The sequence below is a fragment of the Paenibacillus sp. D51F genome (genome assembly GCF_053345695.1).
Genome location: NZ_JBKFAO010000002.1, coordinates 169,431 through 225,367, shown reverse-complemented (window position 1 = coordinate 225,367; position 55,937 = coordinate 169,431). Strand labels below are relative to the sequence as shown.

The following is a 55,937-nucleotide window of genomic DNA, read 5'->3' as shown; positions in this document are numbered from 1 at the left end:
GCAGCATCGTCATCGTAATCATTTCCGAATAGGCCCTCAGCATGACGACGAGAGCTCCGAAGATGAAGATCAGCTGCGGCAGGCAGAGGACGAAAGCCGCCGGGAGACCGATGGAGCGGCCGAGGCGTTCAATCACCTTCTCATCGTTCAGACGGCCCAGCAGCTTGCTGTAAAGCAGGCAGCTCAGAAAGGCCAGGGCGGCCCAGACGGCGAGCGGAATCCAGTAGGCGCCGGTCGTGCTTCGGGCGACCAGGCTTGGATAGATGAAGCCGGCTGAGGCTCCGAAATAGAGCATCTGCACGGCGAACATGTCGTAGCCGGTCAGGGAGGAGGACGTGTTCATGACGGAGAAGCCCCCTTTTTGCGCAGAGACGTCAAATATGGAGCGCCGAATGACTCCAGGCAGCTCAGATAGAAGACGAGACAAGTGAAGCAGAAGACAATGCCGAGCACTCCGGCGACGGCAGCTCCGACAACGATGAAATACTTGAGGATCCGCTGGACTAATCCCATCTGGTAATCAATGACGATGAAGTTGGTGATGGCGGTCGCGGCGACGATGATCACCAGCAGGTTGCTGACGATGTTCGCTTGGATAATCGCTTGGCCGAGCACGACGCCGCCGACCATCGTCACCGTGGAGCTGATCGTCTTCGGCAGGCGGATGCCCGCCTCGGTGATGAAATCAATGATGACCAGCATCAGGAAAGTCTCGACAAAAACGGGATAAGGAACCCCTTCCCGGCTGGCGGACGCAGCGAGGCTGATCTCCAGCCGGTTCACGTCCACATTGACGGATGTCAGCGCTACGTACATGGCCGGCAGGAACAGATTCATGAACATGGCCAGAAACCGGAGCGAGAGCAGAAAGTAAGAGACATAGGGATTGACGTAATTGTCTTCGGGAGAATGCCAGAAGTCGGTATAGACGGCAGGGACGGTCAAGGCGAACGGGGATCCGTCGACTATGATGACCATTTTGCCCTTAAGCAGATCGGCCGTGGAGCGGTCGGGACGCTCGCTCGACATCGCGAGCGGGAACAAGCCCATCTTCTTGCGGGAGATGAGCAGCCTCAGCAGCTGGCCGCTGTCCTGGATGCCGTCGGTTTTGATATTCCGGAGCCTTTCCTTCAGCTTGGCCAGCAGCTCCGGGTCGGCCGCGCCCATACAGTAGAAGATCGCGACCCGGGTCTGGCTCGTCTCGCCTATTTTCGTTTCCCACATCTTCAGCTTGGGAGAACGGATCTGCTGCCGGATCAGAGCCGTGTTGGTATCCAGATTTTCGTTGAACGCATACATCGGTCCTTGGAGAACGCTCTCGGTAATCGGGGAGCCGATGCTGCGCTGCCGGGTTTCCGACAGGTCGATGAGGAGCCCGTTGTCGGATATGGAGGTGCAAATAACGGCAGAGCCGTTGCAGATAGCCCTCTCGCAGGCTTGATGGCCGCCTTCCGCTATCGAGGTGCCGCTGTAGCGGCTTAGTTTCGCGGAGAACTCCTCCAGGCCCGATGATCCCACCAGCAGATCTAGCTTCTGCGTGGAGCAGAGGGAGGCGAGAAAGCAGACGAAAACCGTCCCGGAGCCGGATGTTCCTACAGCTTCGGTTCTGTAATCGGCCGAATCGCCGAAAGCATCCCGCAGCATCACGAACAAGGCCTCGTTGCCGGAACCGGCTCTCAGACGGTGGATGGTTTCAAGGATTTCAGCCATGGCTGCGCCTCCGATCTGGATATGGTAACATTGGCAGCCTTATCCTGTCCGGAAGCGGGGAATCTCATGTATCGAAAAGCGGGAAACAGATGCCGTAGAGCCTGCGCCTCTGGTATACTTGGCACAACATCATGATAGAGTCGGGGGAATCAGCCGATGTCAGTTGAACGGAATATCATCGCTCCGGCCCAGGTCCGGGACCGTCAGCGGCGATGGCTCCGCTTCGCGGAGCGGGACAGCCTTTTCTGGAGAAGGGCATGGGGAGGTCTATGGGCAGCGGGAGCTTTCCTGGCTTCCGCATCCGCGATGGGCGCTCCTACCGGATTCGGGGCTGCGCAGGATGCCATGCTGATGGTGCTGGCCGCGACAGCGGTTCTGGGCTTGCTCTCCATGCTGCTTGCCATTGTGTTCGCCTTGGTCCGCCTTCCGCTGCCCCGATTGTTTGCGGGCGGGGCGGCTGCCCTGCTTGCAGGCGCCTGCGCGGCGCTGAAACTATCGGGAGCCGGATGGGCCGTGTCCATCATGCTCGCAGCGGCTTTCACTGCCTGCGGAATGGCGGCGGGAATGCTGTTGTCCGCCCTGCATGCCGGAGCGGACAGGCGCAGACGCCTGGGCAGCGGCAAGCCTGCATTCAGATTCGCCGTCTTCGCAGCGTCGCTTCTGCTGCTGCTGCCCATGGCTGTCCGAATGTCCGAAGACATCGGAGAGCGAATGGCAGGGGAGTCGGCAGACTACGCTTTTGCTCCGACTTCGAGCGGACAGGCTGGATATCAGGTGTTCACTTATGGCAGCGGTTCGGACCGAAGGGAGGAGTTCGGCGAAGACGCCATGCTTGTATCCAGAACGGCGGATGCGAGCTCGCTGCTGCCCTCATGGACATGGATCAAGAGCCTTTACTGGGGGTTCGATCCTTCCCGTCTGCCGCTCAACGGAACGGCATGGCTGCCCGAAGATAAGGAACCGGCGCCGCTGGCGCTGCTGGTGCACGGCAACCACCTCGCCGAGCAGGATTCCGACAAAGGCTATGCCTATCTCGGGGAGATGCTCGCTTCCCGCGGGTATGCGGCCGTATCCGTGGACGAGAACTTCCTGAACTATTCACTCTGGTCCGATATCCCGGATGACGATATGCTGCTGCGGTCCTGGCTGCTCCTCCGCCATCTGGAGCAGCTGGCCGAATGGGCGGAGCAGCCGGGCAATCCGTTCTATGGCCGGATCGACCTGTCCCGGACCGCGCTGATCGGCCATTCCAGGGGCGGACAGGCCGCAGCGATGGCCGCGGACGCCTCCCGCTGGTTCGGCAGCAGCGTCGACGGCGTCTCCATCCTTGCCGTCGCGGCTCTCGCGCCGACCGATACGATCACGGACGGAGAGCGGGCGCAGCTGAGCGGGGTCAGCTATCTCGTCCTGCAAGGCGACCGGGACGCGGACTTGACGGATTTCTACGGAGAACGGCAGTACAACCGGACCGGGATCGAACCTGACTCCGATGATTTCAAAGCGGCCGTCTACATCCCGGATGCGAACCACAGCCGGTTCAACAGCGACTGGGGGACGATGGACAATTCGCTCCCGGGCGGGCTGCTGCTGAGCCAGAAGGGGCTTCTCAGCGGACAGGAGCAGCGTGCAGTCGCTTCTTATTTCATCTCCGCCTTTATGGATGCGGTGTTCCGCAGCGATGCGGAAGCGAGAGATAGGATCCGCGATCCCCGCGACAGCATCCCCGGAGTCCGGTCTCCCGATTATTCCATTCAATATGAAGACGGATCCTACCGGATGCTTCAGGACTTCGAAGAGGGAGCCAGCCCTGCAAGCGCGCCGGCAGCGGAAGCGGCTCCCGGCTTGACGGCGACCGCCCAGCCCGTTCCGAGCCGCAGCGGAGAAGGGCAAGGCAGCCTGGCCGGGGTCTTTTCCTGGGACGCCGGCAGCGGCGAGGGGTACTACCGGCTTCGCCTGGAGTCGCCGCAGCTCCTTCAGCCGGCTGGCGGCGTCGCTTTCTCCGCTGCCAGCCGCTCCCTGGACCTGTGCGAGGCGGACGGCTCCCCTTGCCAGCCTCAGGAGATTTCTGCGACCGTCCGCTTGACCGATGCGGATGGACAATTTTCTCAGGCTGCCGTCGGACCGATCTCCCCTCCCGAAGCTCCGCGCTACTTGCGCATGTCCTGGCTGGCGGAAGGGTGGAGCAAAGGGAAATACAAGGCCGCAGCCGCGTCGGTCCTGCATTCCTACCGGATGCCATTGAAGCTGTTCGCCATGCTGAACCCGAGTCTCGACACGGACGGGCTCGTATCCGTCGAGATCCGCTTCCGATCCGCCGGAAGCGGACCCGGAAAGCTGATGCTGGACAACATCGGATTATATGGCCCGGATTTCTCCAAATCGTCGATTTCTCCCCCCGGTTGAGAGGTTTAAGGCGCTTGACGCCTTTGTCCCATGCTGGCTATACTTTAGTAAGTGCTTTTGAACTCATTCATCCCAAATCATGAACGATCCGATTCAAGGGATCACAGAAAGGTTGGACGCCCTTTTGAGCAAAACCTCCGCCAACAAGAGCAGGAACAGGAACAAGAGCCAAGGCAGCAAAGCCTACGTCAATCCGAACAAGAAAAAAGGCGGCAACGGGGCGCTGATCTGGCTCTCCCTCGCCATAGTGGCGGTAGCTGTCTTCATCGTTCTGGGCATCAACAACCAGTCCAAGGCGTATGACTTCGATTATGCCGACCTGCCTCGACTGGGCAGCGCGGACGCTCCGGTCAAGATTGTGGAATTCGGCGATTACAAATGTCCGAGCTGCAAGACGTTCGCGGAGACGTACAAGCCTCAGCTTCAAAAGGATCTCATCGACACGGGCAAAGCAGCTCTTTATTTCGCCAACTACGCTTTCATCGGCAAGGATTCCAGTACGGCCGCCGAAGCCGCTGAAGCGGTCCGGACGCAGAAGCCGGACGCTTTCTGGACTTATTATGATGCTCTTTATGCCAATCAAGAAGACGAGAACACCGCATGGGCGACGCCTGAGAAGCTGGTGCAGATCGCCAAGGAGGCGAAGCTCGACATCGATTACGACAAGATGCTGGCGGAGATTCAAAGCGGCGTCTACGCAGACCGGGTCAAGGAGCATAATTCCCTGGCCGCCAAGTCCGGCGTGCAGGGCACTCCGACGCTGTTCCTGAACGGCAAGCTGGTCAGCTTCAAAGATTACAACGATCTCAAGGGCCAGATCGAGGCCGCGAGCAAATGATCCTAACCGCCCCCAAGGAGTGACGGAGACTGCATGATACGGAGTGAAGAAGAAGAGCAGCCGGTCGAAGGCTTCTGGCCTCGTTACCGCTTTTATTTCGCTTGGATGGTCGCCCTCGTCGCGACGCTCGGCAGCCTGTACTTCAGCGAGGTCAAAGGCTTCATTCCTTGCGACCTCTGCTGGTACCAGCGCATCGCCATGTATCCGCTGGCCGTCATTCTCGGCGTCGCGGTATACAAAGGGGACAGGGGCATCGCCAAATACGCTCTTCCTCTGGCTGCCGCGGGGTTCCTGATCGCCCTCTACCACAACCTTGAAATCTGGAATCCTTCCCTCGCTGGATTCGTGCCGTGCAAGTCTGGCGTGCCGTGCAACCGGGACTACCTCAATTGGCTCGGCTTCATTACGATTCCTCTCCTGTCGATGACTGCCTTCGCGGCCATCCTCGTTTGCCTGCTGACAGGCGGAAAGGGATCGCGCCGATCCTAGGCAGGAAGGAACCAGAACCTGCGTCAACTGCGACCATAGACATATCCAGACAAGAATCGACATGCTTTTCACCGTTTCAAATGCCCCAGCCTGCATCCGATGCAGGCTTTTTTTAATTGCATACAAGTTTTGGTTTGTAAGACTAAAGGCGTGGGTATATGATTAAGGCGAGTCCGTTTATAAAGCGTTTACATGACGATTTTTATCTCCTTATCCGGATGTTTTGATATACTTGAAGGACTAGGCATGCCGAACATGACGACCGCCCCGAACAGCCCATTCCTCCGGAGGTGCCCCATGCCAATCGTACAAGATTTGCCGGATAAAGCTTTCATGAAAGATCTCTATTTGTTCAATCGCGGAGAGGCCCATCACGCCTACCGCACCTTCGGCGCGCACAGCGCGCTCGAGAACCGAAGACGCGGTATCCGCTTCACGGTCTGGGCGCCCAACGCCCGCGAAGTCCGGGTCGCAGGCGACTTCAACGGATGGGACGGATCCTCCCATCCGATGGAGCCGGCAGGAAGTACCGGCTGCTGGTCCTTGTTCATTCCGGGCCTGAAGGCCGGGACGATGTACAAGTACGAGATCATCGCTGCCGACGGGCGCAGGCTGATGAAGGCGGATCCGTTCGCCTTCGCCTCGGAGCTGAGGCCTGGCACGGCATCCGTCGTCGCCGATCTCGGCAGCTACAAGTGGAAGGACGAGGAATGGCAGGCCCGCAAGCAAAACGCATCTCCTTACGAGGAGCCGATGCTCACCTACGAGATCCATATGGGAACCTGGAAGATCAAAGGCAAGGAAATCTTTTACTCCTACGACGAGATCGGCGGCGAGCTGCTGGATTACGTCGTCAAGATGGGCTACACCCACATCGAGCTGATGCCGCTTGCCGAGCATCCCTTCGACAAGTCCTGGGGGTACCAGATCACCGGCTATTTCGCTCCGACGAGCCGTTACGGCAGTCCCAAGAGCCTGATGAAGTTCATCGACCGCTGCCACCGCAAGGGAATCGGAGTCATCCTCGACTGGGTGCCCGCCCACTTTTGCAAGGATGAGCAGGGGCTCAGGCAGTTCGACGGCACCCCGATCTATGAGGGGGCCGATCCCAAGCTGGCGGAAAAGCCGCTGTGGGGAACCAACGCTTTCGACTACGGCCGGACCGAGGTCCAAAGCTTCCTCATCTCCAACGCCATCTACTGGATGGACATCTTCCACGTGGACGGCCTTCGCGTGGATGCCGTGGCCAGCATGACGGATCTGACGATGGATAAGCCGCCTGAGATGCACAGCCTCAACCGGTACGGGGGGACGCGCAATCTGGAGGCGGTGGAGTTCCTGCGGAATCTCAACAAAACCGTGTTCCGTTATTTCCCGAACGCCCTCATGATCGCCGAAGACAGCTCGTCCGAGCCCGGCGTGACGGCTCCCGTCCACGAAGGGGGGCTTGGCTTCAACTTCAAATGGAATATGGGCTGGATGAACGACATGCTCCGTTATATGCAGCTTGATCCTTCCGAGCGGCCGAAGCGGCATAATCTTCTTACCTTCGCCATTATGTATGCTTATACCGAAAATTTCGTGCTGCCCTTGTCCCATGACGAGGTCGTGCACGGCAAGCGCTCGCTGCTGAACAAGATGCCCGGCAGCTACGGGGAGAAGTTCGACGGCCTCCGCCTGTTTTACGGATTCTGGATGACCCATCCCGGCAAAAAGCTTCTGTTCATGGGAGGAGAATTCGGGCAATTCGACGAATGGAAGGATAGCGAATCGCTGGACTGGATGGTGCTGGAGTACGACTCCCACCGGCAGATGCAGCACTATTCACGCAAGCTGAACCATCTCTACCGCAAGCTGTCGTCTCTATGGCAAAAGGACTACGATCCCGAAGGCTTCGAGTGGATCGACGCGAACAACGCTTCCCAGAGCGTCGTCTCCTTCATCCGCAGGGGCGAGGGCGGCAGGTTCGTCGTGGCCGTCGCGAACTTCTCGCGCAGCAACTATGGGGAATTCCTAGTCGGCGTGCCGGAGAAGGGGCGCTACTCCCTTCTTCTGCACAGCGGCGATTCCATATATGGAGGCAGCCTTGACGGGCTGCCGACCCACTATCTCAGCAAGCCTGAACCCATGCACGGACGAGATTACAGCCTTACCGTGGAATTGCCCCCGCTCAGCTTCCAGCTCCTAGAATTCCGGCCGCGGGGAACACATTGACGAGGAGATGGGTACCATGGGCCAAAAGAGATGATCGCCATGCTGCTTGCCGGCGGAGAAGGCAAACGGCTGGGAGTCCTGACGAAGGATCTGGCCAAGCCGGCCGTCCACTTCGGCGGCAAATACCGGATTATCGATTTTACCTTGAGCAATTGCATGCATTCCGGCATCGACACGGTCGGTGTCCTGACTCAGTACCAGCCGCTTGAGCTGAACCGGTATTTAGGCATCGGAAGCCCATGGGGGCTCGACCGCAGCGACGGCGGAATGGCCGTGCTCCCCCCGTACGTCAAATCAAAAGGCGGCGATTGGTACAAAGGAACCGCCAATGCCATCTATCAGAATATGGGATTCATCGACCGCTATGAGCCGGAATACGTGCTGGTCATCTCCGGCGATCATATCTACAAGATGGACTACGAGAAGATGCTGGAGCATCACAAGGAGCTCGGAGCGGATGTGACGATCGCCGGTCTGGAGGTCGAGCTGAAGGAAGCCAGCCGGTTCGGCACGATGCATATCGGCGAGAACTGCCGCGTGACGGATTTCGAGGAGAAGCCCAAGCATCCCGTCAGCAACGTGGTCTCCATGGGAGTCTATATCTTCTCCTGGAAAGTGCTGCAGAAGTACCTCATCCTCGACGAAGGAGACCGAAAGTCGAGCCACGACTTCGGCAAGGATATCATTCCGCGCATGCTGGAGGATGACATCAGGCTCCATATGTACCCGTTCAAGGGCTATTGGAAAGACGTCGGCACGATCGACAGCCTTTGGGAGGCGCATATGGACCTGCTCGGCGCCGAGCCTCAGCTCGATCTCGGCGGCGACGAGTGGAGAATCTATTCCGCCCGCCACAACCGCCCGGCCCATTATGTCTCTCCGGAGGCATCCATCTCCGACTCTCTCGTCACCGAGGGATGCGTCGTCGAAGGCGTCGTCGAGCGTTCGGTCCTGTTCCATGGCGTTGAAGTCGGCGCCGGCAGCTTCATCCGCGAATCGGTCATCATGCCGGGAGCAATCATCGGCGAGGGAGTGAAGCTCTACCGCGCCATCGTCGGCGAGGGAGCGGTCATCGAGCCTGGCGTCGTCATGGGATCCCCCGACAGTCCGGACATCGCCGTCGTCGGCAGCGACGAGAAGATCAGCAGAAGTCCAAAACTTCAGGAGGTGGAGCAGCCATGATCAACAAAGCGATGGGCGTCGTGAACCTTATCCACGAGACGGATGAGCTGGAAGGCCTCACGTCATACCGCTGCCCGGCTACCGTCCCGTTCGGGGCCAGATACAGGCTGATCGACTTCACGCTCTCCAGCATGGTCAACTCCGGCATCCACAAGGTAGCCGTGTTCGCCCATACGAAGTACCGCTCCCTCATGGACCATCTGGGATCCGGCCGTCCTTGGGATCTGCATACGAGGCAGAGCGGCCTCTTCATTCTTCCGCCGGCTTCGGACAGCATCCAGGAGCTCAGCCGGGGAGACCTGTTCCACTTCTACCAGCATCGCGACTATTTCCAGCGCTGCAAGCTGGAGTACGTCGTCGTGACCCGCAGCCAGATGGTGTGCAACATCGATCTCGACGCGGTGCTCGATTACCATGAGCAGATGAACGCCGACGTTACCGTCGTCTGCAAGCAGCAGGCCGACATGCTCAGCGGCAAGACGCGCAAGGTCGAGCTTGCCTCCGACGGCCGCGTCGTTCAGATGCAGGACCATTTCGGCAATATGGACAGCTCGCTTCATTCCATGGAGATCTATGTCATGAAGAAGGATCTTCTCATGGATCTCGTGCAGACCTCGCTGGCGCAGGGGCAGGACCATCTGGTCCGCCACGCGATCCTCTCGCGCCTGGACAGCCTGCGAATATACGGCTATCTCTATGAGGGCTTCCTCGGCGTCGTCAATACGGTGGAATCCTACTACCGCACGAGCATGGAGCTGCTTCGCCCCGAGGTGTGGAGGGAGCTGTTCTTCCAGCCGGGGTCGGTCTACACCAAGACCAAGGATGAGCCTCCTACCCGTTATCTCGAAGGAGCGATGACGGGCAATTCCCTGATCGCCAATGGCTGCAGGATCGAAGGGACCGTCATCAACAGCGTGCTGTTCCGCGGCGTCCACGTCGGCAAAGGCGCCGTCATCCGCAACAGCATCGTCATGCAGAACGGAACGATCGGAGCGGGCACCCGGCTTGACCGGGTCATATTGGATAAGGAAAGCAGCGTTGAAGCCGACCGCGACATCCGCGGCGCGGAAAGCATGCCTTTCGTATCCGGCAAGAGAAAGACCATTTAATGGTCTTTTCTCTTATCGGGACCTTTTTCTCTCTAGAGGGAGGTCGCCTCCTTCCAGCCGAGGTCCATCTTATCTAGCAATTGCAGCTTTTTTCTCTAAAAGCGAATAGAATGACTCTTCCAAACCGATACTAGATGATAGAAAGACAGGCGGGCGGCCGGCAGGCAGGAACAGCTGCCGCCGCTTGCGCTGTCCAGGAGGGAACCTGCCGTGAATGTATTGTTCGTGACATCGGAGGCTGTGCCCCTGGCCAAGACGGGCGGCCTTGCCGACGTGGCCGGCGCATTGCCCAAAGCTTTGCTGGAAAACGGGGTGGGAGCCAGCGTAATCCTGCCCAAATATGAAAGCATCCCTTGGAAGCATCTGCAGCATTTCGAGACGATCGACACGTTCTCGGTCCAGATGGGATGGCGGATGCAATACTGCGGACTTCTCCGGGGAGAGGTCGGCGGAGTCGTCTATTATCTCATCGACAACGAGCATTACTTCCGCCGGGGCGGACTGTACGGCTACGGCGACGATCCGGAGCGCTTCGTGTTCTTCAGCATCGCCGTGCTCGAAGCGGTCCGCAGGATGGACACCCGCTTCGATGTGCTGCACTGCCACGATTGGCAGGCGGGGCTCGTGCCTTTCCTGCTCAAGCGCCGTTACTTCCAGGATGAGGTTTTGGGCGGCATCCGTACCGTATTCACGATCCATAACCTGCGGTATCAGGGCATATTCGGCCAGCAGGAAATGATGGATATGATCGGGATGGGGCCGGAGATCTTCAGCGAAGGCGGCCTGGAATTCCACGGTGCGGCGAGCTGCATGAAGGGCGGACTTCTCTACGCGGACAAGCTTACGACCGTAAGCCCGAGTTATGCCGAGGAGATCAAGACCGCTTATTACGGGGAAGGGCTGGACGGCCTTCTGCGCTGGAGAGCGGCCGATCTGGCGGGCATCGTCAACGGCATCGACACGGCCGACTTCGATCCGGCTGCGGATGAGGCGCTCCACGCCAAGCTGGGCGGCTCCGCTCCGTACAAGCTGGCCAACAAGCTCGCCCTGCAGCGGGAGATGGGCCTGCCCGAGAGGGCGGACGTTCCGGTCATCGGCATCGTGTCCCGGCTGGTGGAGCAAAAGGGCTTCGACCTGATCGACGCCGTCTTCGGCGAGCTGCTCGAAGAAGACGTGCAGTTCGCGATCCTCGGTTCCGGGGAATGGAAATACGAGGAGATGTTCCGCCAGGCCTCGCATTCCCGGTATGACAAATGCAGCATCCGCACCGGCTTCGATGACGGGCTCGCGCGCCGCATCTACGCCGGCTCCGACCTGTATCTCATGCCGTCCCAGTTCGAGCCTTGCGGCCTCAGCCAGCTGCTGGCGCTGCGCTACGGAACGGTGCCGATCGTGAGAGAGACGGGAGGGCTGAAGGACACCGTCCAGCCTTTCAACGAATACACTGGGGAAGGCAACGGTTTCAGCTTCGCGCATTACAACGCCCATGACATGCTGTATACCATCCGCAGGGCGCTGCATTATTACCGCAACGAACAAGCTTGGAAGGTGATCGTCAGCAACGGCGAGAAGGACGATTACAGCTGGAGCCGTTCCGCCAAGTCCTACATCGGCCTCTACGAACAACTAGCACCTGAGCGGAAGGAGAAGGAATCATGGCCCGTCACCTTGTAATCGGCAACGGAAAAATGCTTCTCAACCTTGACCATAACAGCTACATCCGGGACATCTATTATCCGTACGTCGGACAGCTCAACCATGTCGGCGGCCAATACTGCCGCCTCGGCATCTGGACCGAGGGACAATTCAGCTGGCTGGAGGATTCGGCCTGGGAGTCCAAGCTGGACTATATCGAGGATTCTCTCGTCACCAACGTCAACGCCCGCCATGGCGGGCTCCAGACGGAGCTGCAGATGAACGACGGCATCCATCAGCGCGAATGCATCTACCTCAAGCGAGTCGTCATCCGCAACCTGTCGGACAGGGAGAGGGAATACCGGCTGTTCTTCCACCAGGATCTCATGATCGACGGATCCGAGGTTGGCGATACGGCCGCCTACTATCCCGACAACCATACGCTGTTCCACTACAAGCGCTCGTCGTATTTCATGTTCAACGGATTTTCCGACGAAGGCGGCATGACCCAGTATTCGACCGGAATCAAGCGGTTCCATTCGGCGGAAGGAACATGGAGGGACGCCGAGGACGGCACCCTCATGGGCAATGCGATCGCACAGGGCTCCGTCGACAGCACGATCAGCTTCCGCACTGTCGTTCCGGCGGGCGGCGAGAAGACGGTCTATTACTGGATGTCGATCGGCAAGAGCCTGGAAGAGGTCAAGGAGCTGAACCAGTACGTCCAGGAGAACCATCCCGAGAAGCTGCTCAGCCGCATCGTCATCTACTGGAACCACTGGCTGGGCAGGGCGGAGAGGGATCTGGGCGACCTGCCTCCGGAAGTGGCGCGGATGTTCCGCCTCAGCCTGCTCATGGTGAGGACGCAGACCGACGAGCGGGGCGCCATCATCGCGGCCAACGATACCGATATCCTTCAGTACAACCGGGACCATTACAGCTACATGTGGCCGCGGGATGGAGCGCTGGTCGCCGATGCGATGTCGCTGGCAGGCTATCAGAGCGTGATCGCGCCGTTTTTCCACTTCTGCTCGCAGGCGCTTACTCCGGAAGGATATCTGTACCATAAATTCAATCCGGACGGAACCGTAGGCTCCAGCTGGCATCCTTACATGGTTCAGGGAACCAAGCGGCTCCCGATCCAGGAAGACGAGACGGCGCTTGTCCTGTTCGCGCTCTGGAGAGACTACAAGCGCCATCAGGTCATCGAGCTGCCCCAGTCGCTATACAGCAGCCTCATCCGCAAGTCGGCCGCCTTCCTGAGCAGCTACATGGAGCATTCGATGTCGCTGCCGAAGCCGAGCTACGACCTGTGGGAGGAACGCTACGGCATCTGGACGTATACGACCGCTTCCGTATATGGAGGCCTCATGGCGGCAAGCTTCTTCACGGAGCTGTTCGGCGATTACGAGCGCAGCGACCATTACCGCCGCACCGCCGAGGAGATCAAGCAGGGCATGCTGACCCATCTATGGGATGAGGACAGCGGCCGGTTCGCCCGCGGACTCGTGCAGAAGGACGGGCGCTGGGTGAAGGACATGACGCTGGAGAGCAGCTTGTTCGCCGTTCTGGAGTTCGGCGTGCTGCCGGCGACCGATCACCGTGTCATCGGCACGATGCAGGCGATCCGGGAAGGGCTGGCGGTGCGTACCGAAGTCGGCGGCATCGCCCGTTATACGAACGACTATTACTTCCAGCAATCCGGGGAGATCGACCGGGTTCCTGGGAACCCATGGATTATCTGCACGCTGTGGGTGGCCAACTTCGAGATCGAGTCGGCGACGAGCCTGGCCGAACTGGAAGCTCCCAGGCGCACGCTGGAGTGGGTCGTCCGCCAGTCGCTGGAGAGCGGCGTCCTGCCTGAGCAGCTCAATCCCTATGACGGCTCGCCGCTGTCCGTCGCTCCGCTCACTTGGTCGCATGCGACCTTCGTGCAGAGCGTGAGCAAGTACGCGGCCAAGTACAAGGAGCTTGCGGGAAGCGCGGGTCCTGTATAAACTGGTTAGGATGGTTTCAGTCCCGGCTCCGCTATTGGAGCCGGGATTTGTTTTCGCCCTGAAAACAGGAAGGATGATGAAGATGAAAAGCATGGAGACGGATCGATTGATTCTGCGGACGGCGGAGCCGGCGGATGTCGCTGCCGTTGCTTCGTATGCGCGCCGCAACCGCGAGTTTCTGGAGCCGTGGGAGCCGCTGCGCGACGAATCCTTCTATACCTTGACCGCGCAGCGGAAAATGCTGGAGGCCGACCGGGCCGAAATCGAAGCGGGCAGAATGTGCAAGCTGTGGATTTTCTTGAAGGAAGCTCCCGACACCGTCATCGGCTCGGTCGCTCTCAGCAATATCGTCCGCGGCGTGTTTCAGAACAGCACATTGGGCTACCGCCTGGACAGAGGACTGCTTGGCAGAGGGTATATGCCGGAAGCCGTCAAGGCGATGGTCGACTACGGCTTCGGCGCCCTGCGGCTGCACCGGATCGAGGCCAATATCATTCCGCGCAACGAAGCCTCTCTCTCGGTCGTGCGCAAGCTGGGGTTCCAGGAAGAGGGGCTGGCCCGAAAATATTTGAAAATCAACGGGAAATGGGAGGACCATTATCATATGGTGCTGCTCAACGAAGCTCTCGAAGCGGAAGAAGAGCAGGCAGCCGGCGGCGCAAGCCGGTAGGAAGCAGCTGCGGGGATGAGCGGCAGCGGAACGGATCCGCGGTTCTGCAGGCCTCTTAACGGCAAGCGCCTGATAACAGGCCGGCTTCCGATTCGGGCAGCCTCGTCTGGCGAGCGGATGAAGCGTTGGAGTCCGTGCATGGAGATGCGCTCTTGACCTTGACGCTGCGTCAAGGCGCATGATGGCTGTGGAGGCGATATTATGACTAGAGACGCAGAGTACTACAGCAGGGGAGAAGCGTCCAATTACGACGCGCTGATCGGCGCTCAGCCGAGCTTGCTTCCGGTTTTGCGGGAGCTGGCTGATCCGACAGGCAAGCGGATTGCGGATTTAGGCGCAGGAACCGGACGGCTGACGCTTCAAGTTCTGCCTGTGGCGGCTTCTGTCACGGCGGTGGACGCATCGGAGCAAATGCTGGACAGGCTTCGGGAGAATGCGGGCCTGCAGCCTGAGGGCAAGCTGAAGCTGGCTGTGGCCGATCATGCCGGCACGGGGCTGGACAGTCGTGCTTACGATCTCATTCTGGGCGGCTGGTCGATCTGTTACGGCGCAGCGCCGTCACAGCCGGGGTGGGAAGAGAGGCTGGCGGCGATATGGACGGAGATGCAGCGGATCGGCATTCCCGGAGGCGACATCGTGCTGTTCGAGAACTATGGAACGGCTGCCGCAGAGCCTTCGCCGCCAGAGCATTTGCTGCCTTATTTCCGAAGCCTTGAGGAAGAGTATCGGTTCAAGCGGACCGTCGTCCGCGTCGATTACCGATTTGCGGACGTTCGCGAGGCTGCGGCGAGGACGGGCGCCTTTTTCGGGCCGGAGACGGCCGAGAAGGTCAGGCGGAACGGCTGGAGCACCGTGCCGGAATACGCCGGCGTGTGGCATCGCAAGCTGGAGTAAGGAATGGACAGGGCTTCCCCCTTGTCTCAGCAATGCCGTCTGGAATATCGAGGCTTTTTATGCTGCCGCATGAGGAGGCGGACAAGCATTGTCATGCACTGCCCGGTATTTTCCGCATCGCGGCGACAAGGCAGGTGCGATGGACCTGCATATTTGAACATGCATAGGGGCGGCTCCCGGTCATTTTCATGACATTCGGAGCTGCCCCTTCATGTTGGCTGCTAGGCTAGATGAAGAATGCGCGGGAAATGATGACCAGCAGGATGAACAGAACGAGAATGAGGCCCATGCTGGCCCCCGGGCCTCCCCAAGACGGTCCGCAGCCTGCGGCTGCTCCTGCAACAGGATAACCCAATCTAGCATACCTCCTGTGACATGGATTCATTGAAGCTGTCGGCAAGGCGCTCTGCCGCCGGGCTTAAGTTTCACAATGCCAATGTATGCGGAGGGCGGGCTGATGGTCATGGTCATTTGTCCCGGGTCGTCGATATGGGCTCGGGATGGATGGTCGAAGGGGTTTCACCGTCGGCTGAGCTGTTTTCGCTTTTCGCCGTCTGGATGGCTTCCGACAGAGCCGGGTCGGGAACGGTCGATGAGCCGAGACTGTAGGCATACTGCCTGATATGCTTGAGCCTGGATTCCATGAGCGCATCCATCGCATTGCCCGCGACGATGACCGAGGCTCCGCTGGAGGCGATGATGTTGATGGTGCCGATGTTGATGGAAGGACTCGGGTTGACGGTGCGGGTGACGATATCCGCTGCATCGGGGCTCTCTTCCTCTACGATGTTGAACGGCTTCTGAAAGAGGGTATATCCGTCATAGTCCACTTCTCCGCCGGCACGGTTGTCGAGTTGCCGCTGGACGGCAAGCCCGGTCGAGCGGGCATTGATCGAAGCCGCATCGCCGAAATGGACGACGGTGGCCAGCCCGACGCTGATCAGCTGAAAGGAGCCGATGTAAGAGGTTCGGACAGATTCGTCGGATACGATCATGTGCTCACCGTGACGCCCCCGGTCGGATTGAGGAAGTTGTTGCCGTTGCCGAACGGAATCGGCCCGCCGGGAGTGACCTCCGGCTGCTCCGGCCCGCCCGTGCCGGGAACCAGCACGACCGTCTCGCCGCCGCTGCTCTGGATCGCGCCGGCTTCTGTCTCTCCGGCTTCAGGGGCAGGCAGGGGAGCGAACGGACCGATGATGACCGATTCCGGAGGCGTATCGAAGATGGAATATAACGTGATCGTATCGGTGTCGCCGATTTGAAGCAGGGAAGCGGAAGCGACGCCCACGAGCTCCAGGCTTCCAACGCACAGCAAATGATTGGTTATGTTCACGTTCATCGCCACTGCAATCATCCTTTCGGGTGTCTGGCCAAATTATCCACATAAGCTTTCAGCGCGAGCTCGGCGTCGCGGATCGTCCGTTCCGAAGCCTTGCGCAGCAGGTGGCGCTCCTCCAGCCTCCTTTCAGGAGGCAGCGATGCCTGCTTGCTTTCTTCATCCGCCATATAATGCCGAATTCGATCCGGAATCTGCCGGCGGACGTCTTCGATGACCATCTTCTGATGATAGGGATCCAGTTGAACCTTGAGTCCTTTGGCTGCTCGGCTCATGAAATCCTGGGCGAGCGTGTTCAGATAGGCGTCGACGGCGGCTTTTACGTCGCTGTAGCTGGCGTGCCGGGTGTTGGCGGGAGGCACATTGACCGGAGAAGGCGAGCCTTCGCCCGGCGGGATGATGGCCGGCAAGGGAGGGATGGCGCCGGCTGCGGACGGTGCGGCAGAAAAGCCGGGCACCAGAGACGAGGCGGGCTTTCCGAGACCGCCGGAAAAGTTCGTAAGCCACGGGGCCGTCCCTGCGCCGGGTCCAGGCTGAAGGCCGCCTGGCTGCGAGATGCCGGTGAATACGGGCGTCTGCGCCGGAGCGGAGAAATTGCCGACGAGGCCGGGTGCCAGCCCCGTTCCGGGGGCTTTGCCGAAGGATGGCGCGGCTGCTCCTGCCGGAGGCCCGGAAAAGTCCGGCTGAGCGAGGGCGCCGCCCGGAGGCGGCTCTCCCGGCAGCTCGATGCTGCTCCCGGCCAAGGAAGTGGACGGGAATACCGCGCCATGGCCCGGTATGGGGGGCTGCCCGGGGATGACGGTCGTGCCCTGCGACGTCGAGGAAACGTTGCTGTTGGACGTCGGCATGATGCTCCCTTGCTGTCCCGGAGGGACGGAAAAGCCCGGCGGAGCCTGCGGCAACCCTGGAGCGGATGGCGGCGCTGGCGCGTTCGGGCCTTTGTTGGCGAATGCCGGGATAGGCAGCGGATAGATGGGAGCGCCGCCATTAACCACTTTCTGGGGTACCGACACTTGCCCGAATTCCTGCATCTGCGCTTCGGACGGAGCGGTCATGCCGATGTTCAGCGTGCCGTCCAACTGCTCGACTTTCAGCTGGTCGAAGTTGTACTCCAGCCTCTCGATGGTATAGGTGGGCTGGTTCTCGGCCTGCTGCAGCCGATTCTCCACATCCTGGAGATACAGCAGCAGCTGCGCGATCTGCCTTTCCTGGAGCTGCCAGCGCAGCATCATGCCGGCCAGGCATGCCTGCAGGCAGGCAGGATTCTGCAGCTCGCCGGAGCAGGCCGAGGCAAGGGCTGCCGCTGCCTCCGCAGGCCACTCGCCGGCATTGCCGTCTTGCGCCGACTGCGAGTCGGGCACAACGGGAAAAGGAGGGCTCGCAAACGGCCATCCCTGGTATTGCTGCCACTGGCTGACCCATTTGGGGTCGACGGACTGAATGAGATTCGTAATGTAGGACTCATTGAATCCGGCCGGAATTCCTTGCCAGGCCGCGATCGATTCCGGCGTTATGCCCGAATTGCCAGCAGCAGCCCCGGGCGCGAACGGCAATCCGGCGCCTCCCGGGACTGCTGGATTGCCGCCAGCCGCCGGAAACGGCAACCCCCCCGGAAGCGGCGCGCCATGCAAAGGCGGCACGGCCGGTTGGCCAGCTCCCGTGTCCGGAAACGGCATCCCTGAGAGGCTGGGCGGAACCGGAATCGGCTGGCCTGGAGCTGCTGAGGGGGCCGCTCCGGCTTGCAAGGAGGCTGGCGGATACGGACCGGGGGGATATCCGCCCGGAGTAGAGCCGCCTTGAGGAAACGTTCCTTGAAGATAAGCTCCTGGAGGATAGCCTTGAGGTAATCCTCCTTTAGAATACCCGCCAGGAGGATAGCCTTGAGATAATCCTCCTTTAGGATACCCGCCAGGAGGATAGCCTTGAGATAATCCTCCTTTAGGATACCCGCCAGGAGGAGAGCCGCCTTGAGTTAATCCTCCTTGAGGATAAGCTCCAGGTGGATAGCTGCCTTGCGGATACGCTCCTTGAGGCCAGCCTCCCGGCGGAGCCTCCGCGGAGGGATGGACTCCCGGTATGGCGGAGCCGGCGGCGACCGCGCCCCATGGATACGATCCGCCTTTCATCGCTTTGAGCGCAGGCACAGAGCCGAGGGATGGAATTTGGCCGCCAAGGCCCGGAAGCAAGCCGCCCAGGCCGGGGATTATTCCGTTCATGCCGGGCATTGTCCCCCCCATGCCCTGCCCGCTGAGCCCGCCAAGACCTGGAAGCACGCCGGGCAGCTTCAGGCCGGGCCAGCTTCCGCCCGCGCCTGGCCAGCCGAAGCCTTTGCCGAGCACGGAAGGCGGCATCCCCATGCCTCCGTAGGAGGAGCCGAATGGAAACGGGCGATTCTCCGGAAGCTGCGGCTGGCTGTCGGACGCAGAGGAGGAACGGTCCTGGCTTTCCATGGCATGAGGTCTCCTTTCGGTCTAGCTCGGATTAGGCAGCGGCACGAAGTTCAAGGCATTCGCCCCTTCGATCGCCGACAGCGGCTCGGCCGGATGGTCGAATCCGCCGGAGTTGTAGAGCTGCGATACCGGCCGGATGGAGCCGGCGCTGCCGATCTGCAGCACGGAGCTGTTGGAGACGCTGTCCACGCGCAGCTGATGGATGGTGATGGACTGGTGGACGGTCAGGTTCATATAATATTCGCTCCGGATGCAACTTGGTTATTCAAGTTATCCTGAAGATCGGGGTCCAGGGTATTGGTAGCGCTGAGTCCGTTATTGGCGTTCGTCAAGCCCCCGGTCAGGAACGATCCTGAACCTGCGTAGGTTTTGGAGGAGCTGGAGGGCGATATCTGGACGGTGTCCCCGAACTGGACAACGCCGCTGGAACCGATGCTGACGATATTGACAAAGCCGATAGCAGCAGGCATGATCAATCACCTCATTCTCGCTTGAATCGCGGCAGGCCGGGCGAACCGGGCTGCCGTCCATACTCCACTATATGCGGCATTCGCCCAAATGTTCCGGGAAGCGCGGGCCTCGGCTCGAAATCTGTCACTTGATCGAGCCGGCCTGCATAGGCTGAAGCATAGCGGAGGGAGGTTCTGCCTATGGGCAGCAAATGGGATCAGATGCAGGAATGGCTCGCTCGCCAGCAGCTGCCCAAGGGCTTCGAAGCGATGAAGGAGCCGGAGTGGGTGGCGCGCATCGTCAAGCAGATGATGGAAGGCGCGCTCAGCGGCAATCCGACAGCCGGCTTGTCGGGCATGCAGGATACCGCGGACCAAGCCAAGAAGGGCGAAAATTTCAAAGCGGGAATTTCTTCGCTCGGGGCGGAGTGGACGGAAAACAAGCAGTACCTGTTGCTCAAGCTTCCTCTGCAGGGGGATGCCGACGCCGAGACGCTCCGGGTCAGAGTGAAGGAGGAGCGGCTGCGCATCGAAGGCTTGCCGGGACGCCGTCCGCAAAGCCTGCAGCTGCCTGCTCCCGTCCAGCCTCGTTCCACGCGTGCAATCATCAAGGGAGGCGTTCTCCGGGTTCGTCTGAAGAAGAAATCCCCGTCGAAATACATCGATGTATTCATCGAGGAAGGTCCGGACTAATGATCCGGACCTCGGGCTTGTTGCGTTTGGCAAACGCTTCCCTTATGATTCTAGTGGACGGATTTTACATAAGGGAGTGTCGCCGGTGACCGCCGTTGATGTCAGCAATGTTTCTCCGGGCTTGTTCGTGCTCGGAGCCGTATTCATCTTGCTTATTTTTTCGCTTCTCAGCCTTGGCGTATTGAGGATGTTCCAGCAGCGTTTCCGCGCCGGATGGGGCTATTTCGCAGGAGGCGCTGTCAGCGCAGTCGTGATGTACATCCTGTTGGATCTATGGTATATCTAGCTGGAAGCAGTCCGGGCCTTGTAGGCCCTTTTTTGTTTCCGGCCAGGCAGATGGCAGCCCAAGGACTGTCATAGCCGGCGGCAGCGCCCGATAGCCGGTTGGTTGACAGGGAATAGAAGGTGCAGGTATATTGGAATGAATTAGGAAGAAACCGGAGGTACCTTATACCGATGAAGTAAGCTCGCGTGATCCCATGAAGCCAACAGAGCGAATGCTGCCAGTTGACGGGATACGTGTGCCGGTTTAAGGGTCTTTCTTTCAGGATATGCCGTCGTCCGTTCATTGGGATGCGAGGCATGTTCCTGTATCCTTATCCCTATATGCACGAATATCCAGACCGCTGCGCAGCTGCGGTTTTTTTATTTTTCTGCGAATGGGGATGAGAGCATGACCTTATGGATCAAAGCAAAGGGAATAAGCAAGGAATGGAACGGCAAGACGCTCTTCCAAGGCGTCGATCTGGAGCTTCACGCGGGGGAACGCGCCGCCTTGTTCGGCAGGAACGGCTCCGGCAAGACGACTTTGCTGACGGGCCTGCGCGGCGGAATCGAATTCGATTCCGGATCGGTATACCGGGCCTGTCCTGTTGCCGACTGGGGCTTGATGGAGCAGCATGACGAAGAGGATGCAAGCGAGCTTTCCTTGATCGACTTCGTCCGGATGGGCGACCCTTCCCGGTATGAGATGTGGCGGAGCATGGCGGAGGGAGAGGCCGTCATGGCGGCTGCGGGCGGAGCGGCAGGCTTCGATGATTACGCTGAGGCTGCCGAGGCGTATGCGGCCATGGACGGTTATGGCTGGGAGCTCGAGGTGGATCAGGCGTTGACCCGGCTCGGGCTCGGCGGTCTGGAAGGCGGGCAAAAATACGGCAGCCTGAGCGGCGGGCAGAAAACCCGGGCCAAGCTGGCGAGGCTGATGGCGGGCCGCCCGCAGCTGCTCATGCTTGATGAGCCGACGAATCATCTGGATGAGGAATCGCTCGTCTTTCTGGAGCAGTGGCTCGCTGCGTATTCTGGCGCGGTATTGTTCGTCTCTCACGACCGGGCTTTCATCGATCATGTGGCGACGAAAGTGCTTGAATTGCGCGAGGATGGCCTTGGCGCATACCCCGGCGGTTATACCGCCTATCGGGAAGCCAAGGAAACGGAGCGCAGGACGGTCGAGGCCAAAGTCCGCAAGGAGAAGCAGGAGCGGCAAAAGCTGATTGAATCCATCCGCAGGTACCAGCAGTGGTTCGATGCCGCCCATAAGGCTGCGGGGCAAAATGATTTTTTGAGATCCAAATCCAAGAAAAACGTATCCCGGCTCCATGCCAAGGAATCTGCGCTTATGCGGCTGGAGCAAGGGGCTGCGCATGCTCCCGTCGACAAGCCGCGCCTCAAGATGATGCTCGAGGATGACGGATTCGAGGCGGCCCGGTTCATGAGGCTGGAGGAGGTTTCGTTCGCCTATGGTTCCGCCAAGCCAGTATTGAACCGATTCGATCTGACGATCAGCCGCGGCGACCGCATCGCGATTCTGGGACCGAGCGGCAGCGGGAAGTCGACGCTGCTGAAGCTGCTGTCGGGAGAGCTGGAGCCATGCGAAGGCCGAAGATCATCCAACCCTAAGATGAAAATCGGTTATTTCTCGCAGGAGCTCGACCGTCTTCCGAACGAAGCCGCTCTGCTGGACATGATGCTCGGCTTGCCGGACATGACGCAGTCGGAAGCCAGGACGCTGCTTGGAGCGTTTCTATTTTCCCGTGGGGACGCGCACAAGAGGATCGGAGACTTGAGCATGGGAGAGCGATGCCGCGCCGCCTTTCTCCGGCTGATGCTGGGCGGCTCGAATCTGCTGCTGCTGGATGAGCCGACGAATTACCTCGACATCGAGTCCAGGGAAGTCGTGGAGGCTTCTCTGCGCAGCTACGACGGGGCGATGGTGCTGGTGACGCATGACCGGGCGCTGCTGAAGTCTTCCGTGAACCGGCTCCTAGTTTTCGAAAAAGGAGGAAAGGGCAATCCCCTTCAGTATCCGGGAAGCTACGAGGACTATCTGGAGCGCCAGGCGGAGCGGCAGCGGGATAACGGCAGCAGGAGCGACGAGCAAAGGATTGCCGGCCTTGAGCTGGCCGTCCTGATGAGCGCGCCGGAGCCGGAGGACGAGGAGGAGCGCCAGGCTTTCCGAAGGCGGCTTATGGAGCTGCGCCAGCGAGCCGGGCTCTGACCGGGTTCCAGCCGGTCACAGCCTGCCGGCAAGAAGCGTATGAAGTTCGGGTCCGCTGCTGATCGAGATCCACCGCCATACGCTGACGTCAGGCGCAAGCTTGGATAGAAAGGCTCTTCAAAAGGAGCAGCCTTCTCGATAGGGGAACCGGAAGCAGCCTGGCAAGTCTTGCTAACGGCGGCCGGTTGAGGTAAAGTCGAAGCTAGTTTGTTCCAAGTGGATGGAGCCGAAAAAGGGGTGATGGTCGTGTGGCAGAAAATATGGTTTGTCTCCAACATGGGGTTCGTGGCGATGCTGGTCTGGTACATGTTTCTTCAGAGGGCTTACGCGGATGCCTTGCATCGCGGGGCTGATACGGCGCAGGCGGCCAAATACCGGCGCCGCAGGCTGATGGCGGGAATAGCGGCGCTTGTCCTGTTCGTCGTCATGGCCGGAGCCTTCATTACGAACATGAGAGTCAACGGAACACGCTGAGGCATGTGTCCAATTCATGGCAATTCCGGCCTGGAGCGCAACTTTCTCCTGAAATGACCGTCAAATGTCTACTGTACAGGGGCTTGCCCCGTGAGCGGAAGCAGTTGGACAGACAGCAGTTGGACAGTTAAAGGAGACTAGCAATGAAATCGCTCAAATGGCTTTTGGTTTTGACCCTCTTCACCATGCCTCTGCTGGGAGGAATGGGGCGCGCGACGGCTCAAGGAGCATCGCAGACGCTCGTGATGACAAAAAACAGCAAAACGATGCTTTTGAACGGAGTCGCCTTTACTGCGGCTCAGCCGTTCGTCATGAAAAACGGAGTATCCTACGCGCCGTTCAGCTCGCTGGCGGCGCGTTACGGCTTCCAGGTATCCTATGATGCAGCGGCCAAGCAATCGATCGCCCGCAGCGCCGCGGGAGAAATCCGCTTCAAGATGAATACCAAGGAAGTAACCGTCTACGGGACCAAAATGACAGGCCAGGCGAATACGTATTCCGAGAACGGATCGCTCATGATTCCGATCCGCACCTGGGGTCTGGCTACGGGGAGCCGCGTGAGCGCTTCGGGCGCTCAGGTCACCCTGCAATGGGACACGAAGCCGAGCGCGGCGTTCGCCGTATCTCCGGCCAAGATCTACGCGGGCGACTATGTCACCTATTTGGACCGCTACAGCTCTCCTTCCGGCCAGCCGATCATCAACGAGGAATGGACGGGACGCGAGGAAGTGTTCGCCGATCCGGGCACGTACACCATTTCCCGCATCGTTCAGGATGCCGCCGGGCAATGGAGCGATCCCTACACGGTGACGATCCAGGTGCTTGCCCCCAACCAGCCTCCCGTGGCGGACTTCGTCACGGACAAGACGGTATACCGGATCGGCGAGAACGTCCGTTATAGCGATCTCAGCACGGACGACAACAACGCGATCGCCAAGCGCAACTGGATCGGCCAAGCGGATGTCTTCTTCGAGGCGGGAGACAAGACGATCACCTTGGAAGTCATCGATGACCAGGGCTTGTCCTCCACGATCAGCAAGACGATCACGGTGTCTACGGAAGTCCTGTATACGAAGGACCAGTACGACAAGCTGTTCAAGCCGGTAGGCGGCGTATTCGGAGTCGACGCCAAGTCGGTGCTCGATATTCCGACCGTATCGTATGATTTCCACTCGGAGCCTTCCCGCTTGATCCGCAGCAACAGCCCGGAGCGCTGGACGAGCGAGGGCATCGCTTACGACGATCAGTTCTCCGGCGACATCCGCCTGCTGTTCCACAATGTGAACAATATCGGATATCCCGTCAAGATGTATCTGATCGCGACGAATGAAGGCAACTACACCGCGAAGTTCGGCGTGAAGAATTTCGGCGCCGGCGGGCCGGATCAATACGAGGTCAACACCGGCAAAATGTCTACGGTCCGGTATTTGAACTCCGTCATCTCACCGAGCCCGATTACGTACACGAGCATCAAGCCGGGACAGTCGGTGCAGGTGCTGAAGGAAATCTCGGCTTCCGCCATCAAGTCGAATCTGATCTACTCGGCCTATGCCGACGTGACCTCCGATCAGACGCTGCGGTTCCGTGTCGTCGTCGTGGCGGAGAAGACGGACCCGCTCAAGGTGCTCGAGAGCCTGCCGCTCATGGATGCGGACGGCAAGCATACCCGGGGCTCCTTCAACAACGCGACGCGCGCGATCGACGTTCCCGGCGTGCTCGGCTACACTCCGCAGCGCATCGTGCTGGGAGACAACAAGCTGGATCCGTATCTGGACGGATACGACAATACGACCGGATCCCTCCAGCTCAACATCGGCAACTTCGGCGTCCTGTACAAAATGAACATCAAGCTGTCGCCGCGGACGCTGGTCGCCTTGAACCCTCGCGGCGGCTTGTATACGGGAGCGTTCGTCGTCAACGGGCAGCTGATTCCCGTGCCGGCCTCCGGGGTGCTCAAGGATCAAGGCGAAGCGATGGTGCTGTACCGTTCCGGAGACAGCACGGAGACGATCAGCCTCGTCTATCTGATCGCATCCGGCAGCAATCTGCCGATTACGATGATCTTCCAGCCGCTGCCGGCACTGAAGAATTAAGTAAGACAGGACATGGAGCCCGACCGCATCTCGCAACATGAGATGCGGTTTTTTTTGCGGAATTTTCCAGCTCGCAGATGTACAATGGTTCCATGTAACAGGAGGAGGGACGGACAGGGATGGAAACGACGGAAAAGGGGTATGTGTTCAGCGACCGCAAGGAGCTCCTTGACCTGCTGAGCATCGAGCGGTTTCTGGGGGAGAGCTATTGGGCAAGCGGGAGAGACCGGGCCACGATCGTGAAGTCGATTGATAATTCCCTGTGCTACGGCATTTACCGGGAAGGCGCACAAGTCGGCTTCGCCCGCGTAGTGACCGATGACGCCACGATGTATTGGCTGTGCGACGTTTATATCGCTGCCGCGCATCGCGGCCAAGGGCTCGGCCGAAGGCTGGTCGAGCTGATCTCGACCTCCGATCGGCTCCGGAAGCTGAACGGAAGCCTGGCGACGAAAGATGCGCATGCGCTCTACGAGGACTACGGATTCGAGCGTTCCGGGCCGATGTTCATGAGAAGGCCCGGGTCGAAAGAGGAAGAAGGCAGACGATCCTGAAGCCGATGGAACTGCTGTTCATCCGCCAACGCCAGGGAATCCACAATACGGATATTCCGGATCCCTTCATATCGGGAAGCTCTCGGCGAAGAGCGGCTGACCTGGGACGATTTTCTCGGCGAAGCCGGAATTCACATCATGAAGTGGATGGAGTGAATCATCATGAAGCTTGACGGCATCAACCACATTTGCTTTTCCGTGTCCGACCTGGACAGATCGATCGCGTTTTACGCCGAGGCATTCGGGGCGAAGCTTGTGGCGAAGGGGCGGAGCCTCGCTTATTTCGATCTTGGCGGGTTGTGGATCGCCCTCAATGAAGAGAAGGGGATTCCCCGGGAAGAAATCCGGCTGTCCTATACGCATCTTGCCTTTTCGATGCAGGCCGTCGAGCTGGACCATGCGATCCGGCGCCTGGAGGCGATCGGAGCCGAGGTGCTGCCCGGCAGGGAGAGGGATGAACGGGATCGCGGCTCGGTCTACTTCCGCGACCCGGACGGCCATCTGTTCGAGTTCCACAGCGGGACGCTGCAGGACAGGCTGGATTATTACCGGGAGACAAAGCCTCATATGGTCTTCGGCGACCCTGAAGATCCGGCGGAGTGAACAGACGATTGCTATCTTGAGCAATCTGTTCCGCTCCGCGATGCAATGACTTTTACGGTCTTGCCGGCCGCATCCGATGCTCCCGAAAGCTGAAAAGCCTCGCGGCCGCTTTCACGCGGCTGCGAGGCTTTTCATATTCAATCTGAATCCGGAGTAAGCTCATCCCTGCGGCGCCGCCGACGGCGATCCCATAGAGAGAACAGGATGATGGACCCCGACAGGATCACATTGGTCCACATACCTTTTCTTTGAAAATGGAGGCGCTATCGTCCGCTGAATGGGCCGCGCGGCCGTCTTGATCGCATCTCAGCTCCGCTCTTGGAAGGCTGGGCTCAGACCGGCTCCGCCTGCTTGTCCTCGGGAGCTCCTCCGGCATAGTCCGGAACTTCGACGCTCACTTCCGACCGCAGCTCGGCAGAGCGGATGACGCCGTCGATGATCGCCTGCTGGATCAGGATCTGCTCGCCCGGAATCGGAGCGCCGCGGCCTTCGCGGATCGCATCGACAAAGTCCCGTACCTTCTCCCGGAACAGGTCGAGCTGATGGTCGACGAGCGGAATTCTCGTGCTCGTCTGGCCGCCCATGAAGTCATGGAACATCTCGATGTTGCCGACGCGTCCGTCCCAGACGCCGGACCAGTTGCCCGAGCCGAACGGGGTGATCTTGAGTCCGGCGTCTGTGCCGAGGAAGTTGGTCGTGCCGAGAGAGTCCAGATGCATCGCCCAGCTGATCTTGAAGTGGAGCGTCAGATCGCCTTCAAAGCGGATCATCGCCGCTCCGAAATCCTCGACGTCGAACTTGTCGGCCTCGGCGTGATAGAGAGGATTGCGGCCGAAATGGTTGAACGTGCTGGCGGAGACGGTGAGCGGCTTCGGATAGTCCAGCGCGTTGAGGGCCATATCCAGGGAGTAGCAGCCGATGTCGGCCATGGCGCCCGCGCCGGCCAGCTCCTTGCGGATGAACGTGCCTCCAGGCATGCCGCGCCTGCGGCCGCCGCCGGTCTCGACGTAGTAGACCTTGCCGAGCTTGCCGGAGCGCACGATCTCCTGGATCAGCTTCATATTGGGGTCGTAGCGCGGCTGGAAGCCGATCGTGAGCATGCGGCCGCTGCTACGCGAAGCCTTCACCATGTCCAATCCTTCTTCCAGCGTGACGGACATCGGCTTCTCCAGCAGGACATGCTTGCCCGCGTTCAGAGAGTCGACGGTCGGCTGGCGGTGGGCCGTGTTGGGCGTGCAGACGCTGATGCCGTCGAGATCCATCGCGAGCATTTCCCGATAGTCGTCGAAGGGAGCGGTGCCGATGAGGTCATGCTTGCGGATGAACTCCAATGCTTTGCCGGGGATGGCGTCGGCGACGGCGGCGATTTCCACTCCCGGGATGGTTTTGTAGGCGGCGGCATGGGAGCCGGCGATGCCGCCGCTGCCGATGATGCCGATTCGAATGGTCGATGTGGACAAAGGGTTCTCTCCTTCCGAGTGGGGCGCCGCTAAGCAGGGCAGCGCTGCGAATCTGCGATGGGCGGCCAGCTCTATACGGACTGGCTGCGCATCTGTTCCCGGTAGCGGCTCGGGGTTAGGCCGAATTTCTTGCGGAATACGTAATGGAGGTAGCTGCCGCTCTGGAAGCCGGTTTCGGCCGCGATCTGCTCGATGGAGCCTTGATTGCGGGCGAGCGCTTCGCATACCTGTTCAAGGCGGCAGCGTTCCAGATAATCGCTGAACGAGACGCCGCCTTGCTCCTTCATGATCCGCTGCAGCTGGCGGCTGCTGACATGGATGCGGTCTGCCGCATCCTGCAGAGACAGGGGACTGGAATAGTTGTCCCGGATGAAGCGGGTGATGAGCTGATAGCGGTAGAGCGACATATCCCGCTCGGGATGGGCGACCTGCGGCAGCGGCTGCAAAGGGGCGCGGGCGGCTCGGAGCAGAATTTGGATGACCGCCTGCTTCACCGTCGTTCCCCAGCCGGGTTCGGCCTCCTGGACGGCTTTGTAAGCCGTCAGGAACCAGGGCATCGCCTGGCAGCGGTCCGGGATGGGCTGCGGTCCGAGCGCATCGAGGGCAGCGATGCAGTTCTCCGCTTCCTGGCGCTCCCATTCGTCCTCCCCGGAAGGGGCGGGCTCATCCTCGATCGGAACGATGTCGATATGCAGGCTGAGCTCCTCCGTACCGTCCGGACGGCCCGCCAGCTGCTGGTGGAGCACGCCGGGGCCGGTCAGATAGAACATGCCTTCGCGGAATTCATGGTCGCTGTCCTCGAGGGACAGCGTGCCGGAGCCGCGGGCGATGAAGTGGAATTCATATTCCGAATGCTTGTGGTAGCGGATGAGACGATCCTCCGGGAAGGAGGCGAGATGAAAATGCAGCACCCGAAGCCGGTATGCTCCCCAGCGGAACCGGAGCTCCAGCCGGTCCATGCCATCCCGCTTCTCCATCATCGGGGCGTAAGGAAACGGCTTGGAACCCGGCATTCTCATTTCGCTGCGCCGGCCAGGTCGATCCGTCTGCCTTCGGCCGCGGAACGGTTCGCCGCTTCCATCAGCCGCGTCAGATCGGAAGCGAGAACGATGTTCTCCTCGCCTGCGGTGCCGTTCTCGATATGTCCGACCCACTGGCTGAACGCATTCGGCAGCTTGGCTCCGAGCGGAATCTCCTTCCACTGCTCTTCGAGCTTCGTGCTGCGCACGCTGATGACATCGTCCGGATTGCCGTACAGCAGCGTTCCTTCCGTGCCGAAAATCTCGATCTGGAAGGGGGAATGCTTGCTGGCGAAGCCGGCCTCGACGACGCCGATCGCTCCATCCGCGTAAGAGAGGACGGCAACGGCGTTGTCTTCGACTTCGCGTCCGGTCACATACCCGTACGATGCGGTCAGGCTCTCAGGCATGCCGCCAAGGAACAGGCGGGTCAAATACATCGGATGGCAGCCGAGATCGATGAGAGCTCCGCCTGCCGTCTGCTGCGCCGAGTAGAAATGCTCCGGCAGCCAATTCGCCAAGGCGCCGTCATGCGCAAGGCGGACGCGGACAAGCGTGAGCTTGCCGAGCAGTCCTTGCTCCAGCACTTCGCGGATGGCGGTCGTGTAGCCGTCGTTGAGACGGGGGAGAGAGACGGTCAGCTTGACTCCCGCTTCTTGAACCGCTTTCAAAATCTCGTCCAGCTCGGCGGCCGTCGGAGCAATGACCTTCTCCGTAAAGATATGCTTGCCGGCTTTGGCAGCCTTGACCATCACTTCGGCATGCATCGTCGTCGGCGCATCCACGATGACGGCATCGACATCGTCGCGCGCGAGCACGTCGTCCAGGCTGCTAACGAACGGAACGCCGAGCTTGTCGGCGGCTTCCTGGCCGCGTGAAGGCACTTCATCCCATACAACCGTAATTTGCGTGCCGGGATGCTCGTTTGCATAGCCCGTGTATTCCCAAGCATGGACATGCCAGAAGCTGAGTTTTGCGATTCGTATCATAGCGGAAAGGTCCCCTTTCATAGTGGAAGCAGACTGTAAGAATGCGACATGGCTTTAAGGTAACATAGGATAATGACTACGAACAGTATACAAATATGACATCCGATATGTAGAATGACGACATTGGTGCCAGTTTGATTCCGGAGTTGTTTTGCCTCAAAATAGAAGGGAGGCGAAACTTCCCCGGCTTGGCAATGAAGGCTGGGACATGCTGACATCTGGGGAAGGAGGGCGAAAGCATGAGGATGAGAAGAGCCGTGCAGGCTCCCATTCATCTCTACCGCAAGTTCATATCGCCGCTGAAGCCGCCGACCTGCCGCTTCTATCCGACCTGCTCCGCCTATGCGCTGGAGGCGGTGGAGAAGCATGGCGCGGCCAAGGGGTCCTATCTGGCGGCGAGACGCATCCTGCGCTGCCATCCGTTCCATCCGGGAGGCTACGATCCCGTGCCATGAGCTTCCTTGACATTCACAGTGTCGTTTCGGTATGATTACGACAAATACAGCTTACCCGATGAAGGGAAGAGTAGTTTCCGCAGCTGCCGCATCAGAGAGCCGGGCAAGACGGTGCAAGCCGGCCGGGGGCGGGGAACGAAGATGGTCCCGGAGGATTCCGCTCCGAACGGCAGCAGCCTGGCGCTGAAGCCGCAAGGTACGGACGCGCGCAGCCGGCGTTAGCGGCTTGCCGTTCCTCCAGGAACGGCTTCACTAGAGCTTCCCGTCCGCCTCAAAGCCCGAGGCAGGGAAGGAATTTGGGTGGTACCACGAAGCGCTCCCGCTCTCGTCCCATAGCGGACGGGAGCTTTTTTGCATGTCCATATCGATCCGGAGGGATTCCCAATGCCAGAGAACAACAACAGCTATTACATTACGACACCGATCTATTATCCGAGCGGCAAGCTCCATATCGGCCATGCCTACTGCACGCTCGCCGCCGACGCGATGGCCCGCTACAAGCGGGCGCAGGGCTACGACGTCAAGTTCCTGACGGGAACCGACGAGCACGGCCAGAAGATCGAGCGCACGGCCAAGGAGCTCGGCATGACGCCGATCGAGTTCCTGGACGGAACGGTCGGCGAGATCCAGAAGCTGTGGAAGAAGCTCGAGATCAGCCACGACGACTTCATCCGCACGACCGAGGAGCGCCACAAGAAACCGGTCGAGAAGATTTTCAAGCAGCTGCTCGACCAAGGCGACATTTATAAAGGAACATACGAGGGCTGGTATTGCACGCCATGCGAGTCTTTCTTCACGGAACGCCAGCTTGTGGACGGCAAATGCCCGGATTGCGGGCGTCCCGTGGAGCTGGTCAAGGAGGAGAGCTACTTCTTGCGGATGAGCAAGTATGCCGACCGGCTGCTGCAGTACTATGAAGAGAATCCGGATTTCATCCAGCCGGAATCCCGCAAGAACGAGATGATCAACAACTTCATCAAGCCCGGCCTCGAGGACCTGGCCGTGTCGCGGACGACGTTCGAATGGGGCATCAAGGTGCCTGGAGATCCCGAGCATGTCATCTATGTATGGATCGACGCGCTCTCCAACTATATCACCGCGCTTGGCTACGGCTCGGAAGACGATTCCCAGTACCGCCGGTTCTGGCCGGCCGACGTGCATCTGGTCGGCAAGGAGATCGTCCGTTTCCATACGATCTACTGGCCGATCATGCTGATGGCTCTCGACCTGCCGCTGCCCAAGAAGGTGTTCGGCCACGGCTGGTGGCTCGTCAAGGAAGGCAAGATGTCCAAGTCCAAGGGCAACGTCATCGATCCTGTCGTCCTTCTGGAGCGTTATGGACTTGACGCTTTCCGCTACTTCCTGCTCCGCGAGGTGCCGTTCGGCTCGGACGGAACGTTCACTCCCGAGGCTTTCGTGGAAAGGCTGAACTTCGATCTGGCCAACGACCTCGGCAATCTGCTGAGCCGCACGGTGGCGATGATCGACAAATACTTCGGAGGCGAGGTTCCGGCCTATGCCGGCGCCGTGACCGAATTCGACGGGCCGCTGCAGGCGCTCGCCGCCGAGGTCGTCTCGTCGGTCGAGGCTTCCATGGAGCGCATGGAGTTCTCGGTCGCGCTGTCATCCCTCTGGCAGCTGATCAGCCGCACGAACAAGTACATCGACGAAACCCAGCCATGGGTGCTCGCCAAGGATGAAGCCCGCCGCGGCGAGCTCGCATCCGTCATGTACCATCTGGCGGAATCGCTGCGCATCGTCTCCATTCTGCTGACGCCGTTCATGACCCGCGCTCCGCAGGAGATCCGCCGCCAGCTCGGCGCGGAGGACGAAGCTCTTGCCGCATGGGAATCGGTCCGCTCGTTCGGCAGCCTGCCTGCCGGAACCCGTGTATCGAAGGGCAGCGCCTTGTTCCCTCGTCTGGATGCGCCGGAGGAGATCTCTTATATCGCCGACGCCATTCTTGGGGGAGGCGTCAAGAAAGAGGAGCCGGCAGGCGAAGCCAAGCCGGAATCCGCTTCCGCTCCGGCCGCTGCAGTCCCGGCCCCGGAGCCGAAGGAAGAAATCGGCATCGACGAGTTCGCCAAGGTCGAGCTGCGCGTCGGGCAGGTGATCGCGGCCGAGCCGGTGCCGAAGGCCGACAAGCTGCTCAAGCTGCAGCTGGACCTCGGCTACGAGCAGCGGCAGGTCGTCTCCGGCATCGCCAAGTTCTACAAGCCGGAGGAGCTGGTCGGCCGCAAAGTCATCTGCGTCACGAACCTGAAGCCGGTCAAGCTGCGCGGCGAGCTGTCCCAGGGAATGATCCTCGCCGCATCCGCCGGCGACGAGCTGACGCTGGCGACGGTGCCCGACTCCATGCCGAACGGCGCCATCGTCAAATGATTCGAACCAAAAAGCAGGATGCGGGCGATAGCTCCGCATCCTGCATCCATTAAGGGAGGCTGGTCCAAACCATGTCCAGCGTGAACATCGGCTTGGCATTCGCCGCAGGCATCGCGTCCTTCGTGTCGCCATGCTGCCTGCCGCTCTACCCTTCGTATTTATCCTACATAACGGGCATATCGGTCACCGAGCTCAAGAGCGACAATCCCGGCCGCGAGGTTCGGCGCCGGACCATGAGCCATACGCTGTTCTTCATTCTCGGATTTTCGGTGGTCTACTACACGCTCGGTTACGGGACGAACCGCTTTGCCGAGCTGTTCGCCGATTACCAGGACCTCATCCGGCAGCTGTCCGCCATCCTCATCATGCTAATGGGACTGTTCCTGATCGGGCTGTTCCAGCCGAGGGCATTGATGCGGGACTTCAAAATGCCGGTGAAGCTGAAGTCGGGCTATCTCGGATCGTTCATCTTCGGCATCGGCTTTTCCGCCGGGTGGTCGCCATGCGTCGGGCCGATTCTGGCGGCGATTCTGGCTCTTGCGGCTTCCGATCCGGGGACATGGTTCGGCCTTACGACCGCTTATGCGCTCGGCTTCGCGATTCCGTTTTTCGTGCTCGCTTTTTTCATCGGCTCGACGAGGTGGATCGTCCGTTATTCGTCCGTTTTGATGAAGATCGGCGGCGCCTTGATGCTGGTGATGGGCGTGCTGCTGTTCACGAACAAGATGTCGGTCATCACGATCTATTTAAATGGAATCACGCCGGAATGGCTGCGGTTCTGATCCTGTGATCAAGTGAAATAATCGATCGTCGCCTCAGGGAAGTGCTCGAAAATGCGCTCGGATATAAACATCCGCAGCGCATTTGCCTGTTCATCGGGGTAGACGTATTTGCCTTGGCCCCAGCGGCCCCATTTGTACTTGCGCTTTTCAATATCCATCTCGAGCTTCGTTTTCGGGTAGCGTTTCTCGATCGTCGCCTTGGCGGTCTTGGTGAAGCGATGCTGGATGAGCTCGAAGGTCAGATCGGGAATGCCGGCGGGCAGCGTCTTGGCCAGATTCTCCAGCAGCTCGGCGTAGCCTTCCTGCCAGCCCTCGTGCCAGATGATCGGCGCGATGATGAACCCGACGGGATAACCGGCGGCGGCGACTTTGCCGGCCGCTTCGATCCGCTGTTCGAATCTCGATGTGGCGGGCTCGAAGTTTTTGATGACATACCTGGCGTTGACGCTGAAGCGGATGCGGGTATGGCCGTTGTGGCGGGCATCGAGCAGGGAATCGACATGATGGAATTTGGTGACGAACCGCAGCCTTCCGTATTCCTGGTCCGCCATGAACTCGATCAGCTCGCGCAGGGAGCCGGTGATCGGCTCGAGGCCGACGGGATCGCTCGTGCAGGCGGCTTCGAAGCGGGTAATCTGCGGCACCCTCTCCTCGATGTAGCCTTTGGCCGCGTCCATGATCTCGTCGGTATTCACGTATACGCGGATGTAAGGCTTGGCGCCGAGCGTCGTTTGCAGGTAGCAGTAGTGGCAGTGGGCCATGCAGCCTGTCGCGATCGGGATGGCGTATTCGGCGGAAGGCTTGGACTGGTCGAACTTGAGCGTCTTGCGGATGCCGACGACGAGCGTCCGCTTGGCGATCTTGTACTGCTCCAGCTCGGAATCGCCGGGCAGGTTGGTGATGCGGTTGTGGGATGTCGTCATGCGGATCGGCAGTCCTTGCTTGACCGCCCATTCATGGATCCGCTTCCCCTTGGGATAGTTCAGCGAGTCCGGCTCGAAATAGACCAGCTCGGGCACGAAGACGTCGGGCCGGCCGGTGCGTGGACGTTCCATGACAGTGCTCATAACGGCATGCCTCCTCGGGAAGGATGGATGATGGCTCGGGGTTAGTTTGGCATGGAAGCGAGCTTTTCAATAAGGGAAATCCCGGCGGTGCAAGTTGCAGGAGGCCGGAGCGCGTTGTATGATACTAAGGAGCGTGGCGCCGATGCGTGGAGGCGCCCAGCAGGTTAGGAGGGTTTTCATGCCTACACCGAGCATGGAAGATTATTTGGAACGGATCTACAAGCTGATTGAGGAAAAGGGATATGCCCGCGTGTCGGATATCGCGGAAGGGCTGGAGGTCCATCCATCCTCGGTGACCAAAATGATTCAGAAGCTGGACAAGGACCAGTATCTGATCTATGAGAAATATCGCGGCCTCATCTTGACGGCCAAGGGCAAGAAGATGGGCAAGAGGCTGATGGAGCGCCATCATCTGCTCGAGCAATTCCTGGAGGTCATCGGAGTCCAGGAAGCGAATATCTATCAGGATGTAGAGGGAATCGAGCATCATCTCAGCTGGGATTCCATCACCTGCATCGAGACGCTTGTGGAGTATTTCCGCCGTGACGAGTCGAGGCTGGAGACGCTCCGAAGCATTCGCAGCGAGCTGGAGTCCGAATAGAGCCGCCCAAATAAAAATAACGGCAGGCGGGAATGGAAACATTCCGCGCCTGCCGTTATTTTTATTTGTTTTTCCTGCTTGTTCAATGATATTTGGGCATGCCGTCCTCATCCTTGCCGCCGTCGATGACCCGGAACGGGGACGGCTTGCGGCCGCGCGCCTTGGCGGAGGCCGATTTGAAGCGGGAAGGCTCGTTGCGTCCTTTTCCGGCTTGGCGGGGACTACGCTTGACGATTCGTTTCTTGCGGGCGGGACTGAACCAATAGAAGGCGAAGATGCCGCCAAGAATGACGGCTGGAAGGAGGAGGCTGAACGGATTGCGGGAGAGGCTGCTCCCCAGTCCGATCACAACCAGCACGGCAATGACCGCCGTCCATATGTTGACCTTGTTGCGACGCATGCAAATCCGCCCTTTCTATTGACGATGCTCCCCTTCGGGATGCTCTCGAGACGGTCAGACAGCCGTTTTCACGTTGACTTCCCGCTCGAGCTCGCGCATCCGGTTGAAGGAGGCGATGGATACTTCGACCTGGTCGTCCGACGGCTCCTTCGTCGTCAGCAGCTGCAGCCACAGCCCGGGATAGCCGAGATAGCGCAGCACCGGAACGTCGCGCAGGGCGTTCGTCCAGCGCAGCACCTCATAGGATGCGCCGAGAACGACGGGAAGGAGAAGGATGCGAATGTAGATCCTCTCCCATAAGTTGTCCCAACTGAAGAAGGAATAGACGATCACGCCGACGATGACGGAGAAAATGATGAAGCTGCTGCCGCAGCGGTAATGCAGGCGGGTATACTTCTGAACGTTGCGCACGGTCAGCTCCGCTCCGTCCTCGTAGGCGCTGATGACCTTGTGCTCGGCGCCATGGTACTGGAACAGGCGCTTGACGAGCGGAGTCAGGGAAATCAGGTACAGGTAGGCCAGGAGCAGAATGATCTTGATTCCGCCTTCGATCAGGTTGTGCAGGAACACGCCGGTAAACAGGTGGCTGAACAGCCAGCTCTCCAGAATAGCAGGAACGAGGGTGAAAATGAGCTTGCCGGCTGCGAAGCTGATAATGCCCGCGACGGCGACGCCGACGATCATGGAGAGGCTCCAGCCTTCCTTTTTCGGCGCTTCGTCCTTCGCCGCTCCGGCTTCCTCCGGCTGGTCCTCGGCATAGGCTTCCAAGGCGTAGTTCAGATGCTGCGAGCCTTTGGCGCTGGACTCGAGAATGCCGATGACTCCGCGTACAAATGGAATTTTCTTGAGCGGCTGGTACCAGGGCTTCTTGCCTGCGCTCGGAACTTCGTAAAAAGTGATTTCTTCGTTCTTGCGGCGTACCGCCGTGACATTGACGTTGCGGCCGCCGAACATGACGCCTTCAATGACAGCTTGTCCGCCGTAAATGGATGTGCTCGCTTCTGGCAACGGACATTCACCTTCCCTTTGTTCATACTTCCGCTCGCTTCAGGCTCGGTTGCAGCCTGCGGGGGAACTGGAATCCTGTTTCCATTGTACTTGATGGCAATGGGGAATGCCAGACTGCCTCTCGCTGCATCCGCGAACCTTCGCGGACCTGGAAGACGGTTAGCCGGCAAGGAATTTGGCGCATACTAAAGGCGGACATTTCAAGGAGGCGATCGAAATGAGCGCGACAGCGGCAGCATCGGACCGCGGAAAAGGCATGGACAAAAGCGAGTACGGCAAACATACGACCAATACATGGACGTACTGCCTGCAGCTCGGGTTTTGGGCCGGGCTGATATGGGGCTTCGCCCATTGGCTTCTCTATACGTTCCGGTTCACCAAGGTTCTGCCCGGCATGCTGGCGGAGCCGTTCTTCAAGCACTCCTTCCTCGTTACGGGCTGGGGGCATGCCGTCGGCATCGGGCATTTCATCGTTTTATCCATTGTTGCCGCCTATTTGTACAAGCTTCTGCTCGGACGCTTTTCGGGTCCATGGGCGGGCTTTGTGTACGGCCTGCTGTGGTGGACGCTGCTGTTCCTGGCACTCGGTCCGTTCCTCGGGATGGTGAAGCCGGTCACGGTTCTCGGCTGGAACAGCATTTTCACGGAGCTCAGCCTGTATGTGGTATGGGGCCTGTTCATCGGGTACACGATCGCGTTCGAATTCACGGACGAAGCCTCGCGCGAGCCGAAGCGCAAGTCCAAGGGAGGAAGCTGACGGACCCGCACTTCCAAGGGCATGTCATTTATGGTAGAATGGCAAGTAGCCTTTTGGCTTCTGGAGGTGCGGCAATGCGCAAGATTCTCGTACTTAACGGTCCTAACCTCAACATGCTGGGAATCCGGGAACCGGGCGTATACGGAACGACGACGCTGGATGGAATCAAGGCCTTGATGATTGAAGAGGCTTCCCGCCTCGGCGCGGAGCTGGATTTCTTCCAGTCCAATCACGAGGGCGGATTGATTGACCGGATTCATGAGGCTTACGGCAGCGTGGACGGCATTCTGATCAACCCGGGAGCCTTCACCCATTACAGCTATGCGATCCGCGACGCGCTGAGCTCGGTGCCGGTGCCGTCGATCGAGCTGCATTTGTCCAATATCCACAAGAGGGAAGCCTTCCGGCACCAGTCGGTGACGGCGGCATCCGCCGTCGGGCAGATCGCCGGCTTCGGCGCCTACAGCTATGTGCTTGGGCTGCATGCCTTGCTGAATCATTTGGACAAACCGTCCGGCCAAGGCAGCTAAAGGCAGTTTGATTGGATTAGAGGAGGTAGCCGCGATGACGAAGCAACGAGTGGAGAAGCTGCGGGGCAAGCTTGAAGAACAGGGATTGGAAGCGCTGCTTATCGGCAGCCCGTACAATCGGCGATACATAAGCGGGTTTACCGGATCTTCGGGCTGGGTGCTGCTCACGTCGGCGAAGAGCTGGTTTCTGACCGACTTCCGCTACACGGAGCAGGCTGCGGAGCAGGTGCAAGGGTTCGAGATCGTCGAGCATGCAGCCGACTATATGGAATCCGTCCGCGAGCTGCTGGCTGCGGAAGGCGTAACGCGTCTGGGCTTCGAGCAGGAGCATACGGTCTACTCCAACTATGTCCGCTGGGGACAGGTTCTCGGCGCAATCGAGCTCGTGCCTGCAGCCGGCATCATCGAGAGCCTGAGGGCCGTCAAGGATGCCTCGGAGCTGGCGATCATGCAGGAAGCGGCCGATCTGGCCGATGCGACCTTCGATTATATCAAAGGTCTGATCAAGCCCGGCATGAAGGAATCTGATGTCGCGCTTGAAATGGAAGTCTTCATGAGAAGCCGGGGCGCGACATCGTCCAGCTTCGACACGATCGTCGCCTCCGGCGAACGTTCGGCGCTCCCGCATGGAGTCGCGAGCGGCCGCGTCATCGGCAGCAACGAATTCGTGAAGCTCGACTTCGGAGCCTTGTACAACGGCTACTGTTCGGACCTGACCCGTACGGTCGCCGTAGGCGAACCGTCGCCCAAGCACCGCGAGATCTACGAGATCGTGCTGGAAGCCCAGCTGCATGCCCTGGCGAACATCCGCCCGGGAATGACCGGCATCGAGGCCGACGCACTGGCGCGCGACGTCATCGCCAAGCATGGCTATGGCGACCAGTTCGGCCACAGCCTTGGACATGGCCTCGGCATGGAAGTGCATGAGAAGCCGAACCTGTCCAAGCGCAGCGACAACGTTTTGACCCCCGGCATGGTGGTAACGGTGGAACCCGGCATTTACATTCCAGGGTTCGGAGGCGTCCGCATCGAGGACGACATCGTCATCACCGAGAACGGGATTCAAATATTGACAGCTTCGCCGAAGGAACTTATTATCCTGAGCTAGCCCGACAGCCGAAGCGGCATGCTTCGGCTTTTGGACACTAAGTCTCCCGATCGCAGCGTCCAAGCGGAAACGTCGTTTCCGCATCACCCATTTACAGGAGGAATCACCCGTGATTTCAGTGAACGATTTCAAGACAGGCCTTACCATCGAAGTGGATACCGACATTTTCAGCGTCATCGAATTCCAGCACGTCAAGCCGGGCAAAGGCGCTGCGTTCGTCCGCTCCAAGCTGAAGAACCTCCGCAACGGCAACATCGTGGAGAAAACCTTCCGTGCAGGCGAGTCGCTTGGCCGCGCCCACGTCGAGAACCGCGAAGTCCAATACCTGTACAATTCCGGAACGGAGTACACGTTCATGGACAACGAGTCGTTCGACCAATTCAATCTCGACAAAAAGCAGCTGGAGTGGGAAATCAACTTCCTGAAAGAAAACATGAACGTCAACATTTCCAGCTACAAAGGCGAAATCATCGGCATCTCGATCCCGAACAGCGTGGATCTGAAGGTAACCGAAACCGAGCCTGGCGTCAAAGGCAACACGGCTCAAGGCGCTACGAAGAACGCAACGCTCGAAACCGGCTATACGGTTCAGGTGCCGCTCTTCATCAACGAAGGCGACCAGCTGCTGATCGATACCCGCGAGGGCCGCTACATTTCCCGCGCGTAGTTCCATTCCTCTGTCAAGGCCGCCGGCGGGCGGCCTTTTTTTGTTTATCTTCTATCTCTTTAAAGCGTGAATGTGATATAATCGGTACTTGTATAATCAGCTAATGGTTGGGAGTGAACAGCGGTGTCGTTGATCGTGATGAAGTTCGGCGGCAGTTCGGTCGGCACGACGGAACGGATGCAGAGAGTCGCGCGGCGGATTGTGGAGAACAGGGATGCGGGGCATAAGGTCGTCGTCGTGGTTTCCGCGATGGGGGATACCACGGATGATTTGATCGACAAATCCAGGGAGCTGAATCCGAACCCGCCAGCTCGCGAGATGGATATGCTGCTCACGACGGGGGAACAGATATCGGTCGCCCTGCTGTCGATGACCATACATGGCCTTGGCCGGCAGGCTGTCTCGATGACGGGGTGGCAGGCGGGAATCCGCACGGAAAGCGTCCACGCCAAGGCGCGGATCACGGATATCCGGCCGGATAAGATCCACCAGGCGCTGAATGACGGCCAGATCGTCATCGTCGCCGGCTTCCAGGGCATGACGGAGGACGGGGAGATCACGACGCTGGGCCGCGGCGGCTCCGACACGACGGCGGTCGCCCTGGCGGCCGCGGTGCAGGCCGATGTATGCGAGATTTTCACGGACGTGGACGGCATCTACTCGACCGACCCTCGCGTCGTCAACAACGCGCGCAAGCTGGACGAGATTTCCTACGATGAGATGCTCGAGCTTGCCAACCTGGGCGCTGCGGTGCTGCACCCGAGGGCGGTCGAGTATGCGAAGCAGTACAACGTGAAGCTGGTCGTGAGATCCAGCTTCAACCACAACGAAGGAACGACGGTCAAGGAGGAAGCGGTCATGGAACAAGGAATCGTAGTGAGCGGCATCGCATTCGACAAGGATGTCGTCCGGATCAGCATTCTCGGCGTAGAGGATGTGCCCGGCGTGCTGGCAGGCGTATTCGGAGCGCTTGCCGACGGCGGCATCAATGTCGATATCATCGTGCAGAGCGGAGTCATGGGCGGCAAAGCCGACTTCAGCTTCACGATCGGCAGAGGCGACCGCGATAAGGCTCTTGCCATCATCGAAGGCAACCGTTCCGCCGTTCCTTACCGCGAGACGACTTCCGAGGACGAGCTCGTGAAGGTTTCCATCGTAGGCGCAGGCATGGTCAGCAACCCGGGCGTTGCGGCCAAGATGTTCCGCGTGATGGCCGAGCTCGGCGTCAGCATCAAGATGGTCAGCACCTCCGAGATCAAAACTTCCTGCGTCATCGGGTCGGGTTCGCTTCAGGCTGTGGTCCGCGCTCTTCATACGGCTTACGGCCTCGATACGGCCGAACAGGTTTTTGTCGGCGGACCTTCCGAGCGCCGATAGCCATCGCCAGCCAAAACTCCCTCAAGCGGATGCTTGAGGGAGTTTTTTTGCATTTTTTGCATTCAGCCTTCGATCATCGGGCTGCCGAGGCGCAAGCCGCGATCAGATCTGCCGGATTGGATTCGGAGCTGCCCGCCAGCTCTGCGATTCTATCGGATGGCCGCTCCTCGAACAGCACTACAGAAGCCCGATCGATAGAATAGGGAGTCTGGCGAAGACGATTACAACAACGCTTGGATTCTTCCTTGGCCAAACGTTTCGATTTCTTCCTTCCCTAATGCTTGTTTCTTCCTCGCAGTCCGCATCCTTTCTTTCCTTTCACTTAAGCCTTGATAGAATATCCGTTCTCTGCTCCACGCCGACAATCGCTTCCTATGCAAGAACATAGGGCTTGCCATATTTGAAGACAAGCCGGCATAGGCTGGGTTATACGAAGATGGAAAGAAGGGATCGGAATGATGAATAAAGTTGTAGCTACGATGGCTTCGCTGCGCCTGCTGTCGGGCTCCATCGAGATCATGGCGGCGCTTCTTATGCTGCGCCTCAATCAGATCGATAAAGCGCTCGTCATCAATTCCTCGCTTGCGTTCGTCGGGCCGGTCGTTCTGCTCGCGACGACGGCGGTCGGGTTGATCGGACTGTCGGACAGGCTTTCGCCTGCCAAGCTGGCCTGGGTCGCGGTCGGTATCGGCTGCCTGCTGATCGGGATCTTCAAGAAATAGTCTGCAAGTCTATGAACCTTCTTGATAGCAAGCGGCATAATGCGTCCAGACAAGCATACAAATAGGCTATAGGACGAACGGGGGAAGGAGTGAACGCCAATGTTGAAGCTGATTGCGCATCTATTGCCGCCGGAACTTTATGAACGGCTTCGCCAGCTGCCTGATTCCGTGCATGCGGGTTTGGAAGAGATTCGAATACGTGAGGAAAGGCCGCTGGAAATCGTCAGCCACGACAAATCGGGATTTTTGACGGAGGACGGCGGATGGAGCAGCAGCCCGCAGCAGGCGTTCAGGCCTTCCGGAGAACTATGCCGCAAGCTGCTCGGCAGGCTGACCGGGCATTCGCTGTACGCGATGGAGGAAGAGCTCAGGAAGGGCTACATCACCGTGACCGGAGGCCACCGGGTAGGACTGGCCGGCCGGACCGTTCTGGAGCGGGGCGACGTCAAGGCGATCCGGGATATCGGCGGCTTCAACATTCGGATCGCCCGGGAAGCGGTCGGCGCGGCAGACAAGCTGGCGCAGCAGCTGGCGGATGCGGCGAGGCGGAGCATCCATTCCACGCTGCTGATCGGTCCGCCGAGAATGGGCAAGACGACGATGCTGAGAGACCTCGCCCGCATCGTCAGCTCGGGCAAGTGGCCCGACCCCTCAATGGCCGGATGGCCGGGGAGAAGGGTGGCCATCGTGGACGAGCGGTCGGAAATCGCCGCTTCCGTCAAAGGGGTGCCTTCCTTCGATGTCGGTCCGAGGACGGACGTGATGGATGCTTGTCCGAAAGCGGAAGGGATGATGATGATGCTCCGCTCCATGTCTCCCGAAGTCATCATGGCCGACGAGATCGGCAGGACGGAGGATGCGGCAGCCGTCCGGGAGGCGGCCCATTCCGGAGTCGCGGTCGTGGCTACAGCCCACGCCTCCAGCCTCGAAGAAGCGAGGGGCAGACCCATTCTGCGGGAGCTGCTGCATGATGGGGCGTTCAGCCGCTGCGTCATTCTCGGGAGGGGCAGGAATGGTTTCGAAGCTCGGGTCGTCGCGCTCCAGCACGCTGCGCCGACGGCGAGAGAGCCGACTGCAGCGCGAGCTCCAGAGGGGGCGGGAACATGATCAAGGCAGCCGGTGCCGTGCTTATCCTGCTTGCCGGCACGATGATCGGATTTCTGCAGGCGGCCCGTTTCGCCAAGCGTCCGAGGCAGCTGCGAGAGCTCATCCACGGCCTGCAGCGCCTCGAGACCGAGATCGGCTACGGCTACACGCCGCTTCCGGAAGCGATGCGCCGTACGGGCGCCCATATGGCGGAGCCTGCCGCTTCGATCTTCCGGCTGACTGCGGACAGGCTGGAAAGTCCGGATGCCCCTGCTTTCGAAGCATGCTGGGAAGAAACGCTGACCGGCTGCTGGCCGGGCACCGCGATGCGGAAGACGGAGCTGGCGACGCTGAGGCGGCTCGGCTCCACGCTGGGATTGAGCGACCGCGAAGATCAGCTGAAGCATCTCCGGCTCGCGCAGCAGCAGATGCAGGCGGAAGAAGACGGTGCCCGGGATGACCAGGCGCGTTACGAGAAGCTGTCCCGCTCGCTAGGCATTCTCATTGCCGCACTGGTCGTCATTTTGATGGTTTAGGGGTGCCGAGTACATGACCATGGATATCAGCGCCATCTTCCAGATCGCCGGCATCGGCATCATCGTGGCCATGATCCACACGGTGCTTAAGCAGATGGGGAAGGAAGACATGGCGCACTGGGTGACATTGATCGGATTCGTCGTCGTACTGTTTATGGTCGTCCGGATGCTCAACGAGCTGTTCCAGGAAATCAAGACGATCTTCCTGTTCCAGTAGCGGCGGCATTCCGCGGGTCAGGAGAATGGATTATGGAGATTGTGCAAATCGCGGGAATCGGGCTGCTCGCCGCGATTCTCATGCTGGTGCTCAAGGAGCAGAGGCCGCTGTTCGCTTTTTTGCTCGCCATGTTCACAGGGGTATTCATCTTCCTCATGATGCTGGGCAAGATCGATGCCGTCATCGGCACGATGCAGCAGCTGGCCGAACGCTCCGGCATCCCTTCGGTGTACTTGAAGACGATCCTCAAAATGATCGGAATCGCGTATATCGCCGAGTTCGCCTCTCAGATCATCCGCGACGCCGGAGCCGAGAGCGTAGCCTCGAAGGTGGAGTTCGCCGGGAAGGTGCTGATTCTCGTCATGGCCGTCCCGATCATCAACGTCATTGTGGAGACCGTGGTCGGCCTGCTGCCGGCGGGGGGGTGAAGCGGCGATGCGGCTGCTGATTCGTTGGCTTCAGGCAATCGGAATAAGTCTCGTCATCTGGCTGGCCATGTCGGGAACGACGGCTTGGGCGGCAAGCGGTCCGGCGGAGCCGTCCTTGCAGGAAGCCCGCCAAGACGAAGGCTCCAAGGCAGCCGCGGACCTCAACGATAAGCTGGCCAAGGAGCAGGCGCAAGCCTACGGAACGGACACGGTGGAAGCGTACTGGAACAAGCTGGTCACGGAGTACGGCGGTTATTTTCCTGACGGTTCCATGCCGAGCTTCGTCGAGATGATCACGCCCGGCGGCGAAGGCCTCAAGCTCGGGACGGTGCTGAGCGGCCTGATGAAGATGCTGCTGCATGAGGTGCTCTACAACGGCAAGCTGCTCGTCTCCATCGTGCTCCTGGCGATATTCAGCAGCATTCTGCAGACGCTTCAATCGGCATTCGAGCGGAACATGGTCAGCCAGGTCGCTTACTCTGTCGCTTACATGGTGCTGATCGTGCTTGCCGTGAACAGCTTCCACGTCGCGATCGGATATGCCAGGGACGCGATCGAGTCCATGATCCAGTTCATGATGGCGATGATTCCGCTGCTGCTGACGCTGATCGCCAGTACGGGAAGCGTAGCGACCGTCACTCTGCTTCATCCGGTCATCATATTCATGGTCAATACGGTCGGAACGCTGATCTATACGATCGTTTTCCCGCTCTTCTTCTTCTCGGCCGTCCTGCATATCACCAGCTCTCTGAGCGACCGCTTCAAAGTGACGCAGCTGGCCAATCTGCTGCGGACGACGGGGGCGGGAATACTCGGGGTCATGCTGACCATCTTCCTGGGAGTCATCTCGGTCCAGGGAGCCGCTGGAAGCGTGACGGACGGAATGACGCTGAGAACGGCCAAATTCATCAGCGGCAGCTTCGTGCCGGTCGTAGGAAGGACGTTCTCGGATGCTGCCGATACGGTCATATCGGCATCCATGATGGCCAAAAATGCGGTCGGCCTCGCGGGAGTCATCATTCTCCTCTTCCTGTGCGCTTTCCCTGCGATCAAGATTCTGGCGCTGGCCGCCATCTACAATGTCAGCGGCGCCGTCCTGCAGCCGCTCGGCTCCAGCCCGATCACGACCTGCCTACTGACCATCGGCAAGACGATGCTGTTCGTGTTCGGAGCTCTCGCGGCGGTAAGCCTGATGTTCTTCCTGGCCGTCACCATCATTCTGACGGCAGGCAATGCGATGATCATGATGCGTTGAGGCAAGCAGCGTGGACGAAAGGAGTCGAAGCCGATGCTGGGCTGGTTCAGCTCCTGGCTCAAGGATGTCATTTCCGTCATTCTGCTCGCATCCATTGTGGACTTGCTGCTTCCGAACAAGTCCATGCAGCGTTACGCGAGGCTTGTAACCGGCCTGATCGTCCTGCTCGTCATTCTGACTCCTTTATTGAAGCTGGCGCAGGGTGACATTCAGGGGAAGCTCAGCGAGAGCATCAAGGATTGGGACCGCGAAGTTCAGGACTCGAATGTCAAGATGCCTTCGCTGGACGATATCCTGCGGAAGGCCGAGCAGACTTCGGGGCGCTCCAGACAGCAGGCAGCCGAGCTGGCGCGGAGCCAGCTCGAATCCGAGGTGAAGGCGGCTGTCGAGCAGCAGACCGGATTCAGCGTCGCTTCGGTGGCTGCTGCGGTGTCGTGGGACGGGAGCGGCAACGGGACGGTATCCGGCGTCGTCGTCACGCTGGCAGCGGCGGGCGGGCATTCTTCATCGCCTTCATCGGATTCCGGCAAGGCGGCGGGAGCGGGCGATGTCGCTCCTGTGGACATCAGGGTGGATCCCCTCCGCGTCCAGGCCGGGGATGGCTCCTCCAGCGGGGACACGGAAGCGGCGATGGCTCCTATGGAAGAGCCGGGCGCTGAAGATGGCGGCACGATGCTTTCCGGGGAAGGAACAGGGGCTGGTAATGACAGCGCGCCCGAAGCTCCGGCGCAGGCGGCTGCCGCGGTCAGGAGATTGGTGACGACCGGCTGGGGGCTGCAAGACCGGCAGATCCAAGTATTGCTGGAGACGGAATGAAGAGATGGATAGAGCATGGCGGAGAGGAGGGGGAATGGTGGGCAAATGGCTGGAAAAGCTGGAGCAGCTCGCCGGCGGAGGTCCTGCAGGGCCAGGCCGCGTCAAGGCGCTGAGATGGCTGCTGCTTCTGGGATGCATCGGAGCGGCGCTGATGATTGCCGGCAGTCTGCTGGATTTCCGCCAAGTCGGCACGGCCGGCACCCATCAGGGAGCCGATCCGCCCGCTCCCGGCTCAGGCGGTGACCAGAGCGCCTTCATCGGCAAGACGTCGCCTGACGGAACGGACTTCTCCAGCATCGAGCAGCCTCTGGAGAACAGGCTGAAGGAGATATTGGAGCAGATTGTCGGCGTCGGAACCGTGAAGGTGCTCGTCACCATCGATTCGACGGAAGAGATGGTGTGGGGCGTGGATCCGAACAACTCCCAGTCGGTGACGGATGAGAGCGACAAGAACGGCGGCAAGCGCCACATGACCCAAGTGACGAGCAGCGGCAAGATCGTCATGTATGAAGTGTCCGGGGAGCAGAGGCCGGTCGTGACCAAAATCATCAAGCCGAAAATCCGCGGAGTGCTGGTCGTCGCCAACGGGGCGGAAAATGCGGCCGTGAGGCGCATCATGACCGAGGCGGTGGAGAAGGGGATGGATGTTCCCCTCTCGGCGATATCGATCGTTCCGCGCAAGACGGGCTGATCCCGCCTGGACGGCCGGAGCCGGCGCGAACCTGAGAATCAGAGCAAGGAATAAGGCAAGAGTCGAACCGGAAACCCAATTAAGGCCAGATCCAAATTCGGATCCAAGACCAAATCCGAAACCAAACCCAGCCCTAATGGTCAACCATTTTAAGGAGGTCAAAGACAATGAATTCGAAACGTCAAACGGTATGGCTCGTATCGATGCTCAGCCTGATGGTCATTCTCTCCGCCTACTATCTGTTCACGGACAATCCGGGACAGAGCGCTCTCAAGGACACGGCGCAGACGCAGGGAGCGGCTTCCGGCGCGACGGAAGTATCCGGTGCCGCAGGCGTTGAAGTGCAGGACATGGTCGTTGCACCTGGAGATGAAGCTCCGGCTGCCGATTCTACAGGCAAAACGGATGCAGACGCGGCTGCGGACGGCGCCAACAATTCCGGCAGCATGGAAGGCACGGATGCGGCAGGGCAAAAAACGGACGGACAAACGAAAACCTCCGATGCGAAAGACGGCGCGAAGGAAACCTCTGCGGATACGGGCATCAGCCCCGAGGACCAAGCGGTGCTCCAGCAATTCGAAGCGGGATCGGCTGCCGGCGAGTTCACTCGGCTGAGCGAAAAGAGCCAGGATAAAGTGAGCAGGCTGTATGACGACATCATGAAAAAAGTGAACGATCCGAACCAGACGGCGGACGGCTCCGCCAAGGCGCTGGCCGAGCTCGACCAGTTCGAGAGCCGCCAGGACAAGATCGAAAGCCTGCGCAAGGATCTGGGAGCGAGCTTCAAAAACGTCGTCATCGACGAGAACGGCGGCGCCTTGACGGTCGTTGTCCAAAGCGAGAAGCTGCAAAAAAGCGAGGCGGCTTCCATTATTTCGAAAGTAAGCACTTCGCTGAATGTCAGCGCGGGCAGCGTGCTCGTGAAGTATCTCCCATGACGGAGCGTAAGAAGGCTTTCCGGATCGTTCCGGGAAGCCTTCTTTTTCTTTGCGGCGGGGAAGCTTCGCTGCCCGGCGATTGACCTCTCGTGTTAGAATAGGGCTTGTGCTATAATACAGTACGTCATGGCCGCATGGAGGGCTCAGCCCGCCGTTCCGTCCGGCAAGCAATTAGAGCCAGGGGTTATTCCGATCCCCGTACCCGCCCTAAGGAGTGAATTACATGTTCAAGCTTAGCGAAATCAAAGAACTGATCAAACTGATCGATCAAACTTCCGTGCAGGAACTTGAAATCGAGAACGAAGGAACCCGCCTGCTGATCCGCAAGCCCGGCAAAGCAGAAACGGTCGTTTATCAAAGCGCGCCCCAAATTCCTACATATACCCAGCCGCAAATGACGCCGCAGCCTGGTGCCGCAGCCGTTCAGGCTGCGCCGGACGCATCCGCGGCCTCTGCGAATGAAGGAGAGAAGCTCCACAACATCGTGTCTCCGATGGTAGGCACATTCTACACCGCCTCTTCTCCGGACAACCCTCCTTTTGTGACCGTCGGCAGCAAGGTCAGCGACAAGAGCATCGTCTGCATTCTGGAGGCGATGAAGCTGATGAACGAGCTGGAAGCCGAAGTGCGCGGCGAAATCGTCGAGGTGCTCGTCGAGAACGGCCAGCTGGTGGAATACGGCCAGCCGCTGTTCCGCGTTCGTCCGGAGTAATGACAGGTTTCGAGGAAGGAGACAGATCGTTTTGAAATTCCAGAAGATCCTCATTGCCAACCGCGGCGAGATCGCCGTGCGGATCATCAGGGCGTGCCGGGAACTCGGCATCGCCACCGTGGCTGTGTATTCCGAGGCGGACCGCGAATCGCTGCATGTCCGCCTGGCTGACGAAGCGTACTGCATCGGGCCGACGCTGTCCAAGGACAGCTACTTGAATCTGACCAACATCATGAGCGTGGCCACCCTTACCGAGTGCGACGCCATCCATCCGGGATACGGCTTCCTTGCCGAGAACGCGGACTTCGCGGAGATCTGCGAATCCTGCAACATCACGTTCATCGGCCCATCTCCTTCCGCCATTACGAGAATGGGCGACAAGGCGATGGCGAAGCAGACGATGAAGGATGCCCGCGTACCGATCATTCCAGGATCGGACGGCCTGATCGAGGATCTGGACGACGCGATCAGCATCGCCAGAGAAATCGGATACCCGGTCATCATCAAGGCGACGGCCGGGGGCGGAGGCAAGGGCATCCGGATCGCCGAGGACGAGGACATGCTGATCCAGCAGATCACGACCGCCCAGCAGGAAGCCCAGAAGGCTTTCGGCAACGCAGGCGTCTACCTGGAGAAGTACCTCACCGGCATGAAGCATGTGGAGATCCAGATCATGGCCGACCGTCACGGCAATGCCGTCCATCTGTTCGAGCGGGACTGCTCCGTGCAGCGCCGCCGCCAGAAGCTCGTCGAAGAAGCGCCTTGTCCGGTCCTGAACCCAGAGCTCCGGGAACGGATGGGACAGGCAGCCGTGCGCGCGGCGCTCGCCGTGGAGTATTGCGGCGCCGGCACGCTGGAGTTCCTGCTCGGTCCTGACGGCCAGTTCTACTTCATGGAGATGAATACGAGGATACAGGTCGAGCATCCCGTAACCGAGATGATCACGGGCGTCGATCTGATCAAGGAAATGATCTCCGTTTCGGAAGGCAATCCGCTGTCGTTCCGGCAAGAGGATATCAGCATCGACGGCTGGGCGATCGAATGCCGGATCAACGCCGAGGATTCCGAGCGCGGCTTCATGCCTTCGCCCGGCAAGATCGGCTTCTACCTGCCGCCTGGCGGCATCGGCGTCCGCGTCGACAGCTCCGCCTATCCCGGCTACACGATCTCGCCGCATTACGATTCCATGATCGCCAAGCTGATCGTCTGGGCGCCGACACGCCAGGAAGCGGTCAATCGGATGAAGCGCGCGCTATCCGAATTCGCGATCGAAGGCATCAAGACGACGATTCCGTTCCACCTGAAGCTTCTCGAGCATCCGATTTTCCTTGGCGGCAGCTTCGACATCAAGTTCCTTGAGGATTACGACGTGAACAAGCCCTACGGCGACGAAGCTGCGGATGCCTGAATCCGTTTGTCATAAAACCCGTGGAATGCTATAGTATAGGAATATGAATCGGATGAGCCTCCGGTTGCGGACCGGAGGACACCTAACATCAAGCGGGAGGTGCGTCAAGGCACATGAGCATCATGGCAGCGGATTACGAGAAAACGGACATCGGCACGATCCAGATCGCGCCGGAAGTCATTGAGGTCATCGCAGGCCTTGCGACGATCGAGGTCGAAGGCGTGGCCGGCATGAGCGGCGGACTTGCGGGCGGCATCGCCGAACTGCTCGGACGCAAGAACTTGTCCAAGGGCGTCAAGGTCGAGGTCGGGCACAAGGAAGCGGCTGTAGACGTGTCCATCATCGTGGAGTACGGCAACCCGATTCCTGAGATTGCAGCCGAGATCCAGCGCAACGTCAAGAAATCGATCGAGATGATGACGGGACTTATCGTCGTTGAAGTAAACGTACATATTCATGACGTCTACTTCAAGTCCGGCGAAAGCCCTGTTGAAGAAGACTCTGCCCTCAGAGTCAAATAAATATGGAACCGTCACCCCCTTGTGATTGGGCTGCCGCTCGGCGCAAGGGGGTTTATTCCGCTTTATGAGGAGGAACATCTGGTTGAGCCGAATTGTTGATCGTCTTCTTCTGTTTTTATTTTCCCTGGCCGTCATGATTTTGAGCGTGCTCGCGATCGCAATCGGCACTGGAGGAGTGGGCAAGGACTCCGCCTCGAGCTTTCTGGCCGATTGGATGAAGATCGGGACCCCCGTCAACATCGCCGTCATCATCACATCCGTCGTTCTGCTGCTCATCGGCCTTCGGCTGTTCTTCGTCTCCATCCGCGTCAAGGGAGGCGGCTCTTCGTCCATCGATCAGCGCAACGACTTCGGCGACATCCGGATCTCGATCGAGACCGTAGAGAATCTCGTGCTCAAGGCAGCCGGCAGGCAGCGCGGCGTCAAGGATCTCAAAGCCCGAATCACGACGGCGGAATCCGGCCTGGACATCGCGGTGCGCGCGGTCGTGGACGGAGAGACGTCGATTCCTCATATGACGGAGGAGATTCAGCGGGCGGTCAAGGATCATGTGGAGGAAATCACGGGCATTCCGGTTGCGGCCGTCTCCGTTTTCGTCGCCAACGTCATCTCGTCTCCTTCTTTCAAGAGCCGCGTAGAATAGGAGGCAGGCAACCATGTGGAGAGAATGGTGGGAACGATACGGAGGACGGGCTGTCGGCGTCGCCGCATCCTTGTTCCTCGGCATTATCTTTTTGATATCCGGTTTTTGGGACATGCTGTTCATCGCCCTGCTGCTGTGGGCCGGATATACAGCCGGCTACCGCAAGGATACCGGCGGAGAGCCGCTGTTTCCGTGGAGACGCCTGGCCGAATGGCTGGGAGAACGTTTCCAGCGATATCGCTGATTTCTGTGGTCTCCTCCGTACTCCGGACAGCAAGCCCCTTCCAAGCGGGGCTTTTCGGAGCAGGGAGGAGATCATAGGTATTTTTGGGGGATTCCATACAAAGTCATTTCTTGCTCAGGAGGCATTATGAAACGAAGGTTAGCGCGTCAAATAGCGGTACAAGGCTTGTACCAGATGGAAATGAACGAAGTGACGGCGGAGGAAGCTGTCGTCATGCTTCTTGAAGAGGCAAGCCAGGAAAACGAAATCGGCGCGGACAAGATGGAGGAAGGCGAGACCGGCGGTTTCGCGAAAGAACTCATCCAAGGCGTCATCGAGCGCAAGGCGGCCATCGACAGCATGCTTCAGCAGTATTTGACAGGCTGGCAGGTGGAGAGGCTTTCCCGCGTCGATCTTCAGGTGCTCAGGCTCGCCTGCTACGAGCTCGTTTTCCGGACGGACGTGCCGCCCAAGGCGGCGGTCAATGAAGCGATCGAGCTGTCCAAGCATTTCGGAACGGACGAGTCCGGCAAGTTCGTCAACGGCGTGCTGGGCCGGCTGATTGCCGAGCTGGACAAGCTGAAGACCGAATAAGGAAGCTTGCGAACGTTCGGGCCGCCTAGGCATGACAGCTTGTTGAGCCAACAACCGAGGGGAGAGATCGGCGCGTGAGTGCACAAGTCATTGACGGAAAGCGCATAGCGGGAGAAGTTCGTTCGGAAGTGAAGCTGGAGGCGGAGAGGCTGAGGGCTTCCGGCATCGTGCCGGGACTGGCGGTCGTTCTCGTCGGAGAAGATCCTGCTTCGGCCGTGTATGTGGGCAGCAAGGAGAAGGCTTGCGCGGAAATGGGCTTCTACTCCGAGGTCCATCGCTTGCCTGGACAGACGACCCAGGAAGAGCTTCTGGAGCTGGTCGGGCAGCTCAACCGGAACGAGTTGATCCATGGCATTCTGGTCCAGCTGCCGCTTCCTCCGCATATAGCGGAGAAAGCGGTCATCGACGCAATCAGCGTCGAGAAGGATGTGGACGGCTTCAGCCCGCAAAGCACGGGCAATCTCGTCATCGGCGACGAAAGCCTGCTGCCCTGCACGCCTGCAGGCATCATCGAGCTGATCAAGCGCAGCGGCCATGAGATCGCGGGCAAGCATGCGGTCGTGATCGGACGCAGCAATATCGTCGGCAAGCCGGTCGCCATGCTGCTGCTCCGCGAGAATGCGACCGTGACCGTCTGCCACTCCCGTACGGACAATCTGGAGGCGATATCGTCCGCCGCGGATATTCTCGTCGTGGCCATCGGCAAGCCGAAGGCGATCGGTCCCAGCTGCATCAAGCCTGGAGCCGTCGTCATCGATGTCGGCGTCAACCGGCTCGACAACGGCAAGCTTGCGGGCGATGTCGATTACGAGGCTTGCCTTCCGGCGGCCGGGGCGATAACTCCCGTGCCGGGCGGAGTGGGACCGATGACGATCGCCATGCTGATGCACAACACGCTGAAGGCTGCTCGGCGAGCAGCGGGAGCGTGACCAGCTTATGGCCGATACACCACGGATTTATTCCATCAAAGAACTGAACCGGTATATCCGGATGAAGCTGGAAGGCGACAGGCTGCTTGGCGATGTTTGGCTGCGCGGCGAAATTTCCAACTTCACCCACCACTCCAGCGGCCATATGTATTTTACGCTCAAGGACAAGGACAGCCGGCTCAAATGCATCATGTTCGCCAGCCATAACCAGCGGCTTCCCTTCATTCCCAAGGAGGGCGCCAAAGTCATCGCCCGAGGCAACATCTCCGTATATGAAAGAGACGGCAATTATCAATTCTATGCGACGTCCATGCAGCCGGACGGACTTGGAAGCCTGTACTTGGCCTTCGAGCAGCTGAAGGCAAGGCTGGAGGAGGAAGGCCTGTTCCGCGAAGAACGGAAGCGGGAGCTTCCCCGGTATCCGGCTGTCGTCGGAGTCGTTACCTCTCCTACAGGAGCTGCGATCCGGGATGTGATCATTACGCTGCGGCGCAGATATCCTGCCGCGGCGATTCTTGTCTATCCGGCGCTTGTGCAGGGGAAAGCCGCTGCCCCGTCCATCGTGAAGGGCATCGAAGCTCTCAATCGCCATGGACAGGCCGATGTCCTCATCGTCGGCCGCGGCGGCGGCTCGCTCGAGGAATTATGGGCGTTCAACGAGGAATCCGTGGCGCGTGCGATTTTTGCCTCCGGCATTCCGGTCATTTCAGCGGTCGGACATGAGACCGATTTCACCATCGCGGATTTCGTAGCCGACAAGCGTGCGGCTACGCCGACGGCCGCCGCAGAGCTTGCTGCGCCGAATATGGCGGAGATAGGCGAGTATCTGGGCAGGCTGAACCAGCGCCTCGCCGCAGCGGCCCGCAGCACGGTCGACCGCCGCAAGGAGAGGCTGCTTAGGGCAAGGAGATCGCCCTATTTCGTCCATCCGCGCCGATATCTGCTCGACCAGGCGCAGCGGCTTGACCGGCTGAAGGAGCGTCTGGAGGAGAAGATCCGCCGCCAGCCCGACAAAGCCGGGGACAAGCTGCTCCGGCTGCGCAAAGTTCTGCAGGCGCATGATCCGAGCGGAAGGGCGGCCGCTGCCGCCAAGCAGCTGGGCCAGACGAAGGGGAGGCTGGAGAAGGCGATGCGCATGGCCGTCAAGGACAAGCGCGGCCAGGCCGCAGCTGCCGTCAGACAGCTCGACTCGCTCAGCCCGCTCAAGGTCATGGCCCGGGGTTACGGCCTTGTCTTCGACGACAGCGAGAACCGCATCATCCGTTCCGTCAAGGAGCTGTCGCCGGGCGATATGGTCCGGGTGAAGCTTCAGGACGGAAAAGCACAGTGCCATGTATGGGCGATAGAGGAGGAGTGAGCCGCATGAAGGCTGATAATCAGGAACCGGCCATGAGCTTCGAGGAAGCGATGGAGAAGCTGGAATCGATCGTCGATCGTCTAGAAGGCGGGGACGTTCCGCTGGAAACGGCGATCGACCTGTTCCAGGAAGGGATGAAGCTGTCCCAATTGTGCGGAGGCAAGCTGGAGCAAGTGGAGAAACGGATTGAGACGCTGCTGGAGTCGGGGTCCGAATTCCAGACCCAGCCTTTCTCGGCTGCACAGAACGATCGGGAGGATGTCCTGTGATCGATACGACGACGTTCAAGGAGTATTTGTCCGCATCGGCCTTGCTCGTGGAAGAAGCGCTTGCGGCGAGCCTGCCTCCCTCATGGGACGTGCCGGGCACGCTTCGCGAATCCATGGCTTACTCCCTGTCTGCCGGAGGCAAGCGCATTCGTCCCGTGCTCGTTCTGGCTGCCGCGGAGGCGGCCCGCGGAGATGCCCGCGACCAGGAGGCTGCGCTGTCCGTAGCTTGCGCGGTTGAGCTTATCCATACGTATTCGCTGATCCATGACGATCTTCCGGCCATGGACAACGACGACTTTCGGCGCGGCAAGCCGACCAACCACCGGATTTACGGAGAGGCAATGGCGATTCTGGCCGGCGACGCGCTGCTCACGCATGCCTTCTATTTGACGGCAGCGGCAAGGAGCAAGGGAGCGGATCCAGGCGTTCTGCTGGACATAACCGCCGATCTTGCGCGGCTCTCCGGCGCAGCAGGAATGGTTGGCGGGCAGGCTGCCGATATGAAGGGCGAGCAAGGGGTAACGACGCTTAAGGAGCTTGAATATATCCATGAGCACAAAACCAGCGATTTGATCGTATTTTCAATTCTTGCCGGGGGACGCCTTGGAGGCGCCGGCGAGGAGGCATTGAAGCATCTAGGCCTGTTCGGGCGAAACATCGGGCTCGCATTCCAGATCCAGGACGATATTCTCGACCTGATCGGCGACGAGCAAAAAATGGGTAAGAAAACAAACAGCGACACGGCCGCGGGCAAAGTCACGTATCCTTTCCTGATCGGCATGGATGAAAGCCGCCGCTTGATGGAGCAGCTGACAAGCGACGCCAAGGAAGCTCTTGGCCGCGCCGGGCTGGCGAAGCCGGCAAGGCTGCTCGAAATGGCGGACTACCTGCTGAAGCGGGACCGCTGACCCTGCTGGGTTCGTGTCGTTTTGTATGATATAATGGTGAATAATGTGTATTGACGGAGCGGCGATCGATACCCGCTCAGGAAAGCGAGGAACCTTATCGTGCTGCTCGACAACCTCAACGGACCTCAAGATCTCAAGAAGCTGGCCTTGCCGGAACTGGATCAGCTCGCGGCCGAAATCCGCGAATTCCTTATCCGCAAGCTGTCGGCGACCGGCGGGCATCTAGCTCCCAACCTTGGCGTCGTCGAATTGACTCTTGCGCTCCACTATCTGTTCAACAGTCCGGAAGACAAGTTCCTGTTCGACGTCGGTCACCAGTCTTACGTCCACAAGATCTTGACCGGCCGCATGGACCGCTTCGACAGCTTGCGCCAGCAGGGCGGGCTGTGCGGCTTCATCAAGCGCAGCGAAAGCGAGCATGACGTATGGGAGGCAGGCCACAGCAGCACCTCCCTCTCGGCAGCAATGGGCATGGCGCTGGCGCGGGATCTGCAAGGCGGCAGCAACAAGGTCGTCGCGGTCATCGGCGACGGAGCCCTTACCGGCGGCATGGCGCTTGAAGCCATGAACCATATCGGCCACGAAAAGAAGAATCTGATCGTCATTTTGAATGACAACGAGATGTCGATCGCCCCGAATGTCGGAGCCATGCATCAGTATCTCGGCCGGATCCGTACGGACCGGCATTACCAGAAGGCGAAGGAAGAGCTTCAATCTCTTCTCCAGAAGGTCCCCGCCATCGGCGGCAAGCTGGCGAAGACGGCGGAGCGGTTCAAGGACAGCTTCAAATATTTG

62 protein-coding genes (2 of these 62 cut by a window edge) are annotated in these 55,937 nt (G+C 59.6%); 47 read left to right on the top strand and 15 right to left on the bottom strand.

What is annotated here, in order from left to right:
* Both ACLBWT_RS04650 and ACLBWT_RS04645 read right to left on the bottom strand, forming a co-directional pair.
* On the bottom strand, window positions 1-343 hold the 5' end (the start) of the coding sequence (locus ACLBWT_RS04650; protein WP_447661892.1) for a GerAB/ArcD/ProY family transporter. Its footprint begins 758 nt before the window's first position; the window shows 343 of its 1,101 coding nt (coding positions 1-343); its start codon is at window positions 341-343; its stop codon lies off the left edge, out of view.
* The gene (locus tag ACLBWT_RS04645; protein WP_447661891.1) at window positions 340-1,710 is read right to left on the bottom strand and encodes a spore germination protein; all 1,371 of its coding nucleotides are present in this window, start codon (window positions 1,708-1,710) and stop codon (window positions 340-342) included. The genes ACLBWT_RS04650 and ACLBWT_RS04645 overlap by 4 nt, the downstream gene beginning before the upstream one ends.
* 156 nt (window positions 1,711-1,866) lie before the next feature.
* Here ACLBWT_RS04645 and ACLBWT_RS04640 point away from each other — a divergent pair, with 156 nt between their 5' ends.
* From ACLBWT_RS04640 to ACLBWT_RS04595, 10 genes are all read left to right on the top strand, one after another.
* Window positions 1,867-4,113, top strand: a complete 2,247-nt coding sequence (locus ACLBWT_RS04640; protein ID WP_447661890.1) for a hypothetical protein — start codon at window positions 1,867-1,869, stop codon at window positions 4,111-4,113.
* A gap of 124 nt (window positions 4,114-4,237) precedes the next feature.
* Window positions 4,238-4,951 (top strand): DsbA family protein, encoded by a 714-nt coding sequence (locus ACLBWT_RS04635; RefSeq protein WP_246029161.1) that lies wholly within the window; start codon window positions 4,238-4,240, stop codon window positions 4,949-4,951.
* Window positions 4,952-4,984: 33 nt separating this feature from the next.
* Entirely contained in the window at window positions 4,985-5,440 is a 456-nt protein-coding gene (locus tag ACLBWT_RS04630; protein WP_021879222.1) for a disulfide oxidoreductase, read from the top strand.
* A 297-nt stretch (window positions 5,441-5,737) separates the two neighbouring features.
* Entirely contained in the window at window positions 5,738-7,654 is a 1,917-nt protein-coding gene (glgB, locus tag ACLBWT_RS04625) for a 1,4-alpha-glucan branching protein GlgB (RefSeq protein ID WP_048746730.1), read from the top strand.
* 30 nt (window positions 7,655-7,684) lie between these two features.
* On the top strand, window positions 7,685-8,836 hold the full coding sequence (locus tag ACLBWT_RS04620) for a glucose-1-phosphate adenylyltransferase (protein ID WP_447661889.1): 1,152 nt from the start codon (window positions 7,685-7,687) through the stop codon (window positions 8,834-8,836).
* On the top strand, window positions 8,833-9,945 hold the full coding sequence (gene glgD / locus ACLBWT_RS04615) for a glucose-1-phosphate adenylyltransferase subunit GlgD (protein ID WP_447661888.1): 1,113 nt from the start codon (window positions 8,833-8,835) through the stop codon (window positions 9,943-9,945). Before ACLBWT_RS04620 ends, glgD begins: the two co-directional genes overlap by 4 nt.
* A 210-nt stretch (window positions 9,946-10,155) precedes the next feature.
* Window positions 10,156-11,619, top strand: a complete 1,464-nt coding sequence (gene glgA, locus ACLBWT_RS04610; protein WP_127506783.1) for a glycogen synthase GlgA — start codon at window positions 10,156-10,158, stop codon at window positions 11,617-11,619.
* Window positions 11,601-13,577: a glycoside hydrolase family 15 protein gene (locus ACLBWT_RS04605; protein ID WP_048748450.1), complete on the top strand. Its 1,977-nt coding sequence runs from the start codon at window positions 11,601-11,603 to the stop codon at window positions 13,575-13,577. Before glgA ends, ACLBWT_RS04605 begins: the two co-directional genes overlap by 19 nt.
* 82 nt (window positions 13,578-13,659) lie before the next feature.
* The gene (locus ACLBWT_RS04600) at window positions 13,660-14,247 is read left to right on the top strand and encodes a GNAT family N-acetyltransferase (RefSeq protein ID WP_447661887.1); all 588 of its coding nucleotides are present in this window, start codon (window positions 13,660-13,662) and stop codon (window positions 14,245-14,247) included.
* A 201-nt stretch (window positions 14,248-14,448) separates the two neighbouring features.
* Window positions 14,449-15,141, top strand: coding sequence for a class I SAM-dependent methyltransferase (locus tag ACLBWT_RS04595; protein ID WP_447661886.1), 693 nt, complete (start codon window positions 14,449-14,451; stop codon window positions 15,139-15,141).
* A gap of 226 nt (window positions 15,142-15,367) precedes the next feature.
* On the opposite strand, the gene ACLBWT_RS04590 is transcribed toward ACLBWT_RS04595, so the two are convergent.
* From ACLBWT_RS04590 to ACLBWT_RS04565, 6 genes are all read right to left on the bottom strand, one after another.
* Window positions 15,368-15,496 carry a YjcZ family sporulation protein gene (locus ACLBWT_RS04590; protein WP_447661885.1) on the bottom strand — a complete coding sequence of 43 codons (129 nt, stop codon included), beginning with the start codon at window positions 15,494-15,496 and terminating at the stop codon, window positions 15,368-15,370.
* Between the two features lie 112 nt (window positions 15,497-15,608).
* Window positions 15,609-16,136, bottom strand: coding sequence for a spore germination protein GerPE (locus ACLBWT_RS04585; protein WP_447661884.1), 528 nt, complete (start codon window positions 16,134-16,136; stop codon window positions 15,609-15,611).
* Window positions 16,133-16,480 (bottom strand): hypothetical protein, encoded by a 348-nt coding sequence (locus ACLBWT_RS04580; RefSeq protein WP_447661883.1) that lies wholly within the window; start codon window positions 16,478-16,480, stop codon window positions 16,133-16,135. The genes ACLBWT_RS04585 and ACLBWT_RS04580 overlap by 4 nt, the downstream gene beginning before the upstream one ends.
* Window positions 16,481-16,491: 11 nt before the next feature.
* On the bottom strand, window positions 16,492-18,927 hold the full coding sequence (gene gerPC / locus ACLBWT_RS04575; protein ID WP_447661882.1) for a spore germination protein GerPC: 2,436 nt from the start codon (window positions 18,925-18,927) through the stop codon (window positions 16,492-16,494).
* A gap of 21 nt (window positions 18,928-18,948) precedes the next feature.
* Window positions 18,949-19,161, bottom strand: a complete 213-nt coding sequence (locus tag ACLBWT_RS04570; RefSeq protein ID WP_447661881.1) for a spore germination protein GerPB — start codon at window positions 19,159-19,161, stop codon at window positions 18,949-18,951.
* On the bottom strand, window positions 19,158-19,397 hold the full coding sequence (locus tag ACLBWT_RS04565) for a spore germination protein (RefSeq protein ID WP_447661880.1): 240 nt from the start codon (window positions 19,395-19,397) through the stop codon (window positions 19,158-19,160). Before ACLBWT_RS04565 ends, ACLBWT_RS04570 begins: the two co-directional genes overlap by 4 nt.
* 180 nt (window positions 19,398-19,577) lie before the next feature.
* On the opposite strand from ACLBWT_RS04565, the gene ACLBWT_RS04560 reads away from it, so the two are divergent.
* The 7 genes from ACLBWT_RS04560 (at window position 19,578) to fosB (ending at window position 26,287) form a co-directional block, all read left to right on the top strand.
* On the top strand, window positions 19,578-20,069 hold the full coding sequence (locus tag ACLBWT_RS04560; protein WP_447661879.1) for an Hsp20/alpha crystallin family protein: 492 nt from the start codon (window positions 19,578-19,580) through the stop codon (window positions 20,067-20,069).
* An 85-nt stretch (window positions 20,070-20,154) separates the two neighbouring features.
* On the top strand, window positions 20,155-20,355 hold the full coding sequence (locus ACLBWT_RS04555; protein WP_447661878.1) for a hypothetical protein: 201 nt from the start codon (window positions 20,155-20,157) through the stop codon (window positions 20,353-20,355).
* A gap of 387 nt (window positions 20,356-20,742) precedes the next feature.
* The gene (gene abc-f / locus ACLBWT_RS04550; RefSeq protein ID WP_447661877.1) at window positions 20,743-22,563 is read left to right on the top strand and encodes a ribosomal protection-like ABC-F family protein; all 1,821 of its coding nucleotides are present in this window, start codon (window positions 20,743-20,745) and stop codon (window positions 22,561-22,563) included.
* Between the two features lie 246 nt (window positions 22,564-22,809).
* Entirely contained in the window at window positions 22,810-23,037 is a 228-nt protein-coding gene (locus ACLBWT_RS04545; protein ID WP_076356618.1) for a hypothetical protein, read from the top strand.
* Window positions 23,038-23,180: 143 nt separating this feature from the next.
* Window positions 23,181-25,130 (top strand): stalk domain-containing protein, encoded by a 1,950-nt coding sequence (locus ACLBWT_RS04540; RefSeq protein ID WP_447661876.1) that lies wholly within the window; start codon window positions 23,181-23,183, stop codon window positions 25,128-25,130.
* Between the two features lie 119 nt (window positions 25,131-25,249).
* Window positions 25,250-25,684 carry a GNAT family N-acetyltransferase gene (locus ACLBWT_RS04535; protein WP_447661875.1) on the top strand — a complete coding sequence of 145 codons (435 nt, stop codon included), beginning with the start codon at window positions 25,250-25,252 and terminating at the stop codon, window positions 25,682-25,684.
* 162 nt (window positions 25,685-25,846) lie between these two features.
* Window positions 25,847-26,287, top strand: a complete 441-nt coding sequence (gene fosB, locus ACLBWT_RS04530) for a metallothiol transferase FosB (protein ID WP_447661874.1) — start codon at window positions 25,847-25,849, stop codon at window positions 26,285-26,287.
* Window positions 26,288-26,619: 332 nt separating this feature from the next.
* Here fosB and ACLBWT_RS04525 read toward each other — a convergent pair whose 3' ends face one another.
* From ACLBWT_RS04525 to ACLBWT_RS04515, 3 genes are all read right to left on the bottom strand, one after another.
* Window positions 26,620-27,747 (bottom strand): Gfo/Idh/MocA family protein, encoded by a 1,128-nt coding sequence (locus ACLBWT_RS04525; protein ID WP_447661873.1) that lies wholly within the window; start codon window positions 27,745-27,747, stop codon window positions 26,620-26,622.
* Between the two features lie 71 nt (window positions 27,748-27,818).
* Window positions 27,819-28,760, bottom strand: a complete 942-nt coding sequence (locus ACLBWT_RS04520; RefSeq protein ID WP_447661872.1) for an AraC family transcriptional regulator — start codon at window positions 28,758-28,760, stop codon at window positions 27,819-27,821.
* Between the two features lie 2 nt (window positions 28,761-28,762).
* A complete protein-coding gene (locus ACLBWT_RS04515; protein WP_447661871.1) occupies window positions 28,763-29,755 on the bottom strand; it encodes a Gfo/Idh/MocA family protein in 993 nt (330 codons plus the stop codon).
* Window positions 29,756-30,000: 245 nt separating this feature from the next.
* Here ACLBWT_RS04515 and yidD point away from each other — a divergent pair, with 245 nt between their 5' ends.
* The 4 genes from yidD to ACLBWT_RS04495 all read left to right on the top strand — a co-directional run bounded on the left by yidD (window position 30,001) and on the right by ACLBWT_RS04495 (window position 33,374).
* Window positions 30,001-30,210 (top strand): membrane protein insertion efficiency factor YidD, encoded by a 210-nt coding sequence (gene yidD, locus ACLBWT_RS04510; RefSeq protein ID WP_048748473.1) that lies wholly within the window; start codon window positions 30,001-30,003, stop codon window positions 30,208-30,210.
* Window positions 30,211-30,216: 6 nt separating this feature from the next.
* Window positions 30,217-30,432 carry a hypothetical protein gene (locus ACLBWT_RS04505; RefSeq protein WP_447661870.1) on the top strand — a complete coding sequence of 72 codons (216 nt, stop codon included), beginning with the start codon at window positions 30,217-30,219 and terminating at the stop codon, window positions 30,430-30,432.
* Window positions 30,433-30,594: 162 nt separating this feature from the next.
* Window positions 30,595-32,592 carry a methionine--tRNA ligase gene (gene metG, locus ACLBWT_RS04500; RefSeq protein ID WP_447661869.1) on the top strand — a complete coding sequence of 666 codons (1,998 nt, stop codon included), beginning with the start codon at window positions 30,595-30,597 and terminating at the stop codon, window positions 32,590-32,592.
* A gap of 71 nt (window positions 32,593-32,663) precedes the next feature.
* The gene (locus tag ACLBWT_RS04495) at window positions 32,664-33,374 is read left to right on the top strand and encodes a cytochrome c biogenesis CcdA family protein (protein WP_447661868.1); all 711 of its coding nucleotides are present in this window, start codon (window positions 32,664-32,666) and stop codon (window positions 33,372-33,374) included.
* A gap of 8 nt (window positions 33,375-33,382) precedes the next feature.
* On the opposite strand, the gene splB is transcribed toward ACLBWT_RS04495, so the two are convergent.
* Window positions 33,383-34,441 carry a spore photoproduct lyase gene (splB, locus tag ACLBWT_RS04490; protein WP_447661867.1) on the bottom strand — a complete coding sequence of 353 codons (1,059 nt, stop codon included), beginning with the start codon at window positions 34,439-34,441 and terminating at the stop codon, window positions 33,383-33,385.
* A gap of 178 nt (window positions 34,442-34,619) precedes the next feature.
* Between splB and mntR the strand changes: the two genes are divergently transcribed.
* Window positions 34,620-35,042 carry a transcriptional regulator MntR gene (mntR, locus tag ACLBWT_RS04485; RefSeq protein ID WP_076356588.1) on the top strand — a complete coding sequence of 141 codons (423 nt, stop codon included), beginning with the start codon at window positions 34,620-34,622 and terminating at the stop codon, window positions 35,040-35,042.
* A gap of 82 nt (window positions 35,043-35,124) precedes the next feature.
* Here mntR and ACLBWT_RS04480 read toward each other — a convergent pair whose 3' ends face one another.
* Both ACLBWT_RS04480 and ACLBWT_RS04475 read right to left on the bottom strand, forming a co-directional pair.
* Entirely contained in the window at window positions 35,125-35,442 is a 318-nt protein-coding gene (locus ACLBWT_RS04480) for a hypothetical protein (protein ID WP_447661866.1), read from the bottom strand.
* A gap of 54 nt (window positions 35,443-35,496) precedes the next feature.
* The gene (locus tag ACLBWT_RS04475) at window positions 35,497-36,450 is read right to left on the bottom strand and encodes a DUF1385 domain-containing protein (protein ID WP_447661865.1); all 954 of its coding nucleotides are present in this window, start codon (window positions 36,448-36,450) and stop codon (window positions 35,497-35,499) included.
* 217 nt (window positions 36,451-36,667) lie between these two features.
* On the opposite strand from ACLBWT_RS04475, the gene ACLBWT_RS04470 reads away from it, so the two are divergent.
* From ACLBWT_RS04470 to ACLBWT_RS04450, 5 genes are all read left to right on the top strand, one after another.
* Window positions 36,668-37,207: a YqhR family membrane protein gene (locus tag ACLBWT_RS04470; protein ID WP_447661864.1), complete on the top strand. Its 540-nt coding sequence runs from the start codon at window positions 36,668-36,670 to the stop codon at window positions 37,205-37,207.
* Window positions 37,208-37,281: 74 nt separating this feature from the next.
* Window positions 37,282-37,737 carry a type II 3-dehydroquinate dehydratase gene (gene aroQ / locus ACLBWT_RS04465; protein WP_447661863.1) on the top strand — a complete coding sequence of 152 codons (456 nt, stop codon included), beginning with the start codon at window positions 37,282-37,284 and terminating at the stop codon, window positions 37,735-37,737.
* A 34-nt stretch (window positions 37,738-37,771) separates the two neighbouring features.
* Window positions 37,772-38,845 carry a M24 family metallopeptidase gene (locus ACLBWT_RS04460; RefSeq protein WP_447661862.1) on the top strand — a complete coding sequence of 358 codons (1,074 nt, stop codon included), beginning with the start codon at window positions 37,772-37,774 and terminating at the stop codon, window positions 38,843-38,845.
* Window positions 38,846-38,954: 109 nt separating this feature from the next.
* Entirely contained in the window at window positions 38,955-39,512 is a 558-nt protein-coding gene (efp, locus tag ACLBWT_RS04455; protein ID WP_076356576.1) for an elongation factor P, read from the top strand.
* 123 nt (window positions 39,513-39,635) lie between these two features.
* Window positions 39,636-40,889: an aspartate kinase gene (locus ACLBWT_RS04450; RefSeq protein WP_447661861.1), complete on the top strand. Its 1,254-nt coding sequence runs from the start codon at window positions 39,636-39,638 to the stop codon at window positions 40,887-40,889.
* A 73-nt stretch (window positions 40,890-40,962) separates the two neighbouring features.
* On the opposite strand, the gene ACLBWT_RS04445 is transcribed toward ACLBWT_RS04450, so the two are convergent.
* On the bottom strand, window positions 40,963-41,142 hold the full coding sequence (locus ACLBWT_RS04445; protein WP_447661860.1) for a hypothetical protein: 180 nt from the start codon (window positions 41,140-41,142) through the stop codon (window positions 40,963-40,965).
* A 202-nt stretch (window positions 41,143-41,344) separates the two neighbouring features.
* On the opposite strand from ACLBWT_RS04445, the gene ACLBWT_RS04440 reads away from it, so the two are divergent.
* The 20 genes from ACLBWT_RS04440 to dxs form a co-directional block, all read left to right on the top strand.
* Window positions 41,345-41,611, top strand: coding sequence for a YqhV family protein (locus ACLBWT_RS04440; RefSeq protein WP_447661859.1), 267 nt, complete (start codon window positions 41,345-41,347; stop codon window positions 41,609-41,611).
* 99 nt (window positions 41,612-41,710) lie between these two features.
* Window positions 41,711-42,718 (top strand): stage III sporulation protein AA, encoded by a 1,008-nt coding sequence (gene spoIIIAA / locus ACLBWT_RS04435; protein WP_447661858.1) that lies wholly within the window; start codon window positions 41,711-41,713, stop codon window positions 42,716-42,718.
* A complete protein-coding gene (gene spoIIIAB, locus ACLBWT_RS04430) occupies window positions 42,715-43,233 on the top strand; it encodes a stage III sporulation protein SpoIIIAB (protein WP_447661857.1) in 519 nt (172 codons plus the stop codon). The genes spoIIIAA and spoIIIAB overlap by 4 nt, the downstream gene beginning before the upstream one ends.
* 13 nt (window positions 43,234-43,246) lie before the next feature.
* Window positions 43,247-43,450: a stage III sporulation protein AC gene (gene spoIIIAC, locus ACLBWT_RS04425; protein ID WP_048748439.1), complete on the top strand. Its 204-nt coding sequence runs from the start codon at window positions 43,247-43,249 to the stop codon at window positions 43,448-43,450.
* A 32-nt stretch (window positions 43,451-43,482) separates the two neighbouring features.
* Window positions 43,483-43,878, top strand: a complete 396-nt coding sequence (spoIIIAD, locus tag ACLBWT_RS04420) for a stage III sporulation protein AD (protein WP_049867187.1) — start codon at window positions 43,483-43,485, stop codon at window positions 43,876-43,878.
* Between the two features lie 7 nt (window positions 43,879-43,885).
* Window positions 43,886-45,133: a stage III sporulation protein AE gene (gene spoIIIAE, locus ACLBWT_RS04415; RefSeq protein ID WP_447661856.1), complete on the top strand. Its 1,248-nt coding sequence runs from the start codon at window positions 43,886-43,888 to the stop codon at window positions 45,131-45,133.
* A gap of 33 nt (window positions 45,134-45,166) precedes the next feature.
* Entirely contained in the window at window positions 45,167-45,949 is a 783-nt protein-coding gene (gene spoIIIAF / locus ACLBWT_RS04410; protein ID WP_447661855.1) for a stage III sporulation protein AF, read from the top strand.
* A 34-nt stretch (window positions 45,950-45,983) separates the two neighbouring features.
* Window positions 45,984-46,640: a stage III sporulation protein AG gene (gene spoIIIAG / locus ACLBWT_RS04405; RefSeq protein ID WP_447661854.1), complete on the top strand. Its 657-nt coding sequence runs from the start codon at window positions 45,984-45,986 to the stop codon at window positions 46,638-46,640.
* A gap of 167 nt (window positions 46,641-46,807) precedes the next feature.
* A complete protein-coding gene (locus ACLBWT_RS04400) occupies window positions 46,808-47,578 on the top strand; it encodes a SpoIIIAH-like family protein (protein ID WP_447661853.1) in 771 nt (256 codons plus the stop codon).
* Window positions 47,579-47,801: 223 nt separating this feature from the next.
* Window positions 47,802-48,290, top strand: coding sequence for an acetyl-CoA carboxylase biotin carboxyl carrier protein (accB, locus tag ACLBWT_RS04395; RefSeq protein WP_447661852.1), 489 nt, complete (start codon window positions 47,802-47,804; stop codon window positions 48,288-48,290).
* 31 nt (window positions 48,291-48,321) lie between these two features.
* The gene (accC, locus tag ACLBWT_RS04390) at window positions 48,322-49,698 is read left to right on the top strand and encodes an acetyl-CoA carboxylase biotin carboxylase subunit (protein WP_447661851.1); all 1,377 of its coding nucleotides are present in this window, start codon (window positions 48,322-48,324) and stop codon (window positions 49,696-49,698) included.
* Window positions 49,699-49,811: 113 nt separating this feature from the next.
* Window positions 49,812-50,219: an Asp23/Gls24 family envelope stress response protein gene (locus ACLBWT_RS04385; protein WP_021880408.1), complete on the top strand. Its 408-nt coding sequence runs from the start codon at window positions 49,812-49,814 to the stop codon at window positions 50,217-50,219.
* A gap of 82 nt (window positions 50,220-50,301) precedes the next feature.
* Complete coding sequence (gene amaP / locus ACLBWT_RS04380) at window positions 50,302-50,862, top strand: alkaline shock response membrane anchor protein AmaP (protein ID WP_447661850.1); 561 nt, start codon at window positions 50,302-50,304, stop codon at window positions 50,860-50,862.
* Between the two features lie 13 nt (window positions 50,863-50,875).
* On the top strand, window positions 50,876-51,106 hold the full coding sequence (locus tag ACLBWT_RS04375) for a DUF2273 domain-containing protein (RefSeq protein ID WP_447661849.1): 231 nt from the start codon (window positions 50,876-50,878) through the stop codon (window positions 51,104-51,106).
* Between the two features lie 126 nt (window positions 51,107-51,232).
* Window positions 51,233-51,679 carry a transcription antitermination factor NusB gene (gene nusB / locus ACLBWT_RS04370; RefSeq protein WP_447661848.1) on the top strand — a complete coding sequence of 149 codons (447 nt, stop codon included), beginning with the start codon at window positions 51,233-51,235 and terminating at the stop codon, window positions 51,677-51,679.
* A 74-nt stretch (window positions 51,680-51,753) separates the two neighbouring features.
* Window positions 51,754-52,608: a bifunctional methylenetetrahydrofolate dehydrogenase/methenyltetrahydrofolate cyclohydrolase FolD gene (gene folD, locus ACLBWT_RS04365; RefSeq protein WP_447661847.1), complete on the top strand. Its 855-nt coding sequence runs from the start codon at window positions 51,754-51,756 to the stop codon at window positions 52,606-52,608.
* Between the two features lie 7 nt (window positions 52,609-52,615).
* Window positions 52,616-53,965 (top strand): exodeoxyribonuclease VII large subunit, encoded by a 1,350-nt coding sequence (gene xseA / locus ACLBWT_RS04360; protein WP_447661846.1) that lies wholly within the window; start codon window positions 52,616-52,618, stop codon window positions 53,963-53,965.
* A gap of 5 nt (window positions 53,966-53,970) precedes the next feature.
* Complete coding sequence (xseB, locus tag ACLBWT_RS04355) at window positions 53,971-54,234, top strand: exodeoxyribonuclease VII small subunit (protein WP_447661845.1); 264 nt, start codon at window positions 53,971-53,973, stop codon at window positions 54,232-54,234.
* Window positions 54,231-55,142 (top strand): polyprenyl synthetase family protein, encoded by a 912-nt coding sequence (locus ACLBWT_RS04350; RefSeq protein ID WP_447661844.1) that lies wholly within the window; start codon window positions 54,231-54,233, stop codon window positions 55,140-55,142. Before xseB ends, ACLBWT_RS04350 begins: the two co-directional genes overlap by 4 nt.
* 99 nt (window positions 55,143-55,241) lie before the next feature.
* A protein-coding gene (gene dxs / locus ACLBWT_RS04345) for a 1-deoxy-D-xylulose-5-phosphate synthase (protein WP_447661843.1) crosses the window boundary here: on the top strand, window positions 55,242-55,937 show its start. Its footprint extends 1,200 nt past the window's final position; 696 of the gene's 1,896 nt are visible here — the first part of the coding sequence; its start codon is at window positions 55,242-55,244; the stop codon falls past the right edge of the window.

Coding starts and splice junctions, on each gene's coding strand:
- ACLBWT_RS04645 (WP_447661891.1), bottom strand. CDS start 1,710: ATGGCTGAAATCCTTGAAACCATCCACCGTCTGAGAGCCGGTTCCGGC.
- ACLBWT_RS04640 (WP_447661890.1), top strand. CDS start 1,867: ATGTCAGTTGAACGGAATATCATCGCTCCGGCCCAGGTCCGGGACCGT.
- ACLBWT_RS04630 (WP_021879222.1), top strand. CDS start 4,985: ATGATACGGAGTGAAGAAGAAGAGCAGCCGGTCGAAGGCTTCTGGCCT.
- glgB (WP_048746730.1), top strand. CDS start 5,738: ATGCCAATCGTACAAGATTTGCCGGATAAAGCTTTCATGAAAGATCTC.
- ACLBWT_RS04620 (WP_447661889.1), top strand. CDS start 7,685: ATGATCGCCATGCTGCTTGCCGGCGGAGAAGGCAAACGGCTGGGAGTC.
- glgD (WP_447661888.1), top strand. CDS start 8,833: ATGATCAACAAAGCGATGGGCGTCGTGAACCTTATCCACGAGACGGAT.
- ACLBWT_RS04605 (WP_048748450.1), top strand. CDS start 11,601: ATGGCCCGTCACCTTGTAATCGGCAACGGAAAAATGCTTCTCAACCTT.
- ACLBWT_RS04600 (WP_447661887.1), top strand. CDS start 13,660: ATGAAAAGCATGGAGACGGATCGATTGATTCTGCGGACGGCGGAGCCG.
- ACLBWT_RS04595 (WP_447661886.1), top strand. CDS start 14,449: ATGACTAGAGACGCAGAGTACTACAGCAGGGGAGAAGCGTCCAATTAC.
- ACLBWT_RS04585 (WP_447661884.1), bottom strand. CDS start 16,136: ATGATCGTATCCGACGAATCTGTCCGAACCTCTTACATCGGCTCCTTT.
- ACLBWT_RS04580 (WP_447661883.1), bottom strand. CDS start 16,480: ATGAACGTGAACATAACCAATCATTTGCTGTGCGTTGGAAGCCTGGAG.
- gerPC (WP_447661882.1), bottom strand. CDS start 18,927: ATGGAAAGCCAGGACCGTTCCTCCTCTGCGTCCGACAGCCAGCCGCAG.
- ACLBWT_RS04570 (WP_447661881.1), bottom strand. CDS start 19,161: ATGAACCTGACCGTCCACCAGTCCATCACCATCCATCAGCTGCGCGTG.
- ACLBWT_RS04565 (WP_447661880.1), bottom strand. CDS start 19,397: ATGCCTGCTGCTATCGGCTTTGTCAATATCGTCAGCATCGGTTCCAGC.
- ACLBWT_RS04560 (WP_447661879.1), top strand. CDS start 19,578: ATGGGCAGCAAATGGGATCAGATGCAGGAATGGCTCGCTCGCCAGCAG.
- abc-f (WP_447661877.1), top strand. CDS start 20,743: ATGACCTTATGGATCAAAGCAAAGGGAATAAGCAAGGAATGGAACGGC.
- ACLBWT_RS04540 (WP_447661876.1), top strand. CDS start 23,181: ATGAAATCGCTCAAATGGCTTTTGGTTTTGACCCTCTTCACCATGCCT.
- ACLBWT_RS04535 (WP_447661875.1), top strand. CDS start 25,250: ATGGAAACGACGGAAAAGGGGTATGTGTTCAGCGACCGCAAGGAGCTC.
- fosB (WP_447661874.1), top strand. CDS start 25,847: ATGAAGCTTGACGGCATCAACCACATTTGCTTTTCCGTGTCCGACCTG.
- ACLBWT_RS04520 (WP_447661872.1), bottom strand. CDS start 28,760: ATGCCGGGTTCCAAGCCGTTTCCTTACGCCCCGATGATGGAGAAGCGG.
- ACLBWT_RS04515 (WP_447661871.1), bottom strand. CDS start 29,755: ATGATACGAATCGCAAAACTCAGCTTCTGGCATGTCCATGCTTGGGAA.
- yidD (WP_048748473.1), top strand. CDS start 30,001: ATGAGAAGAGCCGTGCAGGCTCCCATTCATCTCTACCGCAAGTTCATA.
- metG (WP_447661869.1), top strand. CDS start 30,595: ATGCCAGAGAACAACAACAGCTATTACATTACGACACCGATCTATTAT.
- ACLBWT_RS04495 (WP_447661868.1), top strand. CDS start 32,664: ATGTCCAGCGTGAACATCGGCTTGGCATTCGCCGCAGGCATCGCGTCC.
- splB (WP_447661867.1), bottom strand. CDS start 34,441: ATGAGCACTGTCATGGAACGTCCACGCACCGGCCGGCCCGACGTCTTC.
- mntR (WP_076356588.1), top strand. CDS start 34,620: ATGCCTACACCGAGCATGGAAGATTATTTGGAACGGATCTACAAGCTG.
- ACLBWT_RS04480 (WP_447661866.1), bottom strand. CDS start 35,442: ATGCGTCGCAACAAGGTCAACATATGGACGGCGGTCATTGCCGTGCTG.
- ACLBWT_RS04470 (WP_447661864.1), top strand. CDS start 36,668: ATGAGCGCGACAGCGGCAGCATCGGACCGCGGAAAAGGCATGGACAAA.
- aroQ (WP_447661863.1), top strand. CDS start 37,282: ATGCGCAAGATTCTCGTACTTAACGGTCCTAACCTCAACATGCTGGGA.
- ACLBWT_RS04460 (WP_447661862.1), top strand. CDS start 37,772: ATGACGAAGCAACGAGTGGAGAAGCTGCGGGGCAAGCTTGAAGAACAG.
- ACLBWT_RS04440 (WP_447661859.1), top strand. CDS start 41,345: ATGATGAATAAAGTTGTAGCTACGATGGCTTCGCTGCGCCTGCTGTCG.
- spoIIIAA (WP_447661858.1), top strand. CDS start 41,711: ATGTTGAAGCTGATTGCGCATCTATTGCCGCCGGAACTTTATGAACGG.
- spoIIIAB (WP_447661857.1), top strand. CDS start 42,715: ATGATCAAGGCAGCCGGTGCCGTGCTTATCCTGCTTGCCGGCACGATG.
- spoIIIAC (WP_048748439.1), top strand. CDS start 43,247: ATGACCATGGATATCAGCGCCATCTTCCAGATCGCCGGCATCGGCATC.
- spoIIIAD (WP_049867187.1), top strand. CDS start 43,483: ATGGAGATTGTGCAAATCGCGGGAATCGGGCTGCTCGCCGCGATTCTC.
- spoIIIAE (WP_447661856.1), top strand. CDS start 43,886: ATGCGGCTGCTGATTCGTTGGCTTCAGGCAATCGGAATAAGTCTCGTC.
- spoIIIAF (WP_447661855.1), top strand. CDS start 45,167: ATGCTGGGCTGGTTCAGCTCCTGGCTCAAGGATGTCATTTCCGTCATT.
- spoIIIAG (WP_447661854.1), top strand. CDS start 45,984: ATGGTGGGCAAATGGCTGGAAAAGCTGGAGCAGCTCGCCGGCGGAGGT.
- ACLBWT_RS04400 (WP_447661853.1), top strand. CDS start 46,808: ATGAATTCGAAACGTCAAACGGTATGGCTCGTATCGATGCTCAGCCTG.
- accB (WP_447661852.1), top strand. CDS start 47,802: ATGTTCAAGCTTAGCGAAATCAAAGAACTGATCAAACTGATCGATCAA.
- ACLBWT_RS04385 (WP_021880408.1), top strand. CDS start 49,812: ATGAGCATCATGGCAGCGGATTACGAGAAAACGGACATCGGCACGATC.
- ACLBWT_RS04375 (WP_447661849.1), top strand. CDS start 50,876: ATGTGGAGAGAATGGTGGGAACGATACGGAGGACGGGCTGTCGGCGTC.
- nusB (WP_447661848.1), top strand. CDS start 51,233: ATGAAACGAAGGTTAGCGCGTCAAATAGCGGTACAAGGCTTGTACCAG.
- xseA (WP_447661846.1), top strand. CDS start 52,616: ATGGCCGATACACCACGGATTTATTCCATCAAAGAACTGAACCGGTAT.
- xseB (WP_447661845.1), top strand. CDS start 53,971: ATGAAGGCTGATAATCAGGAACCGGCCATGAGCTTCGAGGAAGCGATG.